Below are 55265 nucleotides of genomic sequence, written 5' to 3' on the forward strand. Positions count from 1 at the left end.
TCCTTTTCGCACCAGGAGTTTGCCGATAACCGTCTCGGGAGCTGGCTTGACCGGCTTCGCGGCCAGCCTGCGCTGCAGCTCGCTGAAGTTCCAGGCGCCGGTGCCGTTTTTCAAAAGGTTGATGCTGCCGCCGTCGACGGCGATGAGGTCGTAGCGACGCTCTCCCCGTAAAAGACCGAGCCACTGGGGCTTGACCGCCACCGTCTCCGCCGCGACCAGGTCGGGACCCGTAAAGCCATTGGGATTGTGCAGCCTGACCCCGCCCAGCACCAGGGTTCGCCCGGAAAGCGAGACGCGCTGCACGGTGAATTGCTGCTTAAGGGTGGAGGTAACCAGGCGGGAGATTTGTCGGGCGGGAAGCGGCGTAGCGAGGTAGATCTCCAGGAGAATGAAGGCGAGCAGGCAGACTCCGACCAGGCCGGCTGCAACAAACGCCAGTATCCTGACCGGTCCTTCCGGGATTAAGTATCTGTCGCCGACCGCTCTCATGTGCCCCCTTTCTTTGCAGCGTGAACTTTACCCTGCTTCCCCGCCGTGGGCAAGGGAACCGCTCCCCACCCCCGCCACCGAAGCCCCCCTCCCAACCTCCCCCCTCCGGGGGAAGGAGAGGTACTTGGCCTTGTCGGCAAAACCCGCAAAACGTGAAAAGGGGCACCCTCTCGGATGCCCCTTCTCCTGTCTATCTCATTATTGCCTGCGCGAAACTAGGCCGGCAGAGCGGGAAGTTCCAGGCCCGCCATTTTCTGGACCATGCGCACCACCTGGCAGCTGTAGCCAAACTCGTTGTCGTACCAGACGTAGAGCACGCAGCGGTTCCCCTGCACGATGGTGGCCAGGGAATCGACCACGCCGGCATGGCGCGAACCGACGAAGTCGCTGGAGACGACGTCCGGGGAGTTGGTGTAGTCGATCTGGTTCTGCAGCGGCGAGTCGAGCGAGATGGCGCGCAGGTAGCTGTTCAGCGTCGCCACGTCGGTCTCGGCACCGAGCTGCAGGTTCAGGATGGCCAGCGAGACGTTCGGTGTGGGAACGCGAATGGCGTTGCCGGTCAGCTTGCCGGCCAGCTCCGGAAGCACCTTGGCGACTGCCTTGGCGGCACCGGTTTCGGTGATGACCATGTTCAACGGGGCGCTCCGCCCGCGGCGATCGGCCTTGTGGTAGTTGTCGATCAGGTTCTGGTCGTTGGTGTAGGAGTGGCAGGTCTCGACGTGGCCGCTCACGATGCCGAACTTGTCGCTGACCGCCTTCAGCACCGGAACGATGGCGTTGGTGGTGCAGCTCGCCGCGGAGAAGATGGTTTCTTCCGCAACGATCAGTTCGTTGTTGATGCCGGATACCACGTTGGGGATGTCACCCTTGCCCGGAGCGGTAAGGAGCACCTGGGAAACGCCGGGCGACTTCAGGTGACGGCCAAGCCCTTCACGGTCGCGCCACTTGCCGGTGTTGTCGATGACGATGGCGTTGTTGATGCCGTATTGGGTGTAGTCTACGTTTTCCGGGGCATCGGAGTAGATAATGCGAATCATGTTGCCGTTGGCGATGATCGCGTTCTCCTCCTCGTCGATGGTTATGATGCCGTTGAAGGGACCGTGCACGGAGTCGCGGCGCAAGAGGCTCGCCCTCTTGACCAGGTCGTCCGGGCCGCCTTTGCGAACCACGGCGGCACGCAAACGGAGCTTCTCGCCGCTGCCGGACTTCTCGACCAGGATGCGCGCGAGCAGGCGGCCGATGCGGCCGAAACCGTAGAGCACGATGTCCTGCGGTTCGTCGAGCAGCGACGTGCGGCCGGTGTTGACCGAAGCGAGTTCGCTGGCGACGAAGTCGTCGATGGAAACCTTGTCACGGACCGCCTCGAAGCGGACCGCGAGCTTGCCGAGGTCGATGCGCGCCGGCGCCAGGTCCAGCTTGGCGAGGGCTTCCAGAATCGGGAACGTCTCCTGGACGGTCAGTTCGCCGTCGAGGATCAGGCGAGCGAAACGATGCGCCTTGAGGATCTCGATGGTAGGGCTGTTTACCAGGGAGCGGCCGTACACCGTGGTGACGATGTTGTTGTCGCGGTAAAGATGGCCGATGATCGCGAGCATGCGCTCCGCAAGTTCCTCATGGCCCTGCCATTCCTTCAAATAAGCTTCCTGTTTCTCAATCTTCATAGTTCCGTCCCTTCGCAGAAAATAACACCGGACACTTTGAGGCGCCTCCGGCGCAAAACCCAGAGCACAACGGCCGACGCACCACTGTCAACTGCACACCAAGGCATCGCCTAAGTAGACCGGATCTTTCGCGGTTGACAGAACGACAGCAGCAAGAATAGCCAAAACGCGCGCATACTACAGTATTTTTGTGATGTAAACAATTGAAACTTCAGGAGGATAAATAACTAATGTTTTTGTTAATTACTACTGGCCAATAATACTTAAACACATGCCGTACCTGCATTTTATGCTACGGCAACCTTTGCACCGGACGCAGTTATCGTGTTATCCTTGCCAGTCGCCGCTACCGTTGCCGCTACGCCACCCGTCCCGGCCGTGGCCCGCGGCGGGCACGGGACCCCCGCGTAACGGGGCAAAATCTTTATACGGAACTGCCATGAGAACCATCGTACTGTTGATCCTTTCCAACGTCTTCATGACCTTCGCCTGGTATGCCCACCTAAAGGACCTGCGCAGCGCTCCGCTCTACGTCGCCATCCTGGCCAGCTGGGGCATCGCCCTCTTCGAGTACATGCTCCAGGTGCCGGCGAACCGCGTCGGCTTCGGAACTTTTAACCTGGGACAATTAAAGATCATTCAAGAAGTGATCACCCTTTCGGTCTTCGTCCCCTTCGCTGTCTATTACATGGGCCAGCCGCTCAAACTGGATTACCTCTGGGCCGGCCTCTGCATGGCCGGGGCGGTTTTCTTCATCTTTCGCGGGTAACGGGGGCGCTGCGGATGGCGACAAGAGGAAAGGCAAGGCGGGGCGGTTTGCACGTGGTGGCGCTCTTCGAGGCGCTGAAGGGGGCCGTGGTCCTTCTGGCCGGCTGCGGCGTGCTGGCGCTGGTGCACAAGGACCTGCACAACATAGCGGTGCGACTGGTGCAGGTGCTGCACATGAACCCGGCCCGGCGCTACCCCAGCATCTTCATCGACGCAGCCAACCGCGTCACTGATGTGCAGCTCTGGATGCTGGCGCTTTCCGCGCTGGCCTACGCGACGGTGCGCCTGGTGGAGGCATACGGGCTGTGGCAGGGAAGAAAGTGGGCGGAGTGGTTCGGCTTTCTCTCCGGGGCGATCTACCTCCCGGTAGAGCTATTCGAAATCTGGCGCAAGCCGGACTGGGCCCGCATCGTGGTCTTCCTGGTCAACCTCGGGGTGGTACTCTACCTCGGTTTATATCTTAAGCGCTCCGGACGATCCCGCCGCGGCTAACCGAGGTACGGGGCCAAGACCTGCAGCGAGCTCTCCAGGTGCGGCCTGCTGTGCGATTCGATGGTGTAGGCGGCGTCCGGCGCGTAGCGCTCCATCAGCTTGAAGAACAGCGCGAAGTCGATGGCGCCTGCTCCCGGGGGCGCATGGTCGTCCTTGGTCCCGCTGTTGTCGTGGATATGCACCTCCCGGATCCACGCCCCCAGCGCCTCGAACCACTCCTCCATCCCCACCTGCTTGAACAGATTCCAGTGTCCCACGTCGAAGCAGTGCCCGAAGGAAGGATCCTGAACCGCCTCGAAGAGCGCCTTCAGGGTCGACGGTTCCTCCTCGAAAATGTTCTCCACCGCGACCACCGTGCCGATATCTTTGGTGCACAGCAACACCTCACGCCAGGCGGCAACGCTCAGCTCAAGCCACTGCCCCTGCGCCTCCCCGTAGCGCCAGCGGTCGAAACCGGGGTGGAACACCATGACCTCCGGGCGCAGGATCGCGGCAGCGTCCAGTACTTGGCCGAAGCGGTGCATGGTCGCGTCGCGCAGCATCCGCTCCAGCGAGCCGGGGTTCAGGTCCATGAAGGGCGCGTGGATGGTACAGGAAAGTCCCTCCCCCGCGAGTGCCCGCGCGGTCTCAGCGAGCTGCGCCGGGGTGGCGGCGTCGAGCGCGTCGGCGGAAAGGTAGATCTCGGGGCTCAGCTTGCGCTCCAGGACGAAGGGGAGGTGCTCCTTGATCTGGCTGTAAGGGACGTGAACGAAAACTCTTTTACTCATCTTTTTTCCTGTGCTTTTTGATCAATTCCTCAGCGCAGCTGTCGCAGCGGACCAGCTGGTCCAGCTTCTGGATCGCAGCCGGTTCCCCGAGTACGATCAGCGTGTCGTGCGCCTCAATCTTGGTGTGGGACTCGGGGTTGAAGACCATCTTGCCGGTCTGCTTCTTGACCCCGACGATGATGACGCCGGTCTCCTTGCGGAATCCCGAACTGGCCAGCGTCTCGCCGATGAAGCCGGTGCGCGACGGGATCAGGATCTCCTCCATCTGCAATTCCATGTGCTCCCGGCCGGTGGCGATCTCGATGAAGTCCACCACGGTGGGACGCAGGATCGCCTGCGCCATCCTGGAGCCGCCGATCAGGTACGGAGACACCACCTTGTTGGCGCCGGCCCGCTTCAGCTTGATCTCGCTCCCCTCTTCGCCGGCGCGTGCCAGGATGAAAAGGTCGGGGTTGAGCCCCCGCGCCGTCAGCGTGATGTAGACGTTCTCGGTGTCCGAGGTGACCACCGAGATGAGCCCCTTGGCCTTCTTGATGCCGGCCCTCAAGAGCACATCGTCGATGGTGGCGTCCCCGGGCAGGAACAGGTAGCCGTGACCGTCCTGCTCCATCTGGGCGATCATCTCGATGTCCTTCTCCACCACCACGAAAGGAAGCGGTTTGGCCGAGAACTCCTTGCAGATCAGCGAGCCGATGCGCCCGAAACCACAGATGATGTAGTGCCCGTCCAGGGCGGCAATCGCCTTTTCCACCTTTTTCCTCCCGATGATGCGCTGGAACTGCCCCTCGAACATGATCTGGGCCAGGCTGCCGACGATGTAACCGATAACGCCGACCCCAAAGAAGATCAGCATCATGGTGAAGACCTTGCCGATGTGGCTCAGGTCGTGTACTTCGCGAAAGCCCACGGTGCCCAGGGTGATCACCGTCATGTACAGGGCGTCGAGCAGGCTCCACCCCTCCAGCGTCATGTAGCCGCAGGTCCCCACGGTGAGCAGTAGCAGCAGCACACAGATTGATATCTTGAAATGGCGTACCGGATCCATAGCTAAACTCCCTCAGCGTCGCAACATACAGACCACACTAGGAGATTTCAAGCTTTTTCATGTGCAACCCCACAATTTCCAACAGGGAAGTTCTTGACAATCTTTGGATACTGTATACAATACGGCGATCATTGAAGGGGGCCGCATGAAGAAGAACGTTGAGAAGCACCTTACCCTTAGAGAACGGATACTTGAGACCATCCGCGACGCCATCATGTCGGGAGCCCTCAAGCCGGGAGAAAAGGTAGCTGAGCCCGAACTCGCAGCCCGCTTCGGCATCAGCCGCACCCCCATCCGTGAAGCCTTCCGCCAGTTGGAATCCGAAGGGTACCTTTCCGTCATACCGCGCAAGGGAGCGCTTGTCGCCAGTTTCTCCCCAAAAGACGTCGAAGAGTTCTACGCCATCAAGAGCATCCTTGAAGGTTACGCCGCCCGGAAAGCGTGCAGCCAGCTCAGCACCAGGGAAATCAACAAGCTCGAAGCGATCAATGAGAAGCTGCGCGAGATCGCGGAGGAAGGTGACGTGCGCCACTTCTTCAAGGTGCATAACAGCTTCCACGACCTCTTCATCAAGGGCGCCGGCAACGACAAGCTGCACGACATGATCGCCCAGCTGCTCAAGAAGTTCCAGCGGCTGCGCCTGGCCTCCCTCATGAAGCCGGGCCGGATGCAGCTCTCGGTGGAGGAGCACGAGAAGATCATCGAGGCCTTCCGCAAGCGCGATCCGGTCATGGCCGAGATGCTGGTGCAGAAAAACGCCGAGTACGGCGGCAAGGTCCTCATCGAGGAAGACACCGCGGTCGCGGAAGCCTGGACCGGCAAAGGGCTCGATCTCTAAATACTCAACAAGGCCCCGTCTCCCTCACCAGGGATGCGGGGCCTGTCTTTCCTCGATGTCCGGCGCCCGCGCGTCCACCCGGCATTGTCACGCCGCCTTCATATTTCCGTCCACCCTCCCCCCTTTCTCTTGCTCCTGTCCCGCGCTACCCGCACACCGACCACTTATTCAAGCTCCACCGCAGAAGTGCCGTTGTCCATTGTCAGTGCGGTAAAAGTCCCCCTTTAGCAAAGGGGGATTTAGGGGGAGTTGCTTTTACGACTCCGCCAGGTATCTGTCCCCTTAGCGCTTGGTGAAAGGTGGCTGGGCTGAAAGGAGCGTTCCGCTAGAGGGACAGGCACCTAACGGAGCCAGTCCCTTCTGCCACGCCCCCTCAACCTGTGGTTTTTCTTTGCCTCATGGCTCACTTTGCGCTAAATTAGCGCGTTGCCATTTCATGAAATAGGGAGGCGCCGTGCAGCAGTTGAAAATGATCCCGAAAGTGGACCGGGTACTGGAATGGGAAGCGGTGCGTACGCTTCTGAACGGCCACCCGAGGGAGCTGGTTCTCAAGGCGGTCCGGCTGGTACTCGATCGGCTGCGTAGCGGCGCCCGTGCCGGCGGCCTGAGCGACGCGGCCTTCGCCGAAGCCGCGGTCTGCGCCGAGGTGGCGCGGGAACTGCGGCTGCTGACCCAGCCCAGCCTGAAACGGGTGATCAACGGCTCCGGCATCGTTATTCACACCAACCTCGGGCGCTCCATCCTCCCCGAGGCCGCGCGCGAGGCGCTGAACACCATCGCCTTTTCCTACTCCAACCTGGAATTCAACCTCGACGAGGGGGTGCGCGGCAGCCGCTACAGCCATGTCGAGGAACTGCTGTGCGAGTTGACCGGCGCCGAGGCGGGCATCGTGGTGAACAACAACGCCGCCGCCGTGCTCCTGACGCTAAGCGCGATGGCGGCAGGACGCGAAGCCGTGGTATCGCGCGGAGAACTGGTGGAGATAGGCGGCTCCTTCCGCATCCCCGAGGTGATGAAGCTCTCCGGCGTTACGTTGAAGGAAGTGGGCACCACCAACCGGACCCATCCCAAGGATTATCTCGGTGCGGTCAACGAAAACACCGCCGTATTCCTCAAGGTGCACTGCAGCAACTTCGCCGTGCTCGGCTTCACCAAGGAGGTGACCGCCGAGGAGATGGTCGAACTCGGCAAGCAGGCGGGCGTGCCGGTGCTGGCCGACATGGGGAGCGGCAACCTGATCGACCTTTCCAACCGGCTCCCCTGCCCCGAGCCCACCGTCCAGGATTTCGTCAGGGCCGGCGTCGATGTGATCACCTTCAGCGGCGACAAGCTTCTGGGCGGCCCGCAGGCGGGGATCATCGTGGGCAAGAAGCCGTTCATCGAGGCGATGAAGAAGCACCAGTTGCTGCGTGCGCTCAGGATGGACAAACTCACCCTGGCCAGCCTGGAAGCGACCCTCGCCCTGTACCGCGACGAGATGGTGGCGCTCAAGGAAGTGCCGACGCTGCGCATGTTGACCGCCACCCTCCCCGAACTCACCGCGCGGGCCAGGAAGATCGCGGGCCGGCTCCGTCGCCGCACCCCCGAAGCTGTCAGCTTCAGGCTCAGCGATGGATTCTCCCAGGCGGGGGGCGGGACGCTGCCGCTCTTGAACCTTCCTACTATGCTCATCGAGGTGGCGGTCGAGGGGCTCACCCCCAACGACATCGAGGCAAGGCTGCGCGGCATGGAGATCCCGGTCATCGGGCGCATCAACAAGAACGCCTTCCTGCTCGACCCGCGGACCCTGCAGGACGCCGACCTGGACGACCTGGCCGCCGCCCTGAGCGCTTTGGCTGCATAGCCAGCCTGGCGAACTTTGGTGATATTTAACTGGTTTTTTCACAGCCAAACTGTATAATTCGGCGATTTCCCCCTTGGGGACGCCCCCCTTTTTTAGAGGTGACTTTGGCCAGAACAATCGCGCTCATCCCCGCCGCCGGCATGGGAAAGAGGATGGGGGCAGGCTCCAACAAGCAGTACCTCATGCTGGACGGCATGCCGATCCTCGCCCGCACCGTGCGGACCTTTGAGGAAGCGGATTGCATCGACGCGATCTACCTCATTTCGCCGGAGCAGGAGATCCCGTTCTGCCGCAGCGATGTGGTCGAGCGCTACGGCTTCACCAAGGTGCGCGCCATCGTTCCGGGCGGGCAGGAGCGCCAGCACTCGGTGTACAACGGCCTGCGCGCCATCGAGGGGATCGAGCCCGACGACATCGTGCTGATCCACGACGGGGTTCGCCCCTTCGTCTCCGTGCAGATGCTCGAGGATGCCGCCGCAGCTGCCAGGGAATCCGGCGCATCGGTAGTCGCCGTCCCCGTGAAGGACACGGTCAAGGTGGTGCAGGAAGGTCTGGTTACCGCCACGCCGCCACGCGAAACCCTCTGGCTCGCCCAGACGCCGCAGGGATTCCGCTACGGCCTGATCCGCGCCGCCCATGAACAGGCCGCGGCGGCAGGTTTCCTCGGGACCGACGACGCCTCGCTCTTGGAATGGCAGGGGCAGCCGGTGCGCGTGGTGCAGGGCGATTACCGCAACATAAAGATCACCACGCCCGAGGACATGATCCTTGCCGAGGCGTTTTTGAAGGAGACAGCGAAATGATGCGCATCGGACACGGCTACGACGTACACCGACTTGTGGAGGGGCGCAAACTGATCCTGGGAGGGGTCGATGTCCCGTATGTAAAGGGACTCCTCGGGCACTCCGACGCGGACGTACTCCTGCACGCCATATCCGACGCCATCCTGGGCGCCATTGGCGAGGGGGACATCGGCAAGCACTTCCCGGACACCGACCCGGCTTACAAAGGGGCGGATAGCCGGAAGCTCCTGCGCCACGTGATGGATCTCGCGGAGCGCAAGGGGTACCGGATCGGCAACGTCGACGCCACCATCGTCGCCCAGCGCCCCAAGCTCGCCCCCTTCATCCAGCAGATGAGGCAGAACATCGCGGAGACGCTGGGCACCGAGGACGACCGGATCAACGTGAAGGCGACCACCACCGAAGAGCTCGGTTTCGCCGGCCGGGGCGAGGGTATCGCCGCGTATTCCGTGGCGTTGTTAGCAAGGAAGGAATGAGGATCCCGTCGCCCCTCTCTTAGCCGGGCTTCTCCCTCCCCCGGAGGGGGAGGGTCGGGGAGGGGGAAACAGCAGGCGAGCCCCCCTCCCAGCCTCCCCCCTCCAGGGGGAGGAGAATTGTTTGGAGAACGAACACTCAACTCAACGCACGCCGGCCTTACACCGGCTGCGGACAGGACATCTGATATGACCACAGAAGAAACCCCGGTCGTCGAAAAAGCGGCCAACTTCATCCGGAACATCGTCACCGACGACCTGAAAAACGGCAAGCACGAGACCATCGTCACACGGTTCCCGCCCGAGCCGAACGGTTACCTGCACATAGGGCACGCCAAGTCGATCTGCCTCAACTTCGGCCTGGCCCGCGATTTCGGCGGCCGCTGCCACCTTCGTTTCGATGACACCAATCCGACCAAGGAAGACATTGAGTACGAGGACTCCATCAAGGAGAACGTGAAGTGGCTCGGCTTCGACTGGGGCCAGCACATGTACTACGCCTCGGACTACTTCGAAAAGTTCTACCAGTACGCGGTGGTCCTGATCGAGAAGGGGCTGGCCTACGTTGACAGCAGCACCGCCGACGAGATCCGCGCCATGCGCGGCACACTGAGCGAGCCGGGCAAAGAGAGCCCGTACCGCAACCGCAGCGTCGCCGAAAACGTCAACCTGTTCGCCCGCATGCGCGCCGGCGAGTTCGAAGATGGCAGCCAGGTGGTCCGCCTGAAGATCGACATGGCCTCCCCTAACATCAACCTGCGCGACCCGGTCATCTACCGAATCAAGAAGGTCGACCATCACCGGACCGGCGACGCCTGGTGCATCTACCCGATGTACGACTACGCGCACTGCATCTCCGACGCGATAGAGGGGATCACCCACTCCGTCTGCACCCTTGAGTTTGAGGATCACCGCCCGCTCTACGACTGGGTGCTGGACCAACTCCCGGTCCCCTGCCACCCGAGGCAGATCGAGTTCGCGCGCCTGAACCTGAACTATACGGTGATGAGCAAACGAAAGCTCCTCGAACTGGTCCAAGAGAAGCTGGTGGACGGCTGGGACGACCCGCGCATGCCGACCCTGGTGGGGATCAGGCGCCGCGGCTTCACCCCCGAGTCAATCCGCGCCTTCTGCGAGACCATCGGCGTGGGCAAGAGCGACAGCCTGATCGACATGAGCATCCTTGAGGACGCGGCACGCGAGGACTTGAACCTGCGTGCCCCGCGCGCCATGGCGGTGCTGCGTCCCCTCAAGGTGGTTATCGAGGGATACCCGGAAGGTCAGACCGAGGAGTTCGAGGCGGCCAACCACCCGAACAACCCGGAGATGGGGAGCCGCATGGTCCCCTTCGGCAAGACGGTCTACATCGAGCGCGACGATTTCCAGGAGGAGCCGACCAAGGGGTTCTTCCGCATGGCGCCGGGCAAGGAAGTGCGCCTGCGTTACGCCTACATCGTGAAGTGCGAGTCCGTGGTGAAGAACGAGAACGGCGAGGTGGTCGAGGTGCGCTGCAGCTACGATCCCGGCTCCCGCGGCGGCAGCGCCCCGGACGGCCGCAAGATCAAAGGGACCATCCACTGGGTCAGCGCCGAGCACGCCGTCAGCGCCGAGGTGCGCCTCTACGATCGTCTCTTCAGCACGCCCAACCCGGGTGGCAAAAACGAGCCCGACTACCGCACCTCGCTCAACCCGAACTCCATCGAGGTGCTCAGCGACTGCAAGCTGGAGCCGTCGCTCGCCGCGGCCACCCAGGAGGATCGCTTCCAGTTCGAGCGCCTGGGCTACTTCTGCCCCGACATGAAGGATTCGCGCCCCGGTGCGCTGGTCTTCAACCGGACCGCCACCCTGCGTGATTCCTGGAACGTGAAGAAGTAACGCAGGAAGCTCCCCCCTTCGCAAAGGGGGACTTGTACCAGCGAAGATGGCTGTAAAACGGCAAACTAATAACGGCTAAAGGCCTTAACACTCGAGAAAAGAGGATCTGACATGGCTTTACGCGTCTACAACACCCTTACCGGCAGCAAAGAAGAATTCGTACCGATCACCCCCGGCAAGGTCGGCATGTATGTCTGCGGGGTAACGGTCTACGACCATTGCCACATTGGGCACGCCCGCGCCAACGTCGTCTTCGACATGATCTACCGCTACCTGCAGGCCACCGGGCTTGACGTCACCTACGTCCGCAACTACACCGACATCGACGACAAGATCATCAACCGCGCCAACCGCGACGGCGTCCCCTACAACGAGATCTCCGAGCGTTTCATCGAGGAGTTCGACAAGGACATGGCGCGGCTCATGCTGCAGCTCCCGACCTTCCAGCCCAAGGCGACCGAGCACATCGGGGAGATCATCGCACTTGTTGAGCGGCTGATCGAGAAGGGATACGCCTACCAGTCCGGTTCCGACGTCTTTTTCCGCGTCGACCGCTTCGAAGGGTACCTGAGGCTCTCCAAGAGGAACCTGGAGGACATGCAAGCCGGCGCCCGCATCGAGGTGGACGAGAAGAAAGAGCATCCGATGGACTTCGCCCTCTGGAAGGGCGCCAAGCCCGGCGAGCCGTTCTGGGAATCCCCTTGGGGCCAGGGCAGGCCGGGGTGGCACATCGAGTGCTCCGCCATGAGCTCCAAGTTCCTGGGGGATACCTTCGACATCCACGGCGGCGGCAAGGACCTCATTTTCCCGCACCACGAGAACGAGATCGCCCAGTCCGAGGCCGCCTCCGGCAAACCCTTCGTCAAGTACTGGCTGCATAACGGCTTCGTGAACATCAACTCCGAGAAGATGTCCAAGTCGCTGGGGAACTTCTTCACCATCAAGGAGGTGCTGGAGCGCTACGACGCGGAGGTGCTCCGCTTCTTCCTGCTCTCGGCCCACTACCGCTCCCCGATCGACTTCTCTGACCAGAACCTCAAGGAATCCGCACTCGGTCTGGAGAGAATCTACAAGGCGCTGGCAGGCATCGACGAGCGTCTGGCCGCGGGGACTGACCATCCCTCGACCGAAGAAAGCGCGGAGTTGAATGAGAAGTGCGGCAGCATCGCGACCCGCTTCCGCGAGGCCATGGACGACGACTTCAACACGGCGATGGCGCTCGGGCACGTCTTCGACTTGGTGCGCAGCGTCAACCGCGCCCTGCCGGTCTCCCCGCTGGAGCTGCTCAAACGTGTGAAGCAGGAAATTGCCGGCATCGCTGCGACTCTCGGGGTGTGCGATTCCGTCCCCGCCGAATTCCTGCAGCGCATGAAGGACCGCAAGACCTCGGATATGGAGATCCCGGTCGAGGAGATCGAGGCACTTATCGCCGAGCGCGCCGAGGCCCGCAAGACCAAGAACTTCAAGCGCAGCGACGAGATCAGGGATCTCCTCCTTGAGAAGAACATCGTGCTCCTGGACAGCGCGCAGGGAACCACCTGGAAGGTGAAATAAGGAATTACTCGGGAAACCGGAAACTGCAGGAATAAAAAAAGGCCGCTTAACGCGGCCGTTTTTTATGCTTCGGCGGGGTGATACAAGGCGGCCTAGGCCGCCTTCTGGTTCATCTCTACGCTTCTGGCCTTCACGAGTTCCATTGCTTCCCTCATGATGTCGGAAACGCTCTTCTTAGTGGAGTCCATGATTGCTTCGAGGGTCTCACGCTCTGCGTCGCTGATCCTCATGGAAATGACATTGTACCTGGGGTTCTCTCTCATTCTGCCCATCTGCTTCTCTCCTTGTACTGCTCAAGATTGGTGACACGATGTCTACAATATTGCTATATGCGTGCCAACCCCAAAAAAAAGCAGCACCCCCGCGTAACCCGCTGTTTTCACGTATACCCTTAATTTTACGTTAGAAATCTATAATGCCGCAGTGTATACAAAGTGCGCCACTTTTGGCACAAAGTGGGTAAATGTGCCCATTTGTATCATTTTGGCCAGGGAGATCTTGCTCCCCGCGTACCAAATCATTCATCTTCTTCCTCCCGCGCGCGAATTGTGCGCCCTTTCAACCCATGCTTGGCTAAAAGACGATAAAAGGTCCTTCTGGGGATGTTGGCAAGTTGTGCCGCTTTTGACACATTGCCTCCGGCGTCGGCCAGGTAGCGCTGAATCAGCTTCTTTTCGACCCGCAACACGTGCGGCTCGCGCTCCTTTTTGAAAGAGCGCAGGTCGATGACATCCTCCCCCTCGTCGGCGTAACTTTCCGCGAAGGCCAGCGGCAGGTTGCCCAGCTTGATGATGTCGTCGTGGGTGAGAACCGCTGCGCGCTCGATGACGTTCTGCATCTCCCTGATGTTGCCGGGCCAGGGGTACTTGACCATGGCGTTGATGGCGCGCTCCTCGATACCGACGATGTGCTTGTTCAGCTTGTTGCGCGCCTTCTCCAGGAAGTAGTGCGCGAGCTGCGGGATCGATTCCACCCGTTCCCTTAACGGTGGCATGGTGATGGAGAAAACATCGAGCCGGTAGTAGAGGTCCTCGCGGAACCACCCGTCACGCACCCCGTCCTCGAGCGACTTGTTGGTGGCCGCGATGAGGCGGACGTCGACGCGGCGGGCCACGGTGCCGCCGACCGGCCGAACCTCACCCAGGTCGAGCACGCGCAACAGTTCCGCCTGCAGCTTCGGGGTGATGTCGCCGATCTCGTCCAGGAAGATGGTGCCGCCGTCGGCCGCCTCGAAAAGGCCCTTCTTCTCGGTGATGGCGCCGGTGAAGGAGCCCTTTTTGTGGCCGAAGAGTTCGCTCTCAAGAAGGGAGTCGGTGATGGTGGTGCAGTTGACCGTTACCAGCGGCTTGTCGTTTCGCTTGCTGTAGCGGTGGATGGCGCGGGCGGCTAGCTCCTTGCCGGTACCGGACTCGCCCCGGATCAGCACCGTGGTCGGCGTCGGCCCCACCTGCTTAATCTGGTCCAGCGCCTCCAAGGTGTTGCCGTCGCTCCCCACGATGAACTCGTCGCCGTACTCGCGGTCCAACTCCCTCTTGGCCAGTTCGTACTTCTGGATCAGGCGGCCGCGCTCCTCTTCCAGTTGCTGCAGGTTGTGCGGCAGGCACATCTCCAAGTCCGCCAGCCCCTGGAACACAGCGACGGCGTACTCGCGGCAGGTGCGGTAACCGCAGGTGCGGCAGTTCAACTCGTCCTTCTGGGTGAACTTGTTGGTGGCGTGGAGGATCTTCTTGACGTCCCCCCCTTTCGGGGTGGGGAGCTTGGCGTACTTGTCCGAGAAGGTGCGCGACAGGTTGATGTCCCAATCCTTCTGATAGTGCGGCGCCACGCGGTACGGGGTCTCCCCCCTGAAGTGTGAGATCACCATGTTGCGCCGGGAGAATTCTGTGAGCTCCTTGTTGCGCCCGGGGCCGCCGATGCAGCCGTCGTAGCAGAAGCGGAGGTCTACCAGCTTCGGGCTGATGCGTCCAGCGGCAAGATCCTTGATGATCCCCATAACGTTGACCTCACCCTCGGCGGTGACGATCTCGGTATCGAGCGGGTCGGGGTTGATGCCGAAGGCCTGGAAAGAGCCTTGCGACAGGGAGAAGATCCGTCCCATATGTGGCGCTCTGCCGTCGAAAGGCTCCTCCTGCAGCGCCGCCAAGTCGATACCGCGCTCCCTGAAGATCGACTCCAACTCCCGATAGGTAAGCAGCACGTCCACGGCGCCTTTGGTCTGTTCCGCCTGCACCTCGAACTTGCCGGCGATGCAGGAGCTGATGTAGATGACCTTGACCTGCTCTCCCAGCACCTGCTTCAGGTAGCGGCCCATGGCGACCATGTGAGTCACCACGCCGACCAGGTTCTCGATCAACTGCGGGTAGTGGCGCTCCACGAGGTCGACCACGGCCGGGCAATGGGAAGATATGAGCGGCAACTGCGCTTGGTCAATGGCGCTTCGGTACTCGCCGGCGATCAACTCCACGCCGCGGGCCCCCTCGTGCACCTCGGCGAAACCGAGCTGGCGCAGGCCGGCGGAGAGCTGACCGGGAGAGCAGTTGTGGAAGAAGGCGGGGAAGGAGCAGCCCAGGACGGCGACCACCGGGTCACCGGAGGTAAGCAGCGCCTCGGTAACCACCACGTTGTCCGCGATGACCTTGGCGTGCTGGGGGCAGTTGCTCAGGCAGTTGCCGCAGCCGATGCAGCGCTCGAAGATGATCTCGGTGTAGCTCTTCTCCACCTTGATCGCCTTGACCGGGCAGCTGCGCACGCAGGAGTAGCATTTTCGGCATTGGTCGGTAATGGTTACGATAGGATACATCGGTCCTCGCTGGCACAGCCGGATGGAATTGCAGATCAGGTGGGATTGTATAGGAATCGGCAAAAGTGTGCAACGATTGGCACACTCGAGAGGAAGAAGGTACAAAAAAAAACCCTAGCGACTAGGAGGGCAAGTCGGCTAGGGGAAGGAGGATCCTACGATCCTCCGCAACTCGTATCTATGAACACATTATACTGAGACGCTCAAAAGACTGCAAGAGCTTAACTACAATTAATCAAAGAACTCTTTCGGTCGCTAACCTCATGAACCTCGCGGGCGCCGCGTTTCATAAGAAAAAGAGCGGGTTGGCGCATTGCGCCCGGCGCAAGTCATGTGGTATAAAATACCGCGAACTCAGCCCAGGAGGATGTATGACAACCACGGCACGCTTTCAACTCACCCTTCGGTTCATGGCGCTACTGGCCCTGGTCCTCTTGCCGCTCCAGCTCCTCGCGGCAACCCCTCTCCCAAAGCTGGCCGCCCCGCCCGAAGGGGAACGCTGGTTCAGCATCATCATGGGTGACGAGCAGGTCGGCTTCGGCCAGACCACCGTTACCCGCACCGCCGGCGGCTACCAGATCTCCTCGCGCGGCAGCGTGAAGATGAAGGTGATGGGGTTCTCCCGTGAGGCAAGTTCAACGGAATCTTACCAGGTGGCCCCCGACCTGACCCTGCGCTCGTTCCAGGTCCAAAACCGCATTGATGGCAGCCCAGTCGACATCAACGGTGAAGTGACACCCAAAGGGATCACGGTCCACACCCGTTCGGCCAACGGCAACAAGGAGCGGGTCCTGAAGGTGAAAGGACCGATCTACCCGCCACATGCCCTGAACCTGTACCCGCTCTTGCAGGGGGCGGTGCCGGGCAAGACCTACAAGATCCAGTACCTGGACCCGGAAGCGGTGAAGGTGAAGCAGGCGAAGGTCGAGGTAGTCGGGCCAGAAACCCTGGACGGGAAGCAGGTGGTGCACCTGAAAAACGATCTCTACACCATGGTGGACAACGACATCTGGGTTGATCTGGCAGGTAACGTCCTGAAGGAATCGGTGCGGGACGGGCTGGTGGTCACGCTGGCCCGTGACGAGGCAGCCGCCAAGGCCGAGTTGGCCGAAGCCGCCATGGGCAAGAAGGACCTCGTCTACGACTTCAGCCTGATCCGGGTCACGCCTCCCCTGGAGCATCCTGAGCGGTTGCAGAAGCTCGTGGTCCAGATCACCGGGTTCCCTGCGCAGCAGCGCCTGTTGCAGGGAGCATGGCAAGGGGCGGAGCGCCAGCCCGACGGCAGCGTCATCTTCAGCCTCCCCAACCCCGGTCCTGCCGCGGAAGAAGTCCCCACCCAAGCGGACTTGCAGCCCGGAGAGCGGACCCCCAGCGACAACCCAGAGATTGTCTCACGCATGAAGGTGATCGTGGGGGACGAGAAGGATCCCGCCAAAAAAGTCGCTCGTCTGGCAGAGTGGGTTGCCGGCAACATCAAGGCTGACGTGATCGATTCGCAGTCGCCGTTGGAAACGCTGCAGAAAGGGCGCGGCAACTGCCAGAGCCACGCACGGCTCTACGTATCCCTGGCGCGGGCCGCCGGCATCCCTACCCGCTTCGTCTCCGGTTTGGTGTACCAGGGTGACGGATTCCTGTACCACAGCTGGGCGGAAAGCTACCTGGAAGAGAGGTGGGTCTCCGTCGACCCCACCTTCAACCAAGTCCCCGCCGACCTCACCCACATCAAGCTGGTCGAGGGAGAGTCTTTGGACGAAATAGGGAGCATCGCCGGCATGATCGGCAAGGCGCGGGCCAAGGTGCTGGAGAAGCGTTAGGCGTCAGTCGGGCCACTCCTTAAATACCAAACGGGGCGGATCAAGAGATCCGCCCCGCTTTTTTGGCAGTTTTGCCAATCCATGTTGGTTTTCCGCCTCAAAGCCCTTCACGGCAGGAGGGGGACTGGCTCCGCCAGGTGCCTGTCCCCTTAGGGCTTGGGTAAGGTGGCAAAGCGGAATGGAGCGTTGCGCTAGAGGGACAGGCACCTAAATGGAGCCTGTCCCTTCTGCTAGCACTTCACCCTTCTTCACGCTGCTCCTGCAGCACGCAATCTGAACCAATACCGCCAACACGTAGACCACCCCAACCGCCACAAAGAAACCACTCATCTGCCGCTCCCATTATTCTGGATTCGCCGCGGTAGAGGGACATCCGCAACCGCAGGCGCACCTTCTAATGAGCAGGATACATGCCGCTTACTTGCCACTGGAGAAATAAACGCAAAAGCTGGCAGTTACGCCTCTACTCATGACGTTGCCTGCCGAAACCTGTGCGAAAGTGGGACGCTGAACTGTCTCAATAGCTAACGGCGGTGTTGGACTTGATACGAAAAAGGGCGACCGGTAAGGGTCGCCCTGTGGGTGGAGAACGGAAGAATCACTTTTTAGACATCGCTTCCACCATCTCCCGGCGCGCCTCGCCGATGGTGAGGGGAAGGCGGCTGAAGGGAAGGCCATCTTCATGCTTCAACTGGTAGATCAGTTCGGCGATGTGGGGGAGGCGCAGCTTTACGTTGGCCAACTCCTCCGGCGCGGTAAACACGTCTTCGGGGGCGCCGCCGCGGACCAGGCGCCCCTTGCTTAGGATATGGAGCTGGTGCAGGAAAATCGGTACCAGATCGACGCTGTGGGTGGCCATGACGATGGTGACGCCGTGGTCACGGTTCAGCCGGGTCAAGAGCTCCATCATCCGGTACTCGCCCATGGGGTCAAGCCCGGCCGTCGGCTCGTCCAGGAGCAGGATCTCGTGCCCCATGGCCAGCAGGCCGGCGATGCAGACCCGCTTCTTCTGGCCGTAGCTCAGGTTGTGAATCCCCTTCGCGGCGAACTCTGACATGTCCACGCTCGCCAGTGCCGCCTCGACGCGGCTTTTCACCTCGGGCTCAGCGCACCCCATGTTGCGCGGGCCAAAAGCAGCGTCCTCGAAGACGTTGCTGGCGAAAAGCTGGTCGTCGGGGTTCTGGAACACCAGCCCAACCTTCCGATAGATGTCGCGCGGATGCAGGCGGAGCACGTTATCGCCGTCCAAGAGCACCTCGCCGCGATACCCCTTGATCAGGCCGTCCATGATCTTCAGCAGCGTGGTCTTTCCTGAGCCGTTGGAGCCGAGGATGCCGGCGAACTCGCCACGAGCGATGCCCAAGTGTAGATCCGCCAGCGCGACTGTGCCGTCTGGGTATTGGTAACTCTCCAGGTTCACTGAAATTCTGGTCTGGTCCACGAACGGTTCCTTCATTATTTACAGTGCCCTCATGGCGGCCATGGCGCCGACGAAGAGCAACGCGGAGCCGACCTCGACCAACCGCAGCGGCCGGTGTACTGACATAGGCATGGCGCCGTCATAACCGCGCTGCACCATCGCGGTGGTGATGCTCTGGCTGTTGTCGAACGCCTTAATCACCAGCACGCCCGCGAGGGTCCCCAGCGAAGAGAGGGCGCGCCGGCACCCGACGTAGCCAAGGCGGTTCTTCTGGGCGTTATAGACCACCTGGGCATCCTCGAGGAGCAGGAACAGGTAGCGCCAGGCAAAAAGTGCTACGTCCACCAACACCTGCGGCACCCTGAGCCAGGAGAGCGCCGCCATCAGTTCGGTGAAGGGGGTGGAGAAGCCGACCACGGCGAGGAGGGAGACCCCGCCTAGGATGCGCCCGGCGATGAGGAGCCCGGCCATCAAGCCGTCACGGTGCCCGATCAACTCCCAGCCACCCAGGCCGATGCTGAAAAGAGGTACGGTGCCTGAGAAGAAGGTCTTCAGCGCCAGCACCATGACCGCGATAAAGAGCGGCTCGGAAAAGCGCAGCACGAGAATGCGCACCGGGGTCCCCAGGTGCAGGCAGAGCGCCAGCCCGAGGGCGGCTACCGCGAGGGGAAACACGATTCCCTGCGAGCTCAGCACCATGACCAGGAGGGCCAGCGCGCTGACCAGCTTCACCCGCGCATCTACCGAGGCGAGAGGATGGGCCGCATGGTGGCGATATGCATTGAAGTGATGGTGCATCAACCTTCCTTGTGGTCCTTACCCGTCAACTGACGCCAGTAATATCCGGCGGCGAATCCGCCCACGACGCCCGCTCCCAGAAAGGCGAACAGCAGCAGGTCTCCGGACCCGGGATCGATGAGCGGCGCCTTGGCCTCCCGCCCGTGCTCCTTGGCGATCTTCTCCACCACGGCCTCGTCCACCCCTTGGTAGGCCTTGGGGGCGAGGGAAAAGAAGTAAAAAGCGAACAGCAGCGTCGGCAGCGTGACTGTGTGCAGCAGCAATACTTTCCACCTGCGTTTTCTATCAGGCATTGCCGGCTACCTCCTTTTCCTTGATGACCCTCATCTTCACGAGCAGGTCCGGGCGCTTGCGGTACAAGAGCGTGACCATTCCCGCGGTGATGACCCCTTCCAGGATACCCAGCGGCAACTGGGTGGGGAGAAAGGCCAAAACGATTTTCCCGAACAGGGGCCACAGCGGCGACTCCCCCCGGATGCCGAGGGCGAGAAGCAGCGACGTGGTGGCGTAGGTGGCCCAGTCTGCCACAAGGCCAGCGATAAATCCAGCCACGGCCAGGCTCCCGCCCACCTTACGCACGGCGCGGAAGGCGAACCAGCCGGCGAAGGAGCCGACAACACCCATGGCAAGGGCGTTGGCGCCGAGCGTCGAGAGACCGCCGTGGGCCAGGAACAGCGCCTGGATCAAGAGCGAGACCGCCGCGATGATCACGCTGACCAGCGGGCCCACCAGTATGGCAGATACCCCGGTGCCGCAGGGGTGCGAGCAGGTACCGGCGGTCGGCACCGGGATCGGCATGCAGGAGATGATGAAGACCACGGCGGTGAGCAGCCCCACAAGCGGCTTCATGGAGAGGTCCTCCCGCGCCAGGAAGTTCAACTGCCTGATGCCCAGCGCCAGAAACGGCACCAGCACCAGGAACCAAGTGAGCGCCCAGGGGAAGGGAAGGATTCCCTCCGAGATGTGCATGGCGTGGGCGGGGGCCGGGACAAGCAGGAATGACAACAGCGCGGCTGCCAATAGCGCGCGCCCTCCCACCGGTGGCTCACCTACCTCCCTCTCCCTCCGGGAGAGGGTCGGGGTGAGGGCCTCGCAGTGAGCACCGTATTCCCCCGTGCCCCCCCCCTCACCCGCCCTTCGGCCACCCTCTCCCGAGGGGAGAGGGTTAGTCTGAAACTTGCCCAATATCAAATCTTGTCCCCACGCAGGTCTGCCGCAAAGATCTTGCCGGCGCCGCGGGAGGCACAGAAGTCGCCGCACATGGTGCAGGTTTGCTCGTCCTCGGGTACGCGGCTCTTCCTGATGGCAGCGGCGTCCTCAGGGAAGAGGGCCAACTCGAACTGGCGCTGCCAATTCAGATCCCGGCGCGCCTTGCTCATCTCCTTGTCGCGCTCCCTGCCCCGCTCGGGGTACTTGTTCATGTCGCCGATATAGGCCGCGATCTTGGCCGCCTTCACACCCATCTTGACGTCCTCCTCGTTTGGAAGCGCCAAGTGCTCGGCCGGGGTGATGTAGCAGATCAGGTCGGCGCCAAAGCGCGAGGACTGGGCGGCACCGATGGCAGCGGTGATATGGTCAAAGCCGGGCGCGACATCTGTGGAAATGGGGCCCAGCATGTAATAAGGGGCGCCGCCGCTCATCCTTTTTTGCAGCTTGATGTTTCCTTCGATCTCGTCCAGCGGCACGTGCCCCGGACCTTCCACCAGCATCTGGCATCCCATGTCGCGGCCAATCTCGGCCAACTCGCAGTTGATCAGCAGTTCCTGGATCTGGGCGCGATCGCTGGAGTCGTGGATGGCGCCGGCCCGGAGACCGTTACCCAGCGAGAGCACGGTGTCGTAACGCTTCAGGATCTCCACCACGCGGTCGAACTTCTCATAAAGCGGGTTCTCGCGGTTGTTGGCAATCATCCAGGCGGCCATGCTCACGCCACCCTTGGAAACGAGGCCGCCGTAACGGTACCCCTGCTTCCTCAGGCGCTCCAGGGTGTAGAGGTTGATGCCGCAGTGCACCGCCATGAAGGCCATGCCGTCGGCGCACTGGCGCTCGATGATATCGAAGAGCATCTCCTCGTCCAGCTTGTTCGGGTCGCCGTACTTGCGCGCGGCTTCGCAGAAGGCTTGGTACAGCGGTACGTTCCCCACCGGCAGGTCGACGGCGGCGATCACCTCGCGCCGCACCCTGTCCAGATCGCCGCCGACGGAAAGCTCCATCAGGGTGTCCGCCCCCGCCTCTTGGGCCACCTTCGCCTTACGCACTTCGGCCGCGTAGTCGACGATGTCCGAAGAGGTGCCGATGGACGCGTTCACCTTGGTGCGCAGCCCGGTGCCGATGCCGGCCACCTTGGGCTTCCTGACGTGGTTCCAGGGGATGACGATCTGCCCCGCAGCCACCTTGTCCCGGACGTACTCCGGTGTTTGTGCCTCATCAAAGGCAACCTGTGCCATCTGCGGGGTAATGATCCCCGCGCGTGCCGACTCGATCTGTGTTTTCATGTGAGACTCCTGGTCCGGTATGCCCTGCAGTGTCCCACGAAGTTCTGTGCGATACCCGGCGAGCTGCCGAAGTGTAAATGGATGTAGGAGGCCAGGCAGTTCCGGTAGCGGTAGCCCTCCAGCCCCAGGTCTGCGCCCTTCCTGCTGACCCGGTAGAGCCGCTCGATCCCCTCCGGCATCTCCTCCATCTCTGAATAATGAAATTCGTGTCCCCGGGCAACGGTGCCCCTGGTCCCTATGACACCGTCGGCTACCAGCTCGATCTCCCGGTACCCGAGCGCCTTACGGCGCGGCAGCATCCGGGTCTGCACCGGGAACACACCGACGAAGGGAGCCGTCCCCCCGTCTACGACAACCCCTTCCGTCAGGTAGATGAAGCCGCCGCACTCGGCGTAGACCGGCATCCCCGCCTCGACAGCTTGGCGAATAGCCTGCCGCATCGGCTCGTTGGCAGCGAGCTTGCCAGCGAAGAGTTCCGGGTAGCCGCCTGGAAGATAGATGCCGCCGATTGCATCCGGCAAAGCTGCATCCTCCAAGGGCGAGAAGCAGCAGATATCGGCGCCCGCTTCGGCAAGAAGCCGCAGGTTATCCGGGTAAGAGAAGCAAAAGGCGGCATCGCGGGCCACGGCGATGCGCACCGGACCACCATCCTCGGCATCCGTTACCGGCGGCTCCGACTGGGCCGATGTCGGAAGTTCCCGCTGTTCCAATTCCAGGAGGGTCTCCAGGTCGAGGTGCCGCTCGACGACCTCGACCAGGTGGTCCATAAACTCCGGGGAGAGCGGGTTGTCCTCGGCCGTGGTAAGACCCAGGTGGCGCGAAGGGATAGCCAGCACCGCGTCCCGCGGCATGCACCCCAGCACCTTTACTTCGGGTAGATACGCCGCCAGCGCCTCGCGCAGTATCCGCTCATGGTTGGCGCTCGCCACGTTGTTGAAGACGACTGCCGCGACCTTCACCCCCGGATCGAACCCGGCGAAACCACTCACCAAAGCTGCCGCGCTGCGGGCCTGGCTGCGGGCATCCACCACCAGGACGACCGGCGCCGCCAGTTCCTTGGCAATCTGCGCCGTACTCCCGGCATCGGAACTGCCGTCAATGCCATCGAAGAGCCCCATCACCCCCTCGATGACCGCGATGCCCGCGGCGGCCGCATGTAACGCAAAGGTGTCCCTGACGAACTCCAGCGGGCACATCCAGCCATCGAGGTTTATGGACGGAGCACCGGTGACCTGGGCATGGTAGCCGGGGTCGATGAAGTCGGGTCCCACCTTGAACGGCGCCACTTTGAGGCCGCGACGCTTCAGCGCAGCCATGATGCCGAGGGTCACGGTGGTTTTCCCGGAGCCGCTGTGCGGCGCTGCGATGACGATGCGTTTCATGCCCTGAGAGTCCCCGTCAACCGTTGACCAGTTGGACCACGGTATTGCCGTCGGCCCAGTAGTCGATGATGTTCACGGCGCAGTACTGCTGGTCGATGCTAAAGAAAGAGCCCAGCGGCGCCTTGACGGCGTCCAGCAGGATGATGCGATTCACCCCGCCGTGGGCCACCACCAGAACCTCTTCGCCCCGGTGCCGCTCCACAATCCCTTTGAGGGCGGGCAGCACGCGCCCCGCCAATTCGCCCAGGCTCTCGCCGCCGGGCGCGCAGAAGTTTTCCAGGTCCGCCAGGCGCGCCGCCCACTCGTCCGGGCGCTGTTCCTGGATCTGCGTCACGGAAAGCCCTTCCCAGACGCCGCAGTTCAGCTCGCGCAGGGCGGGTACCGTGACCGGCTCCACCCCGAGGAAGGGTCCCAGGATCTCGCCGCCGCGCACGGTGCGCTGCAGGTCACTGGTGTAGAGGGCGCTGATCCGGTCCGGGTCGAGGCGCGGCTTCAGCTGGTGGTACATCTCCTCGCCGCGCGGGGTGAGGCGGACGTCGAAGTGGCCGTTGTAGCAGTAGGCGCGCTCCACCTCGCCGTGGCGGATCAGGTGGATCCTCGTTCTTTCGGTCATGCTTGCTCCTAATTGCGGGGAGAGGCAGGGGGACAGGCACCTGGCGGAGCCAGTCCCCTCCAACTACCCAAGCTTGCCTAACAGCGCCAGCAGGAAGATAAGGCAGAAGATCTCGTTCAATTCGCTGGCGCAGCCAATCACGTCGCCGGTAACGCCACCGAGCTTACGGTGCGCCCACCCCTTGATGCCCAAGGTCAGCAGGAACAGGAGCAGCAGGGTGATGAGGCCGGACAACTGGAGCAGCGCCCCCGCGACCGCGACGGTGCAGATCCCGGCCAGGACCAGTTGCAGCGTTCCCGCTCCACCGACGAAGGCATGGCCCAAGCCGTCCTTGCGGGCCCGCTGCGAGCCGACCGTCATCTGCACTTGGGCGAAACGGGCAGCCATCGGGAAGAACAGGAGCGCTTCCCGCTTATACTCGGCAGGGAGTGCCAGCAGCGCCTGGTACTTGAGCATGAGCCCCAGCACCAGCCCGACCGCCCCCACCGCACCGACCCGGGAGTCCTTCATGATCTCCAGGAAGCGCTCACGCGAGCCGCGCGCGGCCAGCCCGTCGCAGACATCGGAGAGGCCGTCCAGATGCAGCGCCCCGGTGACTACGCTCAGGATGGCGACCAACACCAGGTCCGCCACGGAGCGGGGCAAAAGCGGTGTCAGCAGGAAATCTACTCCCGCCAGCAGCGCGCCCAGGGCGAGTCCCACCAACGGGAACAGCGCCATGGAGCGTCCCAGGTCCTTTTCCTCGCAGCGCACCGAGACCGGCAACGGCACTATGGTCAGGAACTGGAAAGCGATGATGAATAACCTCATTCTGTTACCTCGGCGCCGGCTAGGAGGAGGCCACCCCGGCCTCTTCAAAGGTTGCCATCTCTTTCAAGATCTTGACCCCGGCCTCGATGAGCCCCATGGCCAGCGCGGCCCCGGTCCCCTCGCCCAGACGCAGCTGCAGGTCGAGCAGCGGCTTGACGCCGATGCGCTCCAGCATCATCTGGTGGCCAATTTCGACCGAGGTGTGGGCGGTGAAAATGTAGTCGCGCACGGCCGGGTGCATCTCGGAAGCAATCAGCGCACCGGCTGTGGAAATGAACCCGTCGACCACCACCGGCATCCGGTTGGCGGCGGCGCCGAGGACGAGGCCGGCAATACCGGCAATCTCCAGTCCACCCACCTTGGTGAGGACGTCCAGCGGATCCTGCGGCTCGGGGCGGTTCAGGTCGAGTCCGGCCTGGATCACCTTGATCTTGTGCTCCAGTGTTTCGTCGCCGATGCCGGTGCCGCGGTGGGTCACCTCGCGGACGGTGCATCCGGCAATAGCCGCGATGATGGCGGAGGAGGGGCTGGTATTGCCTATTCCCATCTCGCCGGTGCCGACCATGGCGACCCCTTCCTTCTTGGCCTCGTCGGCCAGCGCGATGCCGACCTCGATGGCGGCGACCGCCTCCTCGCGGGTCATGGCGCTCCCCTTGGCGAAGTTGCGGGTCCCCTTGGCGATTTTGCGGATGATCAGGCCAGGGGCCGGCTCGAAGTCATAGTCGACACCCACATCGACTACGCGCACCTCGGCGCCGCTGTGGCGGGCAAGCACGTTGACCCCGGCGCCGCCGCGCAGGAAGTTGAGCACCATCTGCGGAGTGACCTCCTTCGGGAACAGGGAGACCCCCTCCTCCACGATGCCGTGGTCGCCGGCGAAGGTGAAAATGACCTTCTTGGCGGTATCGGGGGCGAGGTCGCCGGTGATGGCGGCGAAGCGGCGGCCTACTTCCTCCAGGCGTCCCAGTGAGCCGAGCGGCTTGGTCTTGTTATCGAGTTTGGCCTGGGCCTTGGCAAGCAGTGCCTCGTCCACCGGCTGGATCTTGGCAAGTGTTGTTTCCAGAAGTTGCATCGTTTCCTCCTTGAATTTCATGGCATATCACTTCAGCCTGAGCGGCAGTCCGGAAATGGTTACGTAGACCTCGTCGGCAGCGGCGGCGATCAGCTCGTTGGCCTCGCCGGCCAGGTCCCGAAAGCTGCGGGAGAGCGGGTGCTCGGGGACGATCCCCATCCCGACCTCGTTGGTGACGATAATGAGCGGGGTCCTGAGGGAGGCAAAGCTGCCGGCGAAACTTTCCACCTCGGCCAGGGCCTCGGCGGCGCCCCCCGGGCAGCGAAAGAGGAGGTTGGAGATCCAGAGGGTGACGCAGTCCAGCAGCATCACGTTGAAGCGCCCCTCGTGGCTGCGGATCGCCTCCGCCACTTTAAGCGGCTCCTCAACGGTCTGCCATTCCGGGCCGCGCCGCCCCTGGTGCCGCGCGATGCGGTCCGCCATCTCGGCGTCCCCCGGCTCGCCGGTGGCGAGGTAGCCCCGCAGCGGCGCATACGTATCGGCCAACCCTTCGGCGAAGCGGCTCTTGCCGCTACGGGCGCCGCCGGTGACCAGGACCACTTTGGACATAAAAAAACCCCCCTTCCCATGACGGAAGGCGGGTCAAAATGCGCACTACAGGTGCGATTCCGGCTTTAGCCCCTCTGCCACGGAGGTTCCAACAAGCTTCTCATCCTGGCAGGTTTCCTGACTCACGGGTCGTCTTACTCGCCGCGCCTTCCCGATGCGATCAGTGGCGTTGTTGCGGCTTTCATCTCCGTTCACAGTTGCGGGACAGCGAGGGATTCCCACCCTCTTCCCTTTTAACCCCTCTCGGGGCACCAAGACGAACTTTATGTATTTTTTGCAGCGAGGTGTTTAGTAACAGACGCCGCCGGTAAAGTCAATCACTAAGCGGCGCTGCTTCTTCTGCAAATTCACCGGGTTCGCCCTTTCCGGGGGCAAGGGCCGCGTCGATGCGGGCCCAGACGGCATCCTTGCCTTCTTTATTCAAAGCGGAGAAAAAGGTGAGTTCCTGCTTGTCGACATGGAGGGTGGTGCAGATCACGGCGGTCTGGCGGGCACGCTCGTTCTTGGAGAGCTTGTCGCACTTGGTGACCACGATGATGGGGGCGATGGAGTAGGCGCGCAGCCAGGCGAGCATCTGCAGATCGTCCTCGTTGGGGACCCGGCGAATGTCCAGAATCAGCACCACCCCGCGCAGGTTCTTCCTCTTGGCGAGGTAGGTCTCCATCATCGGGCGCCAGTCCTTTTTCACCGCCAGCGGAACCTTGGCGTAACCGTAGCCGGGGAGGTCGACCAGCATGAAGTCGTCGTTCACCTGGAAGAAGTTGATCAGCTGAGTGCGGCCGGGGGTGGAGCTGGTGCGCACCAGGTTCTTCCGGTTCACCAGCACGTTGACCAATGAAGACTTGCCGACGTTGGAGCGTCCCGCGAAGGCGATCTCAGGGAGGTTTCCCTCCGGGTAGTGCGCGGGGCGGGTTGCGCTTTTAATGAACTCTGTACTTTTTACAATCAATGTGGAACCTTATCCCTTTTTTCCGGGCAGTATAGACCGCGGCGAGGCCCCTTTCAATCATTAAATCCGAGCTTGCTTAAAGCGAAGGTTTTGGTATATTTTTGAACCTGATTGAGCCCCCTCACCAACGCAAGGATCTAGGCATGAATAAAGAACTCGAGACTGCGATCATGACCGCGGCGGACCTGCCCACCATTCCCATCGTTGCCATCAAGGTTATGGAGTTGATCGAAAGCGAAAACGCGACGGCCGAAGAACTCGCCAAGATCGTCTCCTCTGACCCGGCAGTGGCGGCGAGGGTCCTTAAAATTTCGAACTCCTCCTTTTACGGCTGCCGCAGGCAAATCCAGACCCTTTCCAGCGCCATCGTCATCCTCGGGTTCAGCACCCTAAGAAGCCTCGTGGTGGCCGCATCGGTGAAGCAGGTCTATAAGCCCTACGGTCTCACCGAGAAGATGCTCTGGGAACACTCCTTCGCAGCCGGGCTTGCCGCCAGGGTTATCGCCAGGCGTACCCGCGCCGCCAACGAGGAGGAGGCCTTCCTCGCCGGACTGTTCCACGACATCGGCAAGATCATCATGAACACCCTGGATCGCGACAAGTTCCAGGAGGTGATGCAGCACTGTTACAATGAGGGTATTACCTTCGGGCAGGCGGAGAAGGGTGTCTACCCCTTCACCCATGACGAGGTGGGTGCGTACGTAATCAAGAAGTGGAATTTCCCCGAAATATTGACCTCGGCTATCCTGCAGCACCACCAGCTGGACTTCGGTGAGCTGGACGACCCCGCTCTGATCAGACTGACCGCGATAACCTCGCTGGCCGACCAGTTCTGCCTCAAGCTCGGCATCGGGGTCAGGGAACCCCTGGAAGACCTGGACATTGCCGCTTCCAAGGCAGGCCAGTTGTTGAAGATCACGGAAGAGAACGCGGCCGAGATGCTGGAGGCCTTCGACAAGGCCTTCGCTGAGGACAAGGCGATTTTCACCAGCTAGGCGCTAGTCGGAGGCATCCTCGGCTTCAGCTTTTTCAAGCAGTCTCTTCGCTTCGTCGGAGATGCTTACGCTGTCGGCAGGCTCCGTCTTCTGTGCCGGCCTGCCCCGCCTGCGCTGATGCTCCTGCCCCCCGGCGTCCGGGTCGATCTTCAGCCCCCCAGAAATCCTGTCGACGCTGTAGCTCATGCCTCCTCCCATCGCTTATGGTCCTGGCGCATTTAACGACCGGCATCTTAGCAGCAAGCCCTCGCTAATGGAAGACAATTAATCGGTTACCGCCCGTCTCCCGGACTTCGGCCTTGTCTAGCCAAGGGGGGTACTGTATACTTGCGAGCTTAGTGAAAACTCATAGATCGGAAAGAACGTCATGAAACTGAACACAAAGCTGGTGATGATCATGCTCACCATGCTGGTAGTAGCCACGCTGATCCTCTTCGTTCTGAACCAGTTCAGCCAGAACGATCTGGTGCAGGAGATCCAGGAAAGCTCCACCGTCGTTTCCAAGGCCATTCAGCTGAGCGTCGAGGACCTGACCTCGGAAGAGGAATCCACCCGTCTCTCGGAGTACCTCAGCCACGCCAAAAACAAGGGCATCAACGAGATCAACATCATCAACAACGAGGGGGAGATCATCAACTCCTCCGACCCCGCCCAGGTCGGTAAGAAGCGCGAGATCAAGAAACTGGAGAAGGGGCTCAAGGCGTCGCGCCGCGGCGGTGGGGGGGGGAGCTCTCTTAAGCCTTACGACCTGGTGGTGCCGGTCATCGTCGGCGACGAGCAGCTGGGTTACGTGCAGATCAACCTCCTTTTGGACAACATCCGCGACATCCAGCATGCCAACTTCGTCCGGCGCCTCTCCGCGACGGTGCTGGTGTTCATGGGTGGCATGATCCTGATCATCTTCCTGGCACGGCGCTACACCAACCCGATCCACCGCCTGGCCACCGGGGTCAACAACGTCTCCGCCGGCGACCTGAGCGTCACCTTCGAGGTGGAAAGCGGCGACGAGATCGGCGAACTTGCCGAGAATCTCAACGAGATGGTGAAGAAGCTCAAAGAAAAGGAACTGTTGGAGAAAAGGCTCTACGAGGCGGAACACCTCTCCAAGGTGGGACAACTTGCAGCGGGAATCGCGCACGAGATCCGGAATCCGCTAAACTACATAAGCCTCGCCATCGACCACCTAAAAAGCGAGTTGCTCCCGTCCTGCCCCGGCAAAGGGGGTGAGCTGGAGGCCATCGCCAACAACATCAAGGAAGAGGTGCGCAAGGCCAACTACATGGTGCTCAACTTCATGAACTACGGCCGGCCGCTCAAGCTCAAGCTGCAACAGGTGTGCTACGCCGACCTGGTCGACAAGGCGATCCGCATCATGCAGGATAGGCTCACTGAAAGGAGCATGCAGGTGGTGCGCGAGATCCCGGCGGACCTACCGGCCATGCAGATCGACCCGGAACTGATGCGCAACTGCCTGTGCAACTTCATCAGCAACAGCATGCAGGCCATGACCGACGGCGGCACCATCACCCTGGGAGCCGCGGTGGACCCGGAGACCGGGGAATGCCGGTTGAGCTTCAGGGATAGCGGCGTGGGCATCGACGAGCAGGATCTGGAAAAGGTATTCCAGCCTTACTTCACCACCCGCGAGGCGGGGATCGGGCTGGGGCTGGCCATCACGGAGCGCATCGTCAAGGAGCACGGCGGGCGCATCTGCGTGGAAAGCCGCAAGGGGGAAGGGACCACCTTCACGGTGATCCTTCCTGCAGGGGCGTTGGCGGTGGCTTCCACCGAAGAAAACGGGCGACAGGCGAAGCTCTTGCCGGGCGGCCCGGACGACGCAGCTGGAAACTAAGAGACTTGGAGTGGCGATGAGCGGCAGCATCCTGATAGTTGACGACGAGAAAGGGCAGCGCGACATCCTGAGCGCCATCCTGTCCAAGAAGGGGTACCGGATCACCGCGGTGCCCAGTGGTGAAGAGGCGTTGCAGGAGCTGGAGCAGGCCGAGTACGACCTTCTGCTCACCGACCTGAAGATGCAGGGGATCTCGGGGATGGAACTGATGGAACGGGTGCTCTCCGACAACCCGTCCCAGTGCGTGGTCATGATGACCGCTCACGGCACCATCGATTCCGCAGTGGAGGCGATGAAGAAAGGGGCCTTCGACTACCTGGAGAAGCCGCTTGAGCGTGAGGACCTGATCCTCACCGTGCAGCGCGCCTTTGAACGCATCATGCTGGTGAGGGAAAACCGGGTACTGCACAAGAAGCTGGCGGAGACCAGGACGCTCCCGAACATGATCGGGGAACACCCGAAGATGATGGAGGTGGCGCGCATCATCCACAAGATCGCCCCCACCTCCACCACGGTGCTCATCTACGGGGAATCGGGAACCGGCAAGGAACTGGTCGCCCGCGGCATCCACGACGGCAGCCCGCGCAAGGACAAGGCCTTCTTCGCCATCAACTGCGCCGCCATCCCGGACGCCCTGATCGAGAGCGAGCTCTTCGGCCACGAGAAGGGGTCTTTCACCGGCGCCGGCAGCCGCGAGATCGGCATCTTCGAGGCGGCGGACGGGGGGACGGTCTTTCTGGACGAGATCGGAGAGATGAACGTCTCCATGCAGGCGAAGCTCTTGCGCGCCATCCAGGAGAAGGAGATCCGCCGGGTGGGAGGCAAGGTGAACATCCCCATCGACGTGAGGATCATCTCGGCCACCAACAAGGACCTGGAGCAGGAAACCAAGCGCGGGCACTTCCGGGAGGACCTTTTCTACCGGCTCAACGTGATCCGCATCACCCTGCCCCCCTTGCGGGAGCGGGGCAACGACATCGTGACCCTGGCCAACTTCTTCCTGAAGAAGTACAGCCAGGCCTCCGGCATCTCGGTCAAGGGGATCGGCAAGCCGGCGCTCAAGATACTCCTGGATTACAATTGGCCCGGCAACGTGCGCCAGCTCGAAAGCGTGATCGAGCGCGGCGTGCTGATGGCGGAAAGCGACTACATTCAACCAGAGGACCTTCCGGCGGAGGTGCACCACGACGCCTCCCCCGCCGGGTCCCTCCCCTTCGACTTTCCGGCCGAAGGGATTTCAATCGACAACCTGGAACGCGACCTGATCACCAAGGCGATGCAGCGAGCCGACTGGGTCATCGCCAAAGCAGCACCACTTCTCGGCATGAGCTACAAGACGCTACAATACCGGCTGGAGAAGTTCGGTATAGGGAGGCCGGAGTAAGTAGCGAGGAGGCGGCATGAACCTCTTCTCGACGCTGCACCGCTTCACCGTTGTCCCCTCGCTCCCGAAGGAGCTGTCCGGGCTGCAACGGATCGCATACAACCTCTGGTGGACTTGGGAACCGGAGGCCATTGGACTTTTCAAGCGCCTCGACCCGGAACTTTGGCGGGCGACGCGCCACAACCCCCTGGAGATGCTGGGCTGCCTGCAGCAGGCCACCTACGACAGCCTCATGATGGACGAGGGGTTCATGTCGCATCTCGCCCAGGTGGAGGAGAGGCTCGACGAGTACCTCGCCTCGCGCACCTGGTACGAGCGGCACGGCAACCCGCGCGCGCGCATCGCCTACTTCTCGATGGAATTCGGCCTGCACGAGTCGCTCCCCATCTACTCCGGGGGCCTCGGCATCCTGGCCGGCGACCACCTGAAGTCCGCCAGCGACCTCGGGCTGCCGCTGGTCGGCGTGGGGCTTTTGTACCGCCAGGGGTACTTCCGGCAGCACCTGAACTTCGAGGGGTGGCAGCAGGAGATCTACCCCGAGAACGACTTCTACAACCTCCCCCTGCACCTGGAGCGTGACGCCTCCGGGACGCCACTCACCCTGGAGATGGAGTACCCCGGGAGGAGCGTGCGGATCCAGATCTGGCGGGTCCAGGTGGGACGGGTGCGGCTCTACCTTTTGGACAGCAACCTGGAGGAGAACACCCCGGTCGACCGCGAGATCACCACGAGGCTCTACGGCGGCGACCAGGAGATGCGCATCAGGCAGGAGATTCTCCTGGGGATCGGCGGCATCCGCGCCCTGCGCCTTCTGGGGATCGAGCCCAACGTCTGCCACATGAACGAGGGGCACGCCGCCTTCCTCGCCTTGGAGCGGATCCGCATCCTCATGGAGCAGCGCTCGCTCAACTTCTGCGAGGCCACCGAGGCGGTCCGGGGCGGCAACGTCTTCACCACCCACACCCCGGTCGAGGCGGGCATCGACCATTTCCCCGGCGAGCTCATGGAGCGCTACTTGGGGTACTACTACCGCCACCTGGGGCTCACCCGCGAGCAGTTCCTCACCCTGGGGATGCAGAACCACGGCCGCAGCAACGAGAACTTCTGCATGGCGGTCCTGGCCATGAAGCTCTCGCTGCACTCAAACGGCGTCAGCGAGTTGCACGGCATGGTGTCGCGCCGCATGTGGGCCGACGTCTGGCCCGACCTTCCCGAAGAACAACTTCCCCTCACCTACGTCACCAACGGCGTGCACCAGAAGAGCTGGCTCTCCGAGGAGATGAGCAACCTCCTGATCCGCTACCTCGGCACGCGCTGGCTGGAACAAAGCGACGACGCGCTCTGGCGCAAGGTCTCCCGTATCCCGGACGCGGAGCTGTGGCGTACCCACCGCCGCGGCACCGAGCGCCTGGTGGACTACGCCCGCACCAGTCTCAGGGCGCAGTTGCAGAAACTCGACGCCGGGACCAAGGAGATCGACCGCGCCGGCGACGTGCTCGACCCGGAGATCCTCACCATCGGCTTCGCACGCCGTTTCGCCACCTACAAGCGCGGCACGCTCCTGTTGCACGACAAGGAGCGGCTGGAGCGGATACTGAACCACCCGGAGCGGCCGGTGCAGATCGTCTTCGCCGGCAAGGCCCACCCAGCCGACCACCAGGGCAAGGAACTGATCCGGCAGATCGTGCAGCTCGCGCAGCAGGAGAAATTCCGGCGCCGTATCGTGTTCCTGGAGGACTACGACATCTCGGTGGCGCGGCGCCTGGTGCAGGGGGTGGACGTCTGGCTGAACACGCCGCTCAGACCCCAGGAGGCCAGCGGCACCAGCGGCATGAAGGTCGCCTTCAACGGCGGGCTGAACATGAGCATCCTGGACGGCTGGTGGTGCGAGGGGTACCGCGGCAACAACGGCTGGGCCATCGGCAGGGGTGAGGTGTACGACGACTTGGCCTACCAGAACGAGGTGGAAAGCCGGGCCATCTACGATCTCCTGGAGAAGGAGATCGTGCCGCTGTTCTACAACCGCGGCAGCGACGGCGTGCCGCGGGGGTGGACCGCCTTCATGAAGGCCTCGATGCAGACCCTTTGCCCCGTCTTTTCCACCGACCGCATGGTGCAGGAGTACGCCCGGCGCTGCTACCTCCCCGCCTTCGAGAACTGGGAGCGGCTGAACCGGGACGACCTGAGGCTCGCGGTCGAATTGGCGCGCTGGAAGGAGCGGCTGCACGGCGTGTGGGGGGGGCTCTCCATCGTGGCGGTCCAGGCCGGATGCGAGAGCGAGGTGACGGTAGGGCAGAGGGTTCCCATCTCGGTGCAAATCACGCCGGGAGACGTGCCGCTCTCCGAGATCTCGGTGGAGGTTTACTTCGGGGTGCTGGATTCGCGCGGTTCCATCATGGGGGGAGAGGTGGTGCCGCTCGACCCCGCCACGGACCCGGACAAGGTGGGCCACTTCGGCGGCGAGCTGGAATGCCGCTTCTGCGGCCGGCATGGCTTCCTGCTGCGGGTCATGCCGCGGCACCCGGAGGTGGGCACCGTGTACGACCCGGGGCTGATCCTTTGGGGATGAGCCGGTAAGATTTATTGCGTAGAGTGGCTGATAAGGAGGTGGGGCGAGAGCCTCACCTCTTTTTCAGGCTGTACACGTAGGCGAGGATCTCGGCGACGGCTGCAAAAAGCCCTTCCGGGATCTCGTATCCCTCCTCCACCTGGGCGTAGAGCTCGCGGGCCAGGAAACGGTTCTCCACCAGGGTCACGTTGTTTTCCCGCGCAACGATCTTCATCTGCAGCGCCATCTGGTCCACCCCCTTGAAGAGCACCACCGGGGCCGACATCTTGAAGCGGTCGTACTTGAGCGCCACCGCGTAGTGGGTCGGGTTGGTGACCACCACGTCCGCGGTCGGGATGATCTGGCGCATGCGCCGGCGCGCCATCTGGAAGGCCTTCTGGCGCTGCTTCCCCTTGATGGCGGGATCGCCCTCGGTATTCTTGTGCTCGTCCTTCACCTCCTGCTTGGTCATCTTCAGGTTGTCGATGAAGCGCCACTTGACGAAGGCCAGGTCGAGCACCGCGAGGATGATCAGCACCCCGCAGGTGTGCAGCACGATCTTGAAGGCGATATGGCCGATGAACTGCAGGATTCCCTGCAGGTCTTGATCGACCAGGAAGATGATCCCCTCCATCTCCTCGGCCAGGATCTTGTAGGCCATGTACCCCACGATCCCCATCTTGATGAAGGACTTGGCGACCTCGAACAGGGAGTCCTTGTTGAAGAGCCTCCCCACCCCCTGCACCGGGTTCAGGCGCCCCAGGTCGAACTTGAGCTTCTCGGAGCTCAGGTTGATCCCCCCCTGGCTGATCTCCACCCCGAGCCCCGCGATCACGCAGGCCAGCATGAACGGCGTTAGCATGATGGCCAGGTTGGCGAACTCCTTGATCATCAGGTGGTGCACGCCCGCCGGGGTGATCTCCATGGTGGCCAGCCCGCCGAAGATGTCCTTCATGGTCCCCTGCAGGGTGGTCAACATGATCCCCGAACTGGCGTAGAGCGCCACCATCGCAGCAATCAGGGTGACCGCCGAGGTCATCTCGCGGCTGCGCGCTACGTTCCCCTTGCTCTTGGCATCGGTGATCTTCTTACTGGTAGGTTGTTCTGTTTTGGAATGTTTGTCGTCTGACATGGCCGCCCCCTAGGCGAGCAGCTTGAACAGGGTGTGCATCTGCTGCACGAGACCGCCGAAGCTGACGTTGAGCACGCGCAGGAACACCGGCAGCGAGATCCCCAGGATCAGGAAGCCGATGCCGATGTTGAGCGGCATGCTGACCATGAAGACGTTCATGGCCGGGAAGCTGCGCGCCACGATGCCGAGCGCCACGGTGGTGGCCAGAAGCGCCACCGAGACCGGTGCCGCCAGCTTGAGGGCGATGACGAAGATGCCGGTGCTGGCCTGGATCATGAACTTCAACAGGCCGCCGCTCACGTGCCAGGCCCCCAGGGGGATCACCTGATAGCTCTCCACGATCCCCTTGATGAAGAAATGGTGCACGTCGAGCGCGAGGAAGATCAGGGTGGCCAGTGCCCCCTCGAAGATGGCGATGGTGGGGACGTTGTTCTGGGTGGTCGGGTCGAACTGGGCGGCGATGGAGATCCCCATCTGGGTCCCCACCAGCTGTCCGCCGAATTCCACCGCGGCGAAGACGAACTGCGAGATCGCCCCGAGGGTCAGTCCGATCAGCGTTTCGCGCAGCACCAGGATCATCAAGGAGAGGGAATCGGTATCGACGGGGACGGCCTGCAACCGGATGATGGGGAAGATGACCAGGGTCATGGCGAAGATGAGCGCCACCTTGATGCGGTTGGGGACCAGGCGGGCGCCGAACATCGGGATCGCCATGAAGAGAGCCGCGACCCGGGCCAGGACCAGGGCGAAGGGGATCAGGTCGGCCAGGGCCTTGAGCGGGAGGGCGTCGAACACTAGTGCCTCATGTTGGCGATCATGCCGTAGATCTCGCGGGTGAAGTCGCTCATGTACATCATCATCCAGGGGAAGAAGACGACCATGGCCACCATGACCGCGATGATCTTGGGTGCGAAGGCGAGGGTCGCCTCGTTGATCGAGGTCACCGCCTGGAAGATGCTGATGAGCAGGCCCACCACCAGGGCGGTGATCAGTAGCGGCGCCGAGAGGAGGATCACCGCCTCGAAGCTTCTCCTGCCCAGTTGAACTACCATTTCCGGGGTCATACTAACTCCTGTCTTATCCGAAGCTCTTCACCAGCGATCCGATGACGAGCCCCCAGCCGTCCACCAGCACGAACAGCAGTATCTTGAAGGGGAGCGAGATCATCACCGGCGGCAGCATCATCATACCCATGGACATGAGCACCGAGGCGACCACCATGTCCAGCACCAGGAACGGGATGAAGATCAAGAAGCCGATCTGGAACGCGGTCTTCAACTCGCTCACCATGTACGCCGGGATCAGCGTCATGGTCGGGATGTCGTCGGCGTTGCGCGGCCTGGGAAGCTTGGAGAGGCTGATGAAGAGGGCCAGGTCCTTCTCGCGCACCTGCGAGAGCATGAACTTTCTTAACGGCGCCACGCCGCGCTTGAGCGCCTCCTCCTGGGTGATGGTCTGCGCCTTGTACGGCTGCAGCGCCTGGGTGTTCACCTGCTGCCAGACCGGCGTCATGATGAAGAAGGTGAGAAACAGCGACAGCCCCACCACGATCTGGTTCGAGGGGGCCTGCTGGGTCCCCAGCGCCGACCGGAGAAAGGAAAGCACCACGACGATACGGGTGAAGGAGGTGGTCATCATCAAGAGGCTCGGCGCCAGCGAGATGATGGTCATCACGAAGAAGATCTGCAGCACCACGGAGACGTCGGCGGGTTTGCTGACCTTGCCGACTCCCAGGCTCACCGTAGGGAGGGAGAGCGGTTCCGCGCCTGCGGTCGCCGCCAGTATCAGGGATAGAGCCACCAGGAGCAGCGCCCCCAGCATCTTTTTATGTTTCACGCAAACCCACCGCTTTTGCCGAGTTGCCCAAGCGGCGCCTCCTTACGGGGGAGTCCGCCGGCCAGGGCCTCCAGCTTCTTCCTGAGCTGGCCCGGGATCAGCGCCGCGGCGCTTCTATCCTCGACCACCTCGATCTCTTCCAGCATCTCCACCTGCTTGATCAGGCTCACCCCTTCGCCGCTGTTGGATAGGAGCAGATACTCGCCCCCCACCTCGACCAGCATCAGCGACTTCTTGGGGGCCAGGTGCTTGGTCTCTACCACCCGGATGTACCCCGCCGATTTCCCCTGCGGCATCTTCATGAGCTTGCCGGCCAGGTAGTAGAGCACCAGGATGATGCCGATCACCAGGATCAGCGATCCGACCATCTGCGCCAGGCTCCCCAACAGGTCGGGGCCGCCGCTGTCGGCATGCGCCGCCGCTGGAAGGAGCAACGTCGCCGTTGTCACCGCCGCGAGCTTTCTCATAGCACCTTGTCCACCCTCTCATTGGGGCTCACGATATCCAGGAGCCGGATGCCGAACTTGTCGTTCACCACCACCGCCTCACCGCGCGCCACCAGCTTGGAGTTCACGAAGACATCCAGCGGCTCGCCCGCGAGCTTGGTCAGTTCCACCACCGAGCCCTGGTTCAGTTGCAAGACGTCCCGCACCAGGAGCTTGGTTCGCCCCAGCTCCACGGTGAGCTGCAGCGGGATGTCCATGATGAAGTCCAGGTTCTTCGGCTGCGGAACATCCTTTTGTTCGTCCAAAGCGAGTTTTTCGCTCAATCTTCACCTCCTGTCAGGGTGCGCGTGATCTGTACCGCCTTGTTGCCGCCGCTTACCCCGGCAATACCCATAAACTTCTTAGTGCCCCCCACCTTTACCACCAGTTCATCCTTGCCGCTGGAGTCGAGCATGATCACGTCCCCGGGGGTGAGCCCCATCAGGTCCGCCAGTGATATGGTCGCCCCACCCATCTCCACCGACATGTCCATGGGCGCCCCCATCAGCTCCTCGGAAAGTCGGTAGGACCAGAGCGGGTCCACCACCATCATGTCCATCTGCACCCCGCGCTTCAGCTTGTCGCGGATCGGCTCGATGGTCAAAAACGGGATCGCCAGCGTCATGTTGCCCACGGTCTCCTCGATCTGGATCTTCATGCTCATGGTGACCACCTGGTACTCGGGGGGGACGATGTTGACCAGGCGCGGGTTCATCTCCAGGCGCAACAGGTTCATGCTGGCCGGGCAAAGCGGCGCCCAGGCGCGCTCCAGGTCGGCGAGCGCATCCTTGACGATCTTCTCGACCAGGCGCAGCTCGATCGAGGTGAAAAGCCGGTTCATCCCCTGCCCCGACGGCACCCCCGAACCACCCAGGATGCTGTCCACGATGGTGAACACCAGGGTGCTGTCGAAGGCGATCAGCGCCGCCCCCTTCAACGGGTCCATCTTGTAGATGGCCATACAGACCGGCGACGGGAGCACGCTCAGGAAGTCCCCGAACTTGTAAGGGACCGCCTCCTCCTTCTTGATGTCCACCATGCGCCCCAGCCGGTTCGACATGGTGACCCGGTTGTAGCGGATGAAACCGTCGTAGACGATGTCCAGGTTCGGGATGGCGCGGTGGGCCTCGATATCGAGCAGGTCGAACTGCTCAGCCTGAGGCCCTGCCTTGGCCAGCTCGTTGTCGGGGATCAGGGACCCGTCGAAAACGGCCGCCACGAGGGCGTCGATCTCTTCCTTGGTAAGGAGTTTTTCCATCGATGGCACCTTTTACTGCACCACGAAATCAGTGAAGTAAACCTTGGTTACCTTGCTGGGCGGGACCACCTTGGAAACCGCGGCGAGGATCTGCTCGCGCAGCTGGTTTTTCCCCTGCAGGTCCTGGATCTCCTGCATGGTCTTGGTGGTCAACAGGATCAGGATGGCGTCGCGCAGCGGGGCGAGCTTCGCGTCGAGCTCCGCCTTCGCCTGCGGGTTGGCCATCTCGAACTCGACCTTGAGCTTCAGGTAGCGCAGCTCCTGGCCGTCGTAGATGTTGACGATGAAAGGCTCCAGGGGATAAACGGTGCCGCCGCCGGCAGTTGCCCCCTCGCCTCCCTTGGCGGGCGCGCCGTGCTCCCCGCCGCCTCCTTCGGCCTTGGCTTCGACTTTGGCGCCTTCTGCGGGCGCCTTTTCCTTCTTGCTTCCCCCCATGAAGAAGGCTGCCGCCCCTCCGATGGCAAGGACCGCTACCACGGCGCCGATGATGATGAAGAGCTTCTTGTTGTTCTTTTCCGGGGTCTCTTGCGGCTTCGCCGGTTCGGCCATGCTGGGTTCTCCTTTTTGAAACAGCTCAAGCTGGTGTATTCGATTTGAACACCTTGCAACCGAAATGCCAGATCGGTAGCGCCGCGCCAGATAAGCCTTCAGGAACCGTCACCGGAGATAGAAAAGGGGCGGGGAAAACGTTATGTTACGGAATGTTGCGGGTGGAGTGAATATATTGCCCAGCGCAGGGGGGGAGGGGTGAAAAGGAGCCAGGGTCAAGATTTTGACCGGGGTGACAGGTCCCCTCTCCCGGCCGCACGGTGGGCCAGGCTGGGCGCGAGGGGGCCGCGAGCCCGAAAAAAGAGGGCAACCGGGCGCACCGGTGCCACGACGCCTGGAACCGGCGGGATCTGGCCGGTGGGCGTCAGAGTTCCGGCCGGCAGGGTCGGTGTCAGACCTCCGACGCCGGGGGTGCCTTTGACACGGCAGGCGTAGGGGGCGCGGCGTGCGCCGCGCCCCCTGCTTGTCCTAGCGGATCAGTTGCAGGACTTCCTGCGTCATCTGGTCCGTGGTGGTGATGGTCTTGGAGTTGGCGGAGTAGGCGCGCTGGGTGATGATCATCTTCACGAATTCGCTCGCCATGTCGACGTTGCTCTGCTCGAGGGTGTTGGAGAGGATCTTCTCACTGACGCCGTTGGGCTTGTTGGCGGCCAGGGAGAAGGCGGCGCCGGAGACGCCGGCGTCGGTGGTGGCCTGGTACAGCGAGCCCCCCAGCTTGGTGAGCGCGGTAGGGTCGGAGGCGGTGACCACGGCCAGGCGCTGCACGGTGGCGGCGTTGGCGGTGGTTGCGGCGACGCCGACGGCACCGGAGGTGTTGTAGTAGTTCTGGGTGATGCCGTCGGTGGCGAGATAGGTGATCAGGCCGGAGTTGTCGATGCTGATGATCTTGCCAAAATCGGTGGTCGGCGCGGCGCCGGAGTTCACGAACTTGATCGGGTTACCCTGGGTGTCCAGCACCTGGTAGCCGTCCGGGTTCACCAGGGTCAGGTTGTTGTCCACCTGGAAGGCGCCGGCGCGGGAGAGGAACGCGGAGTTTTGGCTGGCGACGGGCACGGTGGCGGTGGGCGGCGCAAGGGCGAAGAAGCTGGTCCCCTGGATGGCGAGGTCGGTCACGTTCTCCGAGCTCTGGGTCGACCCCTGGCTGAACACGTTCTGCACCACCTGCATCTGCACGCCCTTACCGATCTGGGAGCCCCCGCCGACGTTCTGGGACAGCATGTCGGAAAAGAGGGTCCTCGCCCCCTTGAAGCCTACCGTGTTGACGTTGGAGATGTTGTTGCCGATGACGTTCATCGCTTCGCCGTTCTGCAAAAGGCCGGTAACGCCGGTAAACAATGCGGAAGTAACACTCATTTTTTTGCCTCCTTAGGCTTGGTTGTGGGACTCCTCAGTCGGTCGGTGTCCCGCGGGCTTTCCTTCTGGAGGGCCAGCCCGTTTCAGTTGTCGTTTGCGGTTAGAAAAAAACTGCCGAGTCGATGTTGGTGAAAACGTTCCCTTTCATCCCCTGACGATCCATGGCGGTCACCACTGTCCGGTTTTTGACGCTTACCACCAGGGCCGCGTCTCCCATCAGGATCAGCGATTCCTTACCACCCTTTTGCGCCACGCTGTCCACCGCCCCTTCCAGCTGCTTCATGTCGGCGTCGGAGAGGGTGATGCCGCGGGACTTGAGCCGCTCCTGGGCGTGCTGGGAGAGTTTGACCGGCTGCCCCGGCAGTTTCTGGTCCAGGACCTGTGCGAACGGTGTGCCGCTGCCGGTGTTCTTCGCCGCCGGCTTGACGCCGTTTTGATTCGGCTTGACCGGCGCCTGGATCGGTTGGGGGAACAAGATGCTGTTGTCGATCATCTTAGGCTCCCTCGGTCACCGAGCTGACATCGGTCAGGTTGATTTTCAGCGCCCCTATCGAGAGCACCGGGGTGCTGCCGGACATGTCGACGCCGTTCACTTTGCCGCGCACCAGGCCGGTGGCGGAGATGGCGCTTCCCGCCGCGTCCTTCGCGGAGACGGAGAAGCTGTAGGCGCCAGGGGTGAGGGCCGCGCCCGAGTTGTCGGTGCCGTCCCAGGTGACGCTGTTGTTGCCCGAGTTCTGGGCGCCGCCAGTGATGGTCTTGACCACCTTGCCGTTGGCATCGAGGACGGAAACGGTGACCGTTTGCGCGCTCTTCCCGAGGTTGTAGTTGATGGCGCTGCTGCTCCCGGAGGTGAGTTCCACCTGTGAGCCGGCCGCCTCCACCTGCTTGCCGATCAGCGATACCGCCGCGAGGGTGCCCGCGTTGCTTCCCTGACCCAAGAGGTTCTGCAGGTTGGTGTTGGTGTTGTAGGCCTGCTCGACCTGGGTGAGCTGGGCGAGCTGCGAGATGAACTGGGTACCGTCCTGCGGATTCAGGGGGTCCTGGTTCTGCAGCTGGGTCACGAACAATTTCAGGAAATCGTCCTTGTTCATGCCGGTCGCTTTCTTCATCGCTGCCGAGGCCGAGGCCGTGGTTGCTGCGGATGTTGCGTCGGTTATCATCACTACCTCCTTGTTAGAATCGTACGTCGAGCAGGCTGTTGACCTCGGCAGTCAGATAATTGACCCGGGGTGCATCCTGTCCGTCGTACCCTGCGCCCCGGGCGAACCTTTGGGGCTGTTGCTGCTGCTGATTCCCCCTCTCCTCGTTGAGGGGCGCGTTGAACCCGCCACCGCCTGTGGAGACGTTGAACCCTTCCATGGTGAGATTCTTCCCGGAAAGCGCCTCGCGCAGCGAGTCGAGGTTGCTCATCAGGAGGTCCTTGACCATGCCGTTGTCCGCGTGGACCTCCACGTTGAGCCGGTTGTTCTCCATGCGGAGCTGGATCTTCAGCTCTCCCAGCTCGCCGGGGTTCAGCCTGATGCTCATCTGGCCGTTTCCCTTGCCGTCGTGGGTCACCACCCCTTCCCGGACCTGGGAAAGGATGTTTTCGTGCAGCAGGCTTTTGCCGGCCAGCTTGGTTTCCCCCTGCACCGCTTCCGCCGGGGTCCCCTGCGCCGTCAGTCCGACGCCCAGCATCTGGCCGTTCTGGTTTTCCTGCCCTTTCTGGTGCGACTGTCCCTGCTCCCCCTGGGAGCCCGACGTATCCCGCGCCGCTGCCAGCTCGGAGACCGATTTGGCTGTTGCCGTCGCTGCACTCTTGGTGCCGGAAACGTCCTCTGCAGCGTTTTTGACGACGTTGCCCTGCTGGGCCTGCACCGCTTCCCGCACCTGCTTGCCGGGTTCGGCCTGGTGCGAGTCCTTGCGTTGCGGCTGGGCGGCCTGATCCGCCTGGCCAGCCTGCTCCTGGGACACCGCTGCCGGTTCCCCCTGCTGTTCCGGGTGCGCCTTCACCTGCGCCGCTGCCACCTCGGGCCTAATCTCCCGGACCGTGGTGCCCTTGTTATCCGCGGCTGCCGCGCCGGCCGTCCCCGGTTGCGGGGTCTGCACCTGCTGCGGGGTCGCGTCCTGCGCTACTGCTGCATCCTGCGTCGCGGCCGCGTCCTGCTCGACCGGCGCGCTCTCCTGTCCGGCCACTGCTGCCGTTGCGGGATCGGTCGCTCCCGGCTCTGCCTGCTTTCTGACCGGCATGGCCACGAAGCGCCCGGCACCCGTTTCCTTCGCCGCCAGGTGGGCGGCTGCCACCGTCTGATCGGCCGTGACGGCGGTTTTGGCGGCATCCGGCAGTGCCGGAGCTTCCTGCCGCTCGCCCGCTGCTGGCGCAACCTGCGTCTGGGGCTTGTCAACCTGCGCTCCTTCTGTCGCGCCCGTCGAAGCGACCACCGGGGCTTGCCCCTGTGCGGGGGGAAGCTGCGCCGACTCGGCCTTCTGGCCAAGCTGGTTACCGGACGTGCCGGTGGTGGTCTGTTGCTGCTGTTGCGCTGCCTGCTGCGCCAGCTCCGCTTGCACCTCGCCTGCGCCTGCTGCCGTTGCCGCCGCCGGGTCTTGCTGCGTGCGCTGCTGCAGGGCTGCGAGCCTTTCCAACGCGGTGGTGCCTGCTGCCGCGTTGGCGTCCTCGCCCCTTGCCGCCACCTTGGCCTCGACCACGGCCATGGCCACTACCAGCCCGGGGTTCGGGTCCGGCTTCACTTCCGGGACCGTCCCGGTTGCCGCCTCGCCTGCCTCACTGGCAAGCGCGCTTTCCGGCGTCGCCGGCAGCGCCGGTTCCGTCGCCGCGTTTCCGGCCGCGGCCTCCGCTGCCGTTTCCTGCGCCGGCTGCGCCGCGTCCTGGTCGGAGTCGGCCTTGCGGGCTTGGTGCTTGCCCGCCGCCTTTGCTGCCGCCGATGCGTGTGCTGCGCGGGCGGGTTTTTCCTCGTGTGAGGAACCGGTTTCCTGTGCCTGAGCCGGTCTGGCTTTGTCGTCGGCCTTGGCGGAACGGGAAGGGGCCTTCGGGTGCTGCTCCGACGTCGGTCGTGCCGGCGTCTCGGCGGGTCTCCCCGGGGTCTGCCTCCCCTGCAGCAGCTGCTGGAACACCCCCGCACCGGGGGCTGCCGCTGCGTTTGCCATCCCGCTTTGCGCCGCTGGGGCCGGGATGGCGTCTGGAATAAATGCTGCGTTTTGAACCATCATGTACGTGTCACCTCCTCTTTCTTGAAATACGGCTGCGCCGATACGCAACCGGTCGGAATCCGCCGCGGTAAGCAGCGGTTCGAACAGAGGTCAGCCGGTTACTTGCCGGCGAGGTTCAGCCTGGTCCACTCCAGGACCCGGGGCTGGCTGATGAAGGGGATCAGCTTCACCGCAGTTTTCTGGTCCATCTGGTTCAACATCTGGATCACCATCTTGTCGTCCAGCTTGTTGAGCAGGTTCCCTGCCTCTTCAGGCTTCAACCCCTTGTATATCTTGATCATCTTCTTGTAGCGGTCGTCGTCCTGCTTCTTCTTGGCGGTGAGCGATTCCTCGATCCCCTTCTTGGCCGCGTTCAGCTCGGCCACCCGGGCGTCGAGCTTGGCAGAGAGTTGGTTCAAGGCCGCTTCCTTGGCGGCAAGCGCCGCCTCCTTCTGCGCCAGTTGCTGCCGTTTGGTCTCCAGGGCCGCGCCGTCGCTGGAGAGCGAGCGGGGCGGGTTCTTCACCTCGGCCGCCTGGGCCTGAAAAAAGTCGCGTTCGTTCCATAACAGCGGCAGGGCCACAAGCAACAGCACCAGCGCGCCGATCAGCTTTTTCACTTATGCCCCCTCCCCTGGATGGCAATCTCGTCCAGGAAGGCCCGTTCGCGGTTCAACTGCTCCAACCTCAGGTCCCGCATCTTCTTCTCCTTGAAGACCTCCAGCGCCTTCTTTTCCTTGGCTGCGACCATGAGCGCCTCGCGCTTTTCCTGGACCGCCTTCTCCAGCAGCACCAGGCTGTCGCGCAACTGGTGGATCTCCTGGGATTTGCGCCGGGAGAAGTCGCCATAGAGCTGCAGGTCCTTGGCCTCGATACCTGACGCCTGCCGCTGGGCGCATTCCTGCTCCAGTTGCTCCATCATGGCCTTCTCGTTCTTCAGCCGCTCCCTGGCGCTCTCGTGCTGCTGCTTGGCCGCCGCGAGTTCCAGTTGGTGCATTTTCTCCACTTCCTTGCGGAACTTGAGCACCTGTTCGAGCCTGAATTCCTGTCCTGCCACGGTCTACCTCCCACCCACCTTCGCCAAGGCTACGGTGGGCAAGCCCCCGCAACCTCACTGTTATCTTCTGTCCGCCGCTACGCTGCGGCCTGCTAATCGTTTAGACTGCCTGTTCCGAAGATCCGCGCCAGGGCCTCGATCGACTCCTCGAAGGTGACCTGGTCCGCCACGTCCTGCTTCAGGTAGGCGATCATCTGGTCCATCCGGGAGATGGCAAGATCGATTTTCGGGTTGCTGCCTGCCTTGTAGGCGCCGATGTTGATCATGTCCTCGGCCTGGCGGTAGGTGGCCAGGGTCTCCTTGAACTGCCCGGCAAGCGCCCGGTGCTCACGGCTGGTCACGTCGCTCATGACGCGGCTCGCGCTGTTCAAGAGGTCGATAGGGGGATAGATGTTCCGGGCCGCCAACTCCCGGGTCAGGATGATGTGCCCGTCCAGGATGCTGCGCATGGCGTCGGAAATCGGCTCGTTGAAGTCGTCCCCCTCGACCAGGACCGTGTAGAGGCCGGTGATGCTCCCCCCCTGGAAGTTGCCGGTCCGCTCCAAAAGCCTCGGCAGCGCCGCGAACACGCTCGGGGTGTACCCCTTGGTGGTGGGGGGCTCGCCGATGGCCAGCCCCACCTCGCGCATCGCCATGGCGAAACGGGTGGCGGAATCCATCATGAGGAGCACCTTCTTTCCCTGGGCCTGAAAATACTCGGCGATGGTGGTCGCTATGTAGGCGCCGCGCATGCGCACCAGCGGGGGCTGATCGGAGGTCGCCACCACCACGACCGATTTCCTGAGCCCTTCCGCCTGCAGGTCCTTCTCGATGAATTCCCGCAGCTCCCTGCCGCGCTCGCCGATCAGGGCGATCACGTTGACGTCGGCCTCGGTGTAGCGGGCGATCATGCCCAGGAGGGTCGACTTGCCCACGCCGGAGCCGGCCATGATGCCGACCCTTTGCCCCTCGCCGCAGGTCAACAGACCGTTGATGGGGCGGATGCCGAGGTTCAAGGGCTTCCTTATCGGGCGCCTTTTCATCGGGTTCACCGGGAGGGCGTAGATCGGGTATTCGTCCACGGTCTCGATGGGGCCCTTGTCGTCGATGGGTTCGCCCAGACCGTCGATGACCCGCCCCAACAGCGCCGGGCCGACCCCCAGGGCCGCCTTCTCGCGCCGAACCGAAATGACGCTCCCCAGTCCCACGCCGCGCAACTCCCCCAGCGGCATCAGCAGGGTCTTGTTGTCGCGGAAACCGACCACCTCGGCGGGAATGGAGGGATGCCCCTCGGAGTGGACCTCGCACACGCTCCCCACTGCGGTCTCCGGGCAGAACCCCTCGATGACCAGGCCGACCACCTGGGTCACCTTGCCGTGGAAGCGCACCGGCTTGGCCGCCTCGACCACCGGCATGTAGCGCGCCAGATCAATCCCCACGTTCTTCTTCCTCCCGCCGCGCGTTCTTCTCCTCGGAGAGCCGGCGCATGATCTCCTCGAGCTGGGCGTCGAGACCGGCGTCGATGTTGCCGCGCACCGTCTCCACCAGGCAGCTCGCCGGACCCAGCGCGGGGTCCTCGCGTAGCGTGATCTTCTTGCGGTCCCGGGTGAGCGCCTGGAACTGCGGCGAGTACGCCACCACCTGGTACTCCTCGAGGTTCAACCGCACCACGATCTCGCCTTCGTCCGCGGCCAGCTCCACCGCTCCGTGCACCAGCCCCGCGATGAGGCCCGGGTCCAGGGAGAGCTCGCGCAGCATCACCTTGCGGGCGATCAGCACCGAGAGCTTCAGGAGGTCCTCCTCCGCGTCGTGCATGAGCTGGGCGCGCAAGGCCCCCGTTGACAAGAGCCCCTGGGCCAGCGCCTCGCTCACCTTGGCCAGATCCTCCTCGGCCTGCTGCCTCCCCTTCTTGATCCCCTCGGCATGGGCCTGCTGGATCCTTCTCAGCGCCTCATCCTCGGCGATCATGGCGGGAGCGACCTCGGGCTCCTCTTCTTCCTCGACCGGAGCGGGTTCCTCCCCCCCCAACTGGATGGGACGGAACACCTCCTGCCCGGTCGGGGGAACCAGCACGTCTCCCAGCGGCTCCAAGGTGTAGGCCGCGGAGGCGATCCCCTTCCTGATGATCTTAAACGAGGACATCTTCCGCCCCGCGTCCCGCGATGACCACCTTCCCTTCCTCCTCCATCTTCCGGACGATCTTGATGATCTCGCTCTGCGCCTTCTCCACGTCGGAGAGACGTACCGGCCCCATGACCTCCAGGTCCTCCTTGATCATCTCGGCCGCGCGGCTGGAGATGTTGCGGAAGATCTTGTCCTTGACCTCGTCCACCGAGGTCTTCATGGCTAGGGTCAGGGTGTCGTTGGAGACCTCGCGCATGATGGACTGGATGGCGCGGTCGTCCAGCTTGAAGATGTCCTCGAAGGTGAACAGGTGCTTCCTGATCACCTCGGCCAGCGGCGGGTTCATGGTGTCGAGCTTGTCCAGGATCTTCTTCTCGCGGCTGCGGTCGAGGTGCGCGAACATGTCCACCACCTTCTCCACGCCGCCGACCTTGAAGCGCTGCACCCCGCCCAGGGCGGTCAATTCCACCCGAATCACCTCGTCGATCTCGGCCAGGATCTCCGGCGAGACCTGGTCCACCTCCGCGATGCGGATCACCACCTCGGCCTGCAGCTCCTGCGGCAAGAGGGCGATAATCTCGCTGGTCTGCTTCGGCTTCAGCTTGGCCAGCACCACCGCGATGGTCTGCGGGTGCTCCTGGGAAAAGAAGTTGGCGATGGTGCGGGGGTCCATGGTGGAGAGGATGTCGGCCATGTCGCCGATACCCGAGGTGCGGATCTCCTGCAAGAGGGTCTCGGCACGCAGCGGACCCAGCGCCTTCTCCAGGATCTTTTTGACGAACTCCTCCCCTTGGGAGAAAAAGCCGGTTTCCGGGTTGGTGATGTCGGTGAACTCCTCCACCACCGAGGCGATCTCCTCGCGCGGGACGTGGCCGAGCTTGGACATGCTCTGGCTGATCCGCTTGATATCGCCGTCGTCCATATGCCCGAATACCTTGGCGGTCGCCTCGGGGCCCAGGTACAAAAGGAGTATGGCGGCCTTTTCGGCTCCGGTCATGCTGCACCTCTAAAGGTCATGGTTTTCATCTATTCCTTGCGCGACAGCCAGTTCTGCAGGATCTGGGCGGCCTGGTAGGGGTCCTGCTTCACCTTCTCCACCAGCTCGATCTGGGTCACCCGCATCTTCTCCTGGGCCATCCGCTGCATCTCGAGCATGTGGGCGTTCTCGGCCTCATCCTGCACCGGCATGAACGAGGTGGCCGGCTTCTCGCTCTTCAGCATCTTCAACAGCGGCCGGAGCACGAACAGGATCAGGGCCAGGAAGCCAAGCCCGATCAGGCCGTTCTTGATCAGGGTCTGCACGATGGGGGCGTCGTACCACTTGGGCGCCTCGCTGCCGGTCTCGCCGGTCTCCTGGAACGGGATGTTGGCCACGGTGACCTGGTCGCCGCGCTCGGCGTTGAAGCCGACGGCACTCTTCACCAGCGCCTCGATCTTCTGCATCTCGTCCGGGGTGCGGGGCTGGTACTTGGGCTGCGCACCCGGCTTCGCCCCCACCGGGAGGTCGTACTTGCCGTCCACCAGGACCGCCACCGACACCTTGGAGAGCGCCCCCACCGGCTCGATGATGCGGGCGGTGGAGCGGCTCACCTCGTAGTTCAGGGTTTCATCGGTTTTCGAGCCGCCGCCACTCTGGCCGGGAGCTGCGCCGGGGGCACGGCCGAGGTTGGTCTGCGCGCCGGGAACGCCGGAGGCGCTGGTCGTGGTGCCCCCCTTCTCCTCGCTTCTCTGCTCGCTTCTCACCGCGGCGGACTCGGGGTCGTAGCGCTCCTCGTACTTCTCGACCTGCTTGAAGTCGAAGTTGGCGGTGACCCGCGCCACGCACTTGCCGGAGCCGACCACGCGGTCCAAGAGCGTCTGCAGCTTGTCCTCCTGGGTCTTCTCGAAGTTGCGCTGGGTCTCCTGGCGCGAGCCGGTGAGCTTGCTGGCCGGGTCGGAGGTGGTGCTGCCGGAGAGCATCTTGCCCCGGCTGTCCAGGACGGTGACCTGCTCCGGGTCCATCCCCTCGATGGACGAGGCGACCAGGTGCACGATCCCCTGCACCTCGGCCTCCCGCAGCAACCGGTTCGATTTCATCTTGAGCACGACCGAGGCGGTGGCCGGCTTCTCGGAGTCCTTGAACAGGGTCTTCTCGGGTATGGCCAGGTGCACCCGGGCCGACTCGACCCCGGCGATCTGGGAGATGGTACGCGACAGCTCGCCCTGCAAGGCGCGCTGATAGTTCAGCTTCTGCACGAACTCGGTCATGCCGAAGTTCTTGCGGTCGAAGATCTCGTAGCCGACGCCGCCCCCCTGGGGGAGACCGTCGCTGGCCATGGAGAGCCTCAGGTCGTACACCTTGTCCGAAGGCACCAGGATCGCCTTGCCGTCGGCGGCGATCTGGTAGGGGACCTTCTGCTCTTTCAATTTTTTGACAATCTCGCCGGCGTCGTCGCTGTTCAGGTTGGCGAACAGCGGACGGTAGTCGGTCTTGTTCGCCACGGTGATCAGCGCGGCGAAGGCGAGCAGCGACGCGACCGCCACCCCCGCAACGACCATCCGCTTCCCGGTCGACATGGCGAGAAAAGGTTCCAGCAGTTTTTTAAGCCCTTCCGGCATGGTATCCCCTTACCCTTTTAAACCGGCATCCTCATGATCTCCTGGTACGCCTCGACCGCCTTGTTGCGCACCTGGGTCAGCATCTGGAAGGAGATACTCGCCTTTTCCACCGCGAGCATCACCTCGTGCAGCCCCTTGCTCTCGCCGGTGGCGAGCCCCTGGATGGAGCGGTCGGCGACGCCCTGCTGCTCGTTCACCTTGGAGACCATTTCCTCCAGAAACTTGCCGAAACCGACAGTGGGGTTGCCCTGCGCCCCCTGGATCCCCTGCGTCTCCTGGGTGGGAAAAGCCTGGGAGAGTCCGCCTACCTTGGTAAGTGCCGATATTTCCATCTATTGCCTCCGTTACCTAGCGCAGCAGGTCAAGCGTCTTCAACGCCATGCTCTTGGCTGCCTGGGTCGCCGTAATGTTCGCCTCATAGCTGCGGCTGGCCGTGATCATGTCGGCCATCTCCTCCACCACGTTGACGTTGGGGTAGGCCACGTAGCCGTTAGGGTCCGCGTCGGGGTGCCCCGGCTCGTACTGCAGCCTGGGTGGCCTCTGGTCTTCGTTGATCTGGGTCACCTGGACACTCCTGGCATCGTTGGCGCGGGAGAGCGCGGCCCCGAAGGAGTTCCCTTCCTTGACCGGGGTGGCCGTGAACACCGCGTCCTTGCGCCGGTACGGTCCCCCCTCCGCGGTCCTGGTGGAGTTGACGTTGGCCAGGTTGGAGGAGATCAGGTTCATGCGGGTGCGCTCGGCGGCGAGGGCCGAGGCGCTGATGTCCATGGAAGTGAAAAAGTCCATTATAAGGTACCCCTTATGGCCTGCTTCAGTTCCTCGAACTTCTTGCTGAGGATCTGCACGCTGGCGTTGTACATGATCTGGTTCTCGGCCAGGCGCCCCATCTCGGTCTCCATCTCCACGCCGTTGCCGTCGGGGGCCATGTTGCGGGAATTCACCTCGACCACGTCACCCTGCACCTTCTCCAGGGAGGCCGCTGAGCCACCCTTGAGCGGGATGTGGCGCGGGTTGGTCACCGAACCGGCGTTGGGACCCTGCTTCAGGGCGCTCTTCAGCTGCCCCTCGAAGGAGAGGTCGGTGCTGGTGTAGCCCGGCGTCTCCACGTTGGCCAGGTTGGCCGAGATCATGGTCTGCCGCTTCGCCCTAAGGTCCAGGGTCTTGCCCAGAAGTTCAACGCTGGTCCCGAATAATCCTTGTACTGGCATCTCTTCCTCCTTGGTCGCCAAGCTGCAACAGCAAAAGGCGTACCACCCACGGCTGGCTCCTGTTTTCGGCAGGTTACACCGCCGAGCCACGGCCGGGTCATCTTTTTGACAGCGTCAAGGGAGCTGTCCCGCAATCTTCATGCGCCAGTTCAGGTCGCTGACCGCCTCGGCGGCGAGCTTGCCCCAGGTGCCGCCCAGGCCGGCGGCCTTGTCCCAGCTCGCCTTGGCCTGGCGCACCTCGCCCAGCTGCAGCTGCAGCTCCCCGGTCTTGTACAGGAACTGGCCGCTCATCTCGCCGGAGGCTACGCTCCCCCCCACCTGGCAGGCCGCCAGAGCCCGCTGGTAATCGTGACCGGCGGCGAGGGCCGTGGCCAGGGTGAAGTAACCGTCCGGGAGGAACGGATCATCCCGCTTGGCCGCCGCGGTGAACCGGGACAGGCTGCGCACCGCGCCACCGTGGTCCTTGGCCGCCGTTAGCGCCTTGCCCAGGTAGTATTCGCTCTCCGGCAGCTGCGCCTGGGCACCCTTGGCGCCCAGAAAGGCAAGCTGCGCCGCTGCTCCGGGGAGGTCGCCCCGCTCGAAGGCCAGTCGCCCCAACTGCTCGCGCACCCGCCCCAGGTGCGGATCGCGGGGGAAGCGGGCCAGGAAGTCGCGCGCGGTCGCCTCGGCCAGCGGCACGTTGCCGAAGGCGACGGCATCGTCCACCATGCGGGCCACGAGGAAGGGGGCGCTGCCTGCGGCCCAGTTCTTCTGCTGCAGGTAGCCGAAGAGCTCCAGCTCCTTAGCTGTGGCGCCGGTCTTCTCGAAGGCCTGGGCAATCCTCTCGGCGAAGCCGGGATCGCCGAAGCAGCGGGCCAGGTACTCCCGGTTGTCGAGAGCGAGTTGTACCAGCCCCTGGTCGTTGCCGGAGGCGGCCAGATCCTGGTACACCGGGAAGAGGATCTCCTCCCGCATCTTCTTGATGATGGTGCTGAAGATGCCGCGCGGGTAGCGCCGGTCATAGGTGACTACGGTCTCCAGGGCCTCCTTTGGGGAGGCGTACAGCGAGAGGAGCAGCGTCATCTTGAAGAGCGCCTCGTCGCGCGAGGCGGGATCGCCCGGTTCCTGGTAGATGGCCCGGTACTTGGCCAGCAGTTCCTGGTAGCGGTCGCGGGAGAGGGTGAAAAGGTCGCGGTCGGCGAGCTTCAGGCGCGCCCTGCCGGCGGCGGCGCTCCCGGGGGAGTAGACCACCACGCTGCGGTACATGGCCAGCGCCGCCTCCTTCTGCCCGTTGCGCTCGATGAGGTCGGCCAGGCGGTTCAGGAGTTCGGCCTGGTAGGGGGTGCCCAGGTAGCGGTCCATGAGGCGCAGCAGCATGGCGCGCGCGGCGGGGAAGTTGCCGGTCCGAGACAGCGCGTCGGAGTAGGGCTGCAGCAGTTCCGGTGCCTGCTCCAGGTACTGGGGCCAGAGCCCCTCCCCCTGTCTGAAGTAGGAGACCGCGTCCTGGTGCCGTCCCAGCCGCTCCAGCGCCTCGCCGAGCCGGTAGCAGGCGAGCGCCTTGGGGCCAGTGGCCTTGTTGGTGAACATGGAGAAGACGTTGACCGCCTCCTCGGCCCGGTCCCGGTACAAGAGGCTTTCCCCCTGCTGGAACAGGAGCGCCTCCCCCTCGGGAAGGAGCCCCTTGAGGACCTTGCCGTCGGTGGGGGCGAAGGGGACCCCGCCGGGATCGGCGTCGAAATCGCGCACGAAACGCTCGGTGCCGGAGAGAATCGGCTCCCGCCCGGGGGCGATGTCGACCCGCACCGCCCGCTTCAACCCGGGACCGATGTCCAGCGACAGCACACTCGGGTTGGCACAGGAGACCACCTGGACACCGGCGTCCGCCACGCGCATCGGGATGGAGACGTTGAGCGCGCCGCGCAGTTGTGACGTGGTGACACCGGCGACCTGCTTGTCGTTCAAGGCACGCAGTTTCTTGAAGCTGGGGGAATCGGCGTCGCGCACCTCGAGCCTGACCCGCCCGGGAAGGGCCCGGAGCGTGTAGTCGGGGGGGGACTGGAAAAAGAGGTTGACCCTGGTGTACCCCTGGTGGGGGTGCACCGCGATGCGCAACAGGCGGTTTTCCTGCTGCGCCAGGACGCTTTGCGGCTGGGCGCAGGCGAGCAGTATCGTGACGAGCCCCAGGAGAAGACCGGGGGCGGGTATGCGCAGCGTAAAGGTCATGGGGGAGTGCAAGGCAAAAGGCATGCCGTAGGGGCGCGCGCCGGCATCGTCGCGCCAACCTGTCGTAACTGCGGGGTTTTACCAGCGAGGATTTTTTTCATGGCGCCGGCAGCGCGCCTGAGGCGGCCGGCCAGTCAAAAAAACGAAGCCCGGGGATGTTTTTTTGACTCGCCTGTCAGTGGTGCAGGATCTGCTCCAGCTTTTCGGCGAGTTCGTGCGGGGCGTAGGGGGGCATGACAACCCCCTTCACCCCCGCCTTGAGCGCCTTCAGCACCGCAGTGCGGGTCCACTCGGGGGCTGAGAGCAGAACTGCCCCGCCGCTACGGTCCACCATCGGGACCACCCGCTTGCAGATGGCCAGGTCGCGGTCGGAGGTCTGCTTCAGGAAGATGAATGCGGCACGGACCTCGCCCTGGGCGAAGAGCCCCGGGAGGTCGGCACCCAAGGGGGCGTCGATCAGGTTGAGGCCGCTGTCGGCCAGCCCCAGCACCAGCTCCTGGCGCCCCTGGTCGTCGCCCAGCACCAGGATGGAGGGGAGCGGACCGGCGCTTTCCTCGGCGGCCGCCTCGACCTCGGGCTCAGCCTCGACCGCAGCCTCCTCCGGCTGCGGGTCGAAGAGGTTGGCCAGGGGATGGGGGATCAGGATGTCCACCATGTTCATCTCGTGCCCCTCGATCTGCAGGGGGGCACGGTACATCAGGTACTCGCCGTCCGGGAACGGGAGCTCATCGCTGAGCGGGTCGGTGCCGGGAACGTACTTCTGCGGCGGGAGGAGCTTCAGATGCACCTTGTCCGGCAGGTTGGGCTGGAACACCGAGTTGAAGGAGCCGATGATCTGGTTGGCGATCTCGCCGAAGGCGTCCACGTCGTCCGGTTCCTGGATGGAAAGCCGGCGCTTCTCCTGTATCCTCGGCCCCGGGATCCCCAAAAGGATGGAGCTCATGACGATGGTGTCGCCCAGCGAGAAGAGGAGGTAGAAGAAGCCGGGATACGCCTCCCGCGACTCCACACCCACCACGTAGATGGGATTATCCTCGTCCCCCAGGTAGCTCGTGCGGTTGGTGTTGAGGACGTCGGAGGCGGCCACGGACATGCTCTGGCCCAGGAGCATGCTGCTCTCCTCCCCGGCCTGCTTCATGGCGGCGTCCAGCATGGATTGTAGTTTTTCGAATGCAGCCATTACCGTACCGCCTAGACTTCCTTCTTGAGTTTCAACCCGACCAGGAAGCGGTCACCCTCGTTGGTGAAGGGGATGATGACGCAATCGCTGTCGGCCATGGAGTTGACCGTGTAATCCTCACCGGAGATGACCGTGGGGATGGAGAGGTTGATGTCCAGCCCCCCCTTGGAGAGGATCTGCTTCACGTAGCCGCCGAGCATGTTGGCGATCTCGCCCAACGCGTCGTTAACGTCCTCGCCCACCTCCTCCACGTCCATCCCCAGCATGTTGGAGGTGATCCGCAAGGCCAGGTGCTGCGGGCAGTGGATGGAAAGGATGCCGGTATAGGTCCCCGCCAGGCCGACCATGCCGGTGACCGAGCAGTGGAAAGAGGTGACCGGCTCCTTGAGGGGATAGCTGTCCTCCAGGGCCATCATCACCATGGTTTCGAACACCTCCTTGGTGGCGTTGATGACATAGGTCGCCAGATCCGCCTCCTGAAGGTGTGTCGCGGCTGCGATATCCTGGTTCAGGGACATCATAAAAGTCCTCCGAGCTTCTCGTTCAACTGGTCGGGCGTGAACGGTTTCTTGATGCTGTCGCTGGCGCCGTTGTTGATCGCCTCCTTGAGGATGTCCTCCCCCCCCTCGGTGGTGATCATCACGATCGGGGTGTTGACCCCTTTGCCCCGGACGCACTTGATGAACTCCAGTCCGTCCATGTTGGGCATGTTTATGTCGGAGAGGATCAAGTCGATGGTTTTCCCCTCCATGGCGGAGAGGGCCTCGATACCGTCGCCGGCCTCGTAGATGTCGTCGATGGCGAGCCCCGCCTGGCGCAGGCTGCGGGAAATGATCTTTCTCATGGTCGAGGAATCGTCCACTATCAATACGTTGCCCATGCTGTTCTCCTCCTTGGCTGTTTATCTGTGCGCGCCCGGGGCGGCTTATTCTTCTTGTGACGGAGTAGCCCGATGACTGCCTAATCGGCGCAGGATGACGGGAACTTTAACCCTTAAATCAGGATGTGAAGCTGCACCGTTCGCTGTGCAGC

Annotated in this window: 55 protein-coding genes, 1 pseudogene and 1 riboswitch (2 of these 57 cut by a window edge); of the genes and pseudogenes, 13 read left to right on the forward strand and 43 right to left on the reverse strand. The window is 63.0% G+C overall.

Features of this window, described 5'->3' with window-relative positions; all coding sequences use genetic code 11:
• Positions 1-489, reverse strand: partial view of an AsmA family protein gene (locus tag JFN90_RS13965; protein ID WP_199395734.1) — the 5' portion only. It extends 3063 nt beyond the left edge of the window; 489 of the gene's 3552 nt are visible here — the first part of the coding sequence; it begins with the start codon at positions 487-489; the stop codon falls past the left edge of the window.
• A gap of 215 nt (positions 490-704) precedes the next feature.
• A complete protein-coding gene (locus JFN90_RS13970; RefSeq protein WP_199395735.1) occupies positions 705-2150 on the reverse strand; it encodes a glyceraldehyde-3-phosphate dehydrogenase in 1446 nt (481 codons plus the stop codon).
• A 439-nt stretch (positions 2151-2589) separates the two neighbouring features.
• On the opposite strand from JFN90_RS13970, the gene JFN90_RS13975 reads away from it, so the two are divergent.
• A complete protein-coding gene (locus JFN90_RS13975; protein WP_199395736.1) occupies positions 2590-2919 on the forward strand; it encodes a DMT family protein in 330 nt (109 codons plus the stop codon).
• 14 nt (positions 2920-2933) lie between these two features.
• A complete protein-coding gene (locus tag JFN90_RS13980) occupies positions 2934-3410 on the forward strand; it encodes a DUF2127 domain-containing protein (protein WP_199395737.1) in 477 nt (158 codons plus the stop codon).
• Here the strand turns inward: JFN90_RS13980 and JFN90_RS13985 are convergent.
• Both JFN90_RS13985 and JFN90_RS13990 read right to left on the reverse strand, forming a co-directional pair.
• Positions 3407-4177, reverse strand: coding sequence for a sugar phosphate isomerase/epimerase family protein (locus JFN90_RS13985; protein WP_199395738.1), 771 nt, complete (start codon positions 4175-4177; stop codon positions 3407-3409). The two genes, JFN90_RS13980 and JFN90_RS13985, sit on opposite strands and share 4 nt — an antisense overlap.
• A complete protein-coding gene (locus JFN90_RS13990) occupies positions 4170-5222 on the reverse strand; it encodes a potassium channel family protein (protein ID WP_199395739.1) in 1053 nt (350 codons plus the stop codon). Before JFN90_RS13990 ends, JFN90_RS13985 begins: the two co-directional genes overlap by 8 nt.
• Positions 5223-5367: 145 nt before the next feature.
• On the opposite strand from JFN90_RS13990, the gene JFN90_RS13995 reads away from it, so the two are divergent.
• The 6 genes from JFN90_RS13995 to cysS all read left to right on the forward strand — a co-directional run bounded on the left by JFN90_RS13995 (position 5368) and on the right by cysS (position 12608).
• On the forward strand, positions 5368-6060 hold the full coding sequence (locus JFN90_RS13995) for a GntR family transcriptional regulator (RefSeq protein ID WP_199395740.1): 693 nt from the start codon (positions 5368-5370) through the stop codon (positions 6058-6060).
• 469 nt (positions 6061-6529) lie between these two features.
• The gene (gene selA, locus JFN90_RS14000; protein ID WP_199395824.1) at positions 6530-7903 is read left to right on the forward strand and encodes an L-seryl-tRNA(Sec) selenium transferase; all 1374 of its coding nucleotides are present in this window, start codon (positions 6530-6532) and stop codon (positions 7901-7903) included.
• 104 nt (positions 7904-8007) lie between these two features.
• Positions 8008-8706: a 2-C-methyl-D-erythritol 4-phosphate cytidylyltransferase gene (gene ispD / locus JFN90_RS14005; protein ID WP_199395741.1), complete on the forward strand. Its 699-nt coding sequence runs from the start codon at positions 8008-8010 to the stop codon at positions 8704-8706.
• Positions 8706-9182 (forward strand): 2-C-methyl-D-erythritol 2,4-cyclodiphosphate synthase, encoded by a 477-nt coding sequence (gene ispF, locus JFN90_RS14010; protein ID WP_199395825.1) that lies wholly within the window; start codon positions 8706-8708, stop codon positions 9180-9182. The genes ispD and ispF overlap by 1 nt, the downstream gene beginning before the upstream one ends.
• 186 nt (positions 9183-9368) lie before the next feature.
• Positions 9369-11054, forward strand: coding sequence for a glutamine--tRNA ligase/YqeY domain fusion protein (locus tag JFN90_RS14015; RefSeq protein WP_199395742.1), 1686 nt, complete (start codon positions 9369-9371; stop codon positions 11052-11054).
• Positions 11055-11165: 111 nt separating this feature from the next.
• Entirely contained in the window at positions 11166-12608 is a 1443-nt protein-coding gene (gene cysS / locus JFN90_RS14020) for a cysteine--tRNA ligase (RefSeq protein ID WP_199395743.1), read from the forward strand.
• A 92-nt stretch (positions 12609-12700) separates the two neighbouring features.
• Here the strand turns inward: cysS and JFN90_RS14025 are convergent, their stop codons facing one another.
• Positions 12701-12880, reverse strand: a complete 180-nt coding sequence (locus JFN90_RS14025; protein WP_183350105.1) for a ribbon-helix-helix protein, CopG family — start codon at positions 12878-12880, stop codon at positions 12701-12703.
• A 245-nt stretch (positions 12881-13125) separates the two neighbouring features.
• Complete coding sequence (locus tag JFN90_RS14030) at positions 13126-15408, reverse strand: sigma 54-interacting transcriptional regulator (RefSeq protein ID WP_199395744.1); 2283 nt, start codon at positions 15406-15408, stop codon at positions 13126-13128.
• A gap of 371 nt (positions 15409-15779) precedes the next feature.
• Between JFN90_RS14030 and JFN90_RS14035 the strand changes: the two genes are divergently transcribed.
• Complete coding sequence (locus JFN90_RS14035; RefSeq protein WP_199395745.1) at positions 15780-17222, forward strand: transglutaminase-like domain-containing protein; 1443 nt, start codon at positions 15780-15782, stop codon at positions 17220-17222.
• Positions 17223-17820: 598 nt separating this feature from the next.
• Here JFN90_RS14035 and JFN90_RS14040 read toward each other — a convergent pair.
• The 10 genes and pseudogenes from JFN90_RS14040 to yihA all read right to left on the reverse strand — a co-directional run bounded on the left by JFN90_RS14040 (position 17821) and on the right by yihA (position 27310).
• The gene (locus tag JFN90_RS14040) at positions 17821-18678 is read right to left on the reverse strand and encodes an energy-coupling factor ABC transporter ATP-binding protein (protein WP_199395746.1); all 858 of its coding nucleotides are present in this window, start codon (positions 18676-18678) and stop codon (positions 17821-17823) included.
• Positions 18679-18681: 3 nt separating this feature from the next.
• Positions 18682-19440, reverse strand: coding sequence for a cobalt ECF transporter T component CbiQ (cbiQ, locus tag JFN90_RS14045; protein WP_199395747.1), 759 nt, complete (start codon positions 19438-19440; stop codon positions 18682-18684).
• A pseudogene (locus JFN90_RS14055) lies at positions 19440-20478 on the reverse strand (energy-coupling factor ABC transporter permease). The gene cbiQ and the pseudogene JFN90_RS14055 overlap by 1 nt, the downstream one beginning before the upstream one ends.
• A 149-nt stretch (positions 20479-20627) precedes the next feature.
• Positions 20628-21935 (reverse strand): phosphomethylpyrimidine synthase ThiC, encoded by a 1308-nt coding sequence (gene thiC, locus JFN90_RS14060; RefSeq protein ID WP_199395749.1) that lies wholly within the window; start codon positions 21933-21935, stop codon positions 20628-20630.
• Positions 21932-23317 (reverse strand): cobyrinate a,c-diamide synthase, encoded by a 1386-nt coding sequence (locus tag JFN90_RS14065; RefSeq protein ID WP_199395750.1) that lies wholly within the window; start codon positions 23315-23317, stop codon positions 21932-21934. Before JFN90_RS14065 ends, thiC begins: the two co-directional genes overlap by 4 nt.
• Positions 23318-23333: 16 nt before the next feature.
• On the reverse strand, positions 23334-23930 hold the full coding sequence (locus JFN90_RS14070) for a histidine phosphatase family protein (protein ID WP_199395751.1): 597 nt from the start codon (positions 23928-23930) through the stop codon (positions 23334-23336).
• A gap of 63 nt (positions 23931-23993) precedes the next feature.
• Positions 23994-24740 carry an adenosylcobinamide-GDP ribazoletransferase gene (gene cobS, locus JFN90_RS14075; RefSeq protein WP_199395752.1) on the reverse strand — a complete coding sequence of 249 codons (747 nt, stop codon included), beginning with the start codon at positions 24738-24740 and terminating at the stop codon, positions 23994-23996.
• Between the two features lie 19 nt (positions 24741-24759).
• Positions 24760-25812 (reverse strand): nicotinate-nucleotide--dimethylbenzimidazole phosphoribosyltransferase, encoded by a 1053-nt coding sequence (cobT, locus tag JFN90_RS14080; protein ID WP_199395753.1) that lies wholly within the window; start codon positions 25810-25812, stop codon positions 24760-24762.
• A gap of 27 nt (positions 25813-25839) precedes the next feature.
• The gene (cobU, locus tag JFN90_RS14085; RefSeq protein ID WP_199395754.1) at positions 25840-26361 is read right to left on the reverse strand and encodes a bifunctional adenosylcobinamide kinase/adenosylcobinamide-phosphate guanylyltransferase; all 522 of its coding nucleotides are present in this window, start codon (positions 26359-26361) and stop codon (positions 25840-25842) included.
• 90 nt (positions 26362-26451) lie between these two features.
• Positions 26452-26632: riboswitch (cobalamin riboswitch) on the reverse strand.
• A gap of 42 nt (positions 26633-26674) precedes the next feature.
• Positions 26675-27310 carry a ribosome biogenesis GTP-binding protein YihA/YsxC gene (gene yihA, locus JFN90_RS14090; RefSeq protein ID WP_199395755.1) on the reverse strand — a complete coding sequence of 212 codons (636 nt, stop codon included), beginning with the start codon at positions 27308-27310 and terminating at the stop codon, positions 26675-26677.
• Positions 27311-27453: 143 nt separating this feature from the next.
• On the opposite strand from yihA, the gene JFN90_RS14095 reads away from it, so the two are divergent.
• Entirely contained in the window at positions 27454-28305 is an 852-nt protein-coding gene (locus tag JFN90_RS14095) for an HDOD domain-containing protein (protein WP_199395756.1), read from the forward strand.
• Positions 28306-28308: 3 nt separating this feature from the next.
• On the opposite strand, the gene JFN90_RS14100 is transcribed toward JFN90_RS14095, so the two are convergent.
• Positions 28309-28491: a hypothetical protein gene (locus JFN90_RS14100; protein WP_199395757.1), complete on the reverse strand. Its 183-nt coding sequence runs from the start codon at positions 28489-28491 to the stop codon at positions 28309-28311.
• 181 nt (positions 28492-28672) lie between these two features.
• Here JFN90_RS14100 and JFN90_RS14105 point away from each other — a divergent pair, with 181 nt between their 5' ends.
• From JFN90_RS14105 to glgP, 3 genes are read left to right on the forward strand one after another with little or no spacing between them, the layout of a single operon-like run.
• A complete protein-coding gene (locus tag JFN90_RS14105) occupies positions 28673-30157 on the forward strand; it encodes a sensor histidine kinase (protein ID WP_236019011.1) in 1485 nt (494 codons plus the stop codon).
• A gap of 16 nt (positions 30158-30173) precedes the next feature.
• Positions 30174-31541, forward strand: coding sequence for a sigma-54-dependent transcriptional regulator (locus JFN90_RS14110; RefSeq protein WP_199395758.1), 1368 nt, complete (start codon positions 30174-30176; stop codon positions 31539-31541).
• A 16-nt stretch (positions 31542-31557) separates the two neighbouring features.
• Positions 31558-34110, forward strand: a complete 2553-nt coding sequence (gene glgP, locus JFN90_RS14115; RefSeq protein WP_199395759.1) for an alpha-glucan family phosphorylase — start codon at positions 31558-31560, stop codon at positions 34108-34110.
• A 52-nt stretch (positions 34111-34162) separates the two neighbouring features.
• On the opposite strand, the gene flhB is transcribed toward glgP, so the two are convergent.
• The 26 genes from flhB to JFN90_RS14245 form a co-directional block, all read right to left on the reverse strand.
• Complete coding sequence (flhB, locus tag JFN90_RS14120; RefSeq protein ID WP_199395760.1) at positions 34163-35221, reverse strand: flagellar biosynthesis protein FlhB; 1059 nt, start codon at positions 35219-35221, stop codon at positions 34163-34165.
• Positions 35222-35230: 9 nt separating this feature from the next.
• On the reverse strand, positions 35231-36016 hold the full coding sequence (gene fliR / locus JFN90_RS14125; protein ID WP_199395761.1) for a flagellar biosynthetic protein FliR: 786 nt from the start codon (positions 36014-36016) through the stop codon (positions 35231-35233).
• On the reverse strand, positions 36016-36285 hold the full coding sequence (gene fliQ, locus JFN90_RS14130; RefSeq protein ID WP_199395762.1) for a flagellar biosynthesis protein FliQ: 270 nt from the start codon (positions 36283-36285) through the stop codon (positions 36016-36018). Before fliQ ends, fliR begins: the two co-directional genes overlap by 1 nt.
• Before the next feature lie 13 nt (positions 36286-36298).
• The gene (gene fliP / locus JFN90_RS14135) at positions 36299-37042 is read right to left on the reverse strand and encodes a flagellar type III secretion system pore protein FliP (RefSeq protein ID WP_199395827.1); all 744 of its coding nucleotides are present in this window, start codon (positions 37040-37042) and stop codon (positions 36299-36301) included.
• Between the two features lie 11 nt (positions 37043-37053).
• Complete coding sequence (gene fliO / locus JFN90_RS14140; protein WP_199395763.1) at positions 37054-37524, reverse strand: flagellar biosynthetic protein FliO; 471 nt, start codon at positions 37522-37524, stop codon at positions 37054-37056.
• The gene (gene fliN, locus JFN90_RS14145; RefSeq protein ID WP_199395764.1) at positions 37521-37826 is read right to left on the reverse strand and encodes a flagellar motor switch protein FliN; all 306 of its coding nucleotides are present in this window, start codon (positions 37824-37826) and stop codon (positions 37521-37523) included. Before fliN ends, fliO begins: the two co-directional genes overlap by 4 nt.
• Positions 37823-38800, reverse strand: coding sequence for a flagellar motor switch protein FliM (gene fliM / locus JFN90_RS14150; protein WP_199395765.1), 978 nt, complete (start codon positions 38798-38800; stop codon positions 37823-37825). The genes fliN and fliM overlap by 4 nt, the downstream gene beginning before the upstream one ends.
• A gap of 12 nt (positions 38801-38812) precedes the next feature.
• Positions 38813-39349: a flagellar basal body-associated FliL family protein gene (locus JFN90_RS14155; RefSeq protein ID WP_199395766.1), complete on the reverse strand. Its 537-nt coding sequence runs from the start codon at positions 39347-39349 to the stop codon at positions 38813-38815.
• Between the two features lie 468 nt (positions 39350-39817).
• The gene (locus JFN90_RS14160) at positions 39818-40702 is read right to left on the reverse strand and encodes a flagellar hook-basal body protein (protein WP_199395767.1); all 885 of its coding nucleotides are present in this window, start codon (positions 40700-40702) and stop codon (positions 39818-39820) included.
• 100 nt (positions 40703-40802) lie between these two features.
• Entirely contained in the window at positions 40803-41195 is a 393-nt protein-coding gene (locus JFN90_RS14165; RefSeq protein ID WP_199395768.1) for a TIGR02530 family flagellar biosynthesis protein, read from the reverse strand.
• 1 nt (position 41196) lies between these two features.
• Positions 41197-41862 (reverse strand): flagellar hook assembly protein FlgD, encoded by a 666-nt coding sequence (locus JFN90_RS14170; protein WP_199395769.1) that lies wholly within the window; start codon positions 41860-41862, stop codon positions 41197-41199.
• Between the two features lie 13 nt (positions 41863-41875).
• Positions 41876-43909 (reverse strand): flagellar hook-length control protein FliK, encoded by a 2034-nt coding sequence (locus JFN90_RS14175; protein ID WP_199395770.1) that lies wholly within the window; start codon positions 43907-43909, stop codon positions 41876-41878.
• A gap of 98 nt (positions 43910-44007) precedes the next feature.
• Entirely contained in the window at positions 44008-44505 is a 498-nt protein-coding gene (locus JFN90_RS14180; RefSeq protein ID WP_199395771.1) for a MotE family protein, read from the reverse strand.
• A complete protein-coding gene (gene fliJ, locus JFN90_RS14185) occupies positions 44502-44942 on the reverse strand; it encodes a flagellar export protein FliJ (protein WP_199395772.1) in 441 nt (146 codons plus the stop codon). The genes JFN90_RS14180 and fliJ overlap by 4 nt, the downstream gene beginning before the upstream one ends.
• Positions 44943-45034: 92 nt before the next feature.
• Positions 45035-46336, reverse strand: a complete 1302-nt coding sequence (fliI, locus tag JFN90_RS14190) for a flagellar protein export ATPase FliI (RefSeq protein WP_199395828.1) — start codon at positions 46334-46336, stop codon at positions 45035-45037.
• Between the two features lie 13 nt (positions 46337-46349).
• On the reverse strand, positions 46350-47063 hold the full coding sequence (locus JFN90_RS14195) for a FliH/SctL family protein (RefSeq protein ID WP_199395773.1): 714 nt from the start codon (positions 47061-47063) through the stop codon (positions 46350-46352).
• Positions 47050-48042: a flagellar motor switch protein FliG gene (gene fliG / locus JFN90_RS14200; RefSeq protein ID WP_199395774.1), complete on the reverse strand. Its 993-nt coding sequence runs from the start codon at positions 48040-48042 to the stop codon at positions 47050-47052. The genes JFN90_RS14195 and fliG overlap by 14 nt, the downstream gene beginning before the upstream one ends.
• Before the next feature lie 29 nt (positions 48043-48071).
• Complete coding sequence (gene fliF, locus JFN90_RS14205; protein ID WP_199395775.1) at positions 48072-49643, reverse strand: flagellar basal-body MS-ring/collar protein FliF; 1572 nt, start codon at positions 49641-49643, stop codon at positions 48072-48074.
• A gap of 17 nt (positions 49644-49660) precedes the next feature.
• Positions 49661-49975 carry a flagellar hook-basal body complex protein FliE gene (gene fliE / locus JFN90_RS14210; RefSeq protein WP_199395776.1) on the reverse strand — a complete coding sequence of 105 codons (315 nt, stop codon included), beginning with the start codon at positions 49973-49975 and terminating at the stop codon, positions 49661-49663.
• Between the two features lie 16 nt (positions 49976-49991).
• Positions 49992-50429: a flagellar basal body rod protein FlgC gene (gene flgC / locus JFN90_RS14215; protein WP_199395777.1), complete on the reverse strand. Its 438-nt coding sequence runs from the start codon at positions 50427-50429 to the stop codon at positions 49992-49994.
• Positions 50429-50851 (reverse strand): flagellar basal body rod protein FlgB, encoded by a 423-nt coding sequence (flgB, locus tag JFN90_RS14220; protein WP_199395778.1) that lies wholly within the window; start codon positions 50849-50851, stop codon positions 50429-50431. The genes flgC and flgB overlap by 1 nt, the downstream gene beginning before the upstream one ends.
• A gap of 114 nt (positions 50852-50965) precedes the next feature.
• Positions 50966-53053, reverse strand: coding sequence for a tetratricopeptide repeat protein (locus JFN90_RS14225; protein WP_199395779.1), 2088 nt, complete (start codon positions 53051-53053; stop codon positions 50966-50968).
• Between the two features lie 175 nt (positions 53054-53228).
• Positions 53229-54233: a response regulator gene (locus tag JFN90_RS14230; RefSeq protein WP_199395780.1), complete on the reverse strand. Its 1005-nt coding sequence runs from the start codon at positions 54231-54233 to the stop codon at positions 53229-53231.
• An 11-nt stretch (positions 54234-54244) separates the two neighbouring features.
• Positions 54245-54754, reverse strand: coding sequence for a chemotaxis protein CheX (locus tag JFN90_RS14235; protein WP_407931929.1), 510 nt, complete (start codon positions 54752-54754; stop codon positions 54245-54247).
• Positions 54751-55113 carry a response regulator gene (locus JFN90_RS14240; protein WP_199395781.1) on the reverse strand — a complete coding sequence of 121 codons (363 nt, stop codon included), beginning with the start codon at positions 55111-55113 and terminating at the stop codon, positions 54751-54753. The genes JFN90_RS14235 and JFN90_RS14240 overlap by 4 nt, the downstream gene beginning before the upstream one ends.
• 118 nt (positions 55114-55231) lie before the next feature.
• Positions 55232-55265, reverse strand: the final stretch of a protein-coding gene (locus JFN90_RS14245; RefSeq protein WP_199395782.1) for a sensor histidine kinase. It continues 1004 nt past the right edge of the window; the window shows 34 of its 1038 coding nt (coding positions 1005-1038); the start codon falls outside the window, past its right edge — the gene reads right to left on this strand; the stop codon is at positions 55232-55234.

This window comes from Geomonas propionica, assembly GCF_016458235.1.
In the GTDB taxonomy this organism is placed as follows: domain Bacteria; phylum Desulfobacterota; class Desulfuromonadia; order Geobacterales; family Geobacteraceae; genus Geomonas; species Geomonas propionica.

Excerpts from the sequence above, each read along its gene's own strand:
- selA (WP_199395824.1), top strand. The coding sequence starts at position 6,530 with ATGATCCCGAAAGTGGACCGGGTACTGGAATGGGAAGCGGTGCGTACG.
- JFN90_RS14100 (WP_199395757.1), bottom strand. The coding sequence starts at position 28,491 with ATGAGCTACAGCGTCGACAGGATTTCTGGGGGGCTGAAGATCGACCCG.
- JFN90_RS14105 (WP_236019011.1), top strand. The coding sequence starts at position 28,673 with ATGAAACTGAACACAAAGCTGGTGATGATCATGCTCACCATGCTGGTA.
- JFN90_RS14030 (WP_199395744.1), bottom strand. The coding sequence starts at position 15,408 with ATGTATCCTATCGTAACCATTACCGACCAATGCCGAAAATGCTACTCC.
- flhB (WP_199395760.1), bottom strand. The coding sequence starts at position 35,221 with ATGTCAGACGACAAACATTCCAAAACAGAACAACCTACCAGTAAGAAG.
- cysS (WP_199395743.1), top strand. The coding sequence starts at position 11,166 with ATGGCTTTACGCGTCTACAACACCCTTACCGGCAGCAAAGAAGAATTC.
- JFN90_RS14040 (WP_199395746.1), bottom strand. The coding sequence starts at position 18,678 with ATGAAGGAACCGTTCGTGGACCAGACCAGAATTTCAGTGAACCTGGAG.
- JFN90_RS14070 (WP_199395751.1), bottom strand. The coding sequence starts at position 23,930 with ATGACCGAAAGAACGAGGATCCACCTGATCCGCCACGGCGAGGTGGAG.
- JFN90_RS14015 (WP_199395742.1), top strand. The coding sequence starts at position 9,369 with ATGACCACAGAAGAAACCCCGGTCGTCGAAAAAGCGGCCAACTTCATC.
- fliP (WP_199395827.1), bottom strand. The coding sequence starts at position 37,042 with ATGCTGGGGGCGCTGCTCCTGGTGGCTCTATCCCTGATACTGGCGGCG.
- JFN90_RS14160 (WP_199395767.1), bottom strand. The coding sequence starts at position 40,702 with ATGAGTGTTACTTCCGCATTGTTTACCGGCGTTACCGGCCTTTTGCAG.
- JFN90_RS14175 (WP_199395770.1), bottom strand. The coding sequence starts at position 43,909 with ATGATGGTTCAAAACGCAGCATTTATTCCAGACGCCATCCCGGCCCCA.
- JFN90_RS14235 (WP_407931929.1), bottom strand. The coding sequence starts at position 54,754 with ATGATGTCCCTGAACCAGGATATCGCAGCCGCGACACACCTTCAGGAG.
- JFN90_RS14035 (WP_199395745.1), top strand. The coding sequence starts at position 15,780 with ATGACAACCACGGCACGCTTTCAACTCACCCTTCGGTTCATGGCGCTA.
- fliO (WP_199395763.1), bottom strand. The coding sequence starts at position 37,524 with ATGAGAAAGCTCGCGGCGGTGACAACGGCGACGTTGCTCCTTCCAGCG.
- ispF (WP_199395825.1), top strand. The coding sequence starts at position 8,706 with ATGCGCATCGGACACGGCTACGACGTACACCGACTTGTGGAGGGGCGC.
- JFN90_RS14170 (WP_199395769.1), bottom strand. The coding sequence starts at position 41,862 with ATGATAACCGACGCAACATCCGCAGCAACCACGGCCTCGGCCTCGGCA.
- cbiQ (WP_199395747.1), bottom strand. The coding sequence starts at position 19,440 with ATGCACCATCACTTCAATGCATATCGCCACCATGCGGCCCATCCTCTC.
- JFN90_RS14165 (WP_199395768.1), bottom strand. The coding sequence starts at position 41,195 with ATGATCGACAACAGCATCTTGTTCCCCCAACCGATCCAGGCGCCGGTC.
- JFN90_RS13970 (WP_199395735.1), bottom strand. The coding sequence starts at position 2,150 with ATGAAGATTGAGAAACAGGAAGCTTATTTGAAGGAATGGCAGGGCCAT.
- JFN90_RS13995 (WP_199395740.1), top strand. The coding sequence starts at position 5,368 with ATGAAGAAGAACGTTGAGAAGCACCTTACCCTTAGAGAACGGATACTT.
- JFN90_RS14195 (WP_199395773.1), bottom strand. The coding sequence starts at position 47,063 with ATGTCCTCGTTTAAGATCATCAGGAAGGGGATCGCCTCCGCGGCCTAC.
- JFN90_RS13985 (WP_199395738.1), bottom strand. The coding sequence starts at position 4,177 with ATGAGTAAAAGAGTTTTCGTTCACGTCCCTTACAGCCAGATCAAGGAG.
- JFN90_RS14225 (WP_199395779.1), bottom strand. The coding sequence starts at position 53,053 with ATGACCTTTACGCTGCGCATACCCGCCCCCGGTCTTCTCCTGGGGCTC.
- fliF (WP_199395775.1), bottom strand. The coding sequence starts at position 49,643 with ATGCCGGAAGGGCTTAAAAAACTGCTGGAACCTTTTCTCGCCATGTCG.
- JFN90_RS14095 (WP_199395756.1), top strand. The coding sequence starts at position 27,454 with ATGAATAAAGAACTCGAGACTGCGATCATGACCGCGGCGGACCTGCCC.
- fliI (WP_199395828.1), bottom strand. The coding sequence starts at position 46,336 with ATGCCGGTGGTCGAGGCGGCCAAGCCGGTGCGCTTCCACGGCAAGGTG.
- JFN90_RS14155 (WP_199395766.1), bottom strand. The coding sequence starts at position 39,349 with ATGGCCGAACCGGCGAAGCCGCAAGAGACCCCGGAAAAGAACAACAAG.
- cobS (WP_199395752.1), bottom strand. The coding sequence starts at position 24,740 with ATGAGGTTATTCATCATCGCTTTCCAGTTCCTGACCATAGTGCCGTTG.
- JFN90_RS13990 (WP_199395739.1), bottom strand. The coding sequence starts at position 5,222 with ATGGATCCGGTACGCCATTTCAAGATATCAATCTGTGTGCTGCTGCTA.
- JFN90_RS14110 (WP_199395758.1), top strand. The coding sequence starts at position 30,174 with ATGAGCGGCAGCATCCTGATAGTTGACGACGAGAAAGGGCAGCGCGAC.
- fliG (WP_199395774.1), bottom strand. The coding sequence starts at position 48,042 with ATGACCGGAGCCGAAAAGGCCGCCATACTCCTTTTGTACCTGGGCCCC.
- fliM (WP_199395765.1), bottom strand. The coding sequence starts at position 38,800 with ATGGAAAAACTCCTTACCAAGGAAGAGATCGACGCCCTCGTGGCGGCC.
- JFN90_RS14065 (WP_199395750.1), bottom strand. The coding sequence starts at position 23,317 with ATGAAACGCATCGTCATCGCAGCGCCGCACAGCGGCTCCGGGAAAACC.
- thiC (WP_199395749.1), bottom strand. The coding sequence starts at position 21,935 with ATGAAAACACAGATCGAGTCGGCACGCGCGGGGATCATTACCCCGCAG.
- fliE (WP_199395776.1), bottom strand. The coding sequence starts at position 49,975 with ATGGAAATATCGGCACTTACCAAGGTAGGCGGACTCTCCCAGGCTTTT.
- JFN90_RS13980 (WP_199395737.1), top strand. The coding sequence starts at position 2,934 with ATGGCGACAAGAGGAAAGGCAAGGCGGGGCGGTTTGCACGTGGTGGCG.
- flgB (WP_199395778.1), bottom strand. The coding sequence starts at position 50,851 with ATGCCAGTACAAGGATTATTCGGGACCAGCGTTGAACTTCTGGGCAAG.
- JFN90_RS14240 (WP_199395781.1), bottom strand. The coding sequence starts at position 55,113 with ATGGGCAACGTATTGATAGTGGACGATTCCTCGACCATGAGAAAGATC.
- JFN90_RS14025 (WP_183350105.1), bottom strand. The coding sequence starts at position 12,880 with ATGGGCAGAATGAGAGAGAACCCCAGGTACAATGTCATTTCCATGAGG.
- glgP (WP_199395759.1), top strand. The coding sequence starts at position 31,558 with ATGAACCTCTTCTCGACGCTGCACCGCTTCACCGTTGTCCCCTCGCTC.
- flgC (WP_199395777.1), bottom strand. The coding sequence starts at position 50,429 with ATGGACTTTTTCACTTCCATGGACATCAGCGCCTCGGCCCTCGCCGCC.
- JFN90_RS14230 (WP_199395780.1), bottom strand. The coding sequence starts at position 54,233 with ATGGCTGCATTCGAAAAACTACAATCCATGCTGGACGCCGCCATGAAG.
- JFN90_RS13975 (WP_199395736.1), top strand. The coding sequence starts at position 2,590 with ATGAGAACCATCGTACTGTTGATCCTTTCCAACGTCTTCATGACCTTC.
- cobT (WP_199395753.1), bottom strand. The coding sequence starts at position 25,812 with ATGCAACTTCTGGAAACAACACTTGCCAAGATCCAGCCGGTGGACGAG.
- fliQ (WP_199395762.1), bottom strand. The coding sequence starts at position 36,285 with ATGACCCCGGAAATGGTAGTTCAACTGGGCAGGAGAAGCTTCGAGGCG.
- cobU (WP_199395754.1), bottom strand. The coding sequence starts at position 26,361 with ATGTCCAAAGTGGTCCTGGTCACCGGCGGCGCCCGTAGCGGCAAGAGC.